Below are 57,671 nucleotides of genomic sequence, written 5' to 3'. Positions count from 1 at the left end.
GCGCCCTTAACCTCCCCGCGGATTGACCAGCAGCGTGCAGCATCTCCGAGGGCCTGCCATCGACCGCATTCGGTGGGATGCGGCCGTTGCCCAGGATCCCACGGGCCTGCCCTACGGACTGAGCTGGTGGCTCGATGCGGTGACCGATGGCCGCTGGGGCGGGCTGGTGGGCGACGATTATCGCTGGGTGTTGCCGCTGCCGTACCGCCGTAAATTTGGGCGCTTAACGCAGGTGCAAAGGCCGCCATTCACGCAACAGTGTGGCCCCTTCGGCCAGGTTACTGGCCCCGACCTTGCCCTGGCCCTCCAGCATTTGCCAGCAGGGACCGTCCAATTCGCCCTGTCCCTCCGCGAAGGCTTCCGCACTGACGACCTACCCGCCGGGTTCAACTCCCGACAGCGCACCAACCTGGTCCTGGACCTCAGCCCCCCCCGCCCCACCCTCCAGACGGGCTTCCACCGCGACTTGCGCCGCAAACTAAAGAAATTCGGGCCTGCCACCCTAAGTCTTGCCGACATTGACACGGTCGTTGCCCTCTACCGCCCCAGCGCCGGCCAAAAGGCGGGGCTCAAAGAACATCACTACGCCCGCCTGCTGAAGTTGCACCGGGCCGCCGAAAGCCGCGGACTTAGCCTTTGCTACCGCCTCGACGAAGCCGAACACGGGCTGCTCGCCGCCGGCTTTTTCCCTTCCTACCGGGGCCGCATCATCAACCTCTTCGCCGCCTCTTCCGCCGCCGGCTACGCCCGGGAAGGCATGGCCCGCCTGCTGGCCGCCATCCTGGAAAAACACGGGGGCCCTGGAAAGTTATTTGATTTTGAAGGCTCAGACCTGCCCGGCGTCGCAGAATTTTTCCAAAGTTTTGGGCCGGAAAAGCGGGAATATTTGGCGCTGGAACGGAAGACGTTTTAAAATTTACAATTTACAATTCAACATTCAAAATTCAACATTTGGCTACGCAGGAGGTATGATATTTATGATGAGGTTGGTGTTTCAAAAACGTGGGATTTTTCCGACATGAGACTGTGAGACTGTTCATTTAAGTGTGCCTCGCCTATTCCTGTCTCGCCTATCCCTCGCGGTAGCCCATTCGCTCATTAGTTCCTTAGCCCTTTTCGCAGACGTAAATCACCGAACTGGCCCGATTAGCATCGCTCAGGCCCGTGGTAAACGACTGAAAACCGCGCCAGCCACCCGCAACGAGGCCGCCCCCGTTGGCGTATTTTTCGCTCATCAGGGAAACGTAAAAGGGGTCGAGCGGCATGTGGCGGGTTTCGAAAACGCGGAAACCGGCCTGCCCGACCATGCGACGCAGCGTGGCGGGGCTGAAGTGCCAAAGGTGGCGCGGCACGTCGTAGGCCGCCCAATGGGGGCCGTAGGCTTCGGCGTCTTTGCTCTTGTGGTTGGGGACGGCGATGATGAGCCGCCCGCGCTCGGCCAGCAACTCGTGGAAACGGCGGAGGTAATCGCGCGGCGAATACAGGTGCTCCAGTACGTGCCAGAGCGTAATTACATCGAGGCTGCCCGGCGTGCCTTCCGCGAAGAGGTGCTCGGGGGGATGGACGGTGATCCCGAATTTTTCGGCCCCGTAACGCCGCGCCGCTTCGTCGATTTCCATTCCTTCGGCAGCGTAGCCGTGGCGGACCATAAAATCGGTGAAATAGCCCGTTCCGGTGCCGTAATCCAGGAGTCTTTTGCCCGTAGCTACCCGATCCACCAACTGAAATTTCTGCCCCAGCATGAACTCCCGCGCCCGGTGGTAGAGCTTATTGACGATGCCCCGCTGGCTGTCGCTGTGGCTGATGTAGGCCTCGCCCTTATAGTAAGACCCTGCATCGGCGGCCACGGGCGGATCCTGGGTGAAGAGGAAATCGCAGTCGGCACAGCGCCAGAGGGGAAATTGCTCGCCGCTGATGCTGTGGTCTTTCACCATCATTTCAGCCGCAATGGCGGTGGATTGACAAAGCGGGCAGCGGTCGTAGTGCAAAGTAGCCATGGGGCGAAGGTAGAAAATTCCGCCTGCTTGATGCTTGCGGAGCCGACCTACAGGTGCAGGCCGTGGTAGCGGTGCTCGCCAGTGCGCAGATTGACGATGTCGAGCAGGTAATTCCCTTGGGCCAGGTGGCGCAGGTCGATGGCGTCGAGCTGTCGCCCCACGGGAATTTTCTCCAGCACCTTGCCTTCCCGGTGGATGGTGAGCAATTTCTCTGCGGAATCCAGGTAGAGATAAAGCGTGGTTTGGCCGGAGAGGTGGAGGGTATGCTGATCGTTTAGTTGGGCCAGCTCCTGGAAATCGGCTTCTTGAAGGTGGTAACCCCGGGTGGTGAAGGTGAAAGACTGCTCCTGTCCCGAAGGAAACTGGTAGCGGAGGGTTTGGTATTGGTTGCCGGCTTCTACCTCCAGTTGAAAATCGGCACTAAAGGCTTTTCCTTCTTCCAGTAGCAGGGGCTGGGCTGTTTTAATGTTCCGTTGTTTATCGCTGCGCTTTGGCGTGGGCTTAGCCTGGTCTTCGGCTGGGATGGCGAGGACTACGGTGGAGCTGACTGTATCCCCGATGCGGGCGTAGAACTGTTGGGTGGGAGCTACTTCCGACCACTGGGGCTTGCTTGCAATTACCGTGAATTTACCTTGTGTCTCTTCAATAAGCGCATTTCTTCCCCCCCTGGGCTGGATGAAGGTGGCAGCCGGAATCCGCTGACCCGCCGTATCGAAGGTTTGTATGCTGTCCGTGAGGGGGAAAGGTTCAACGGTATCGCCCTCCTTGAGGCCCCGGACGAACAAGGCCGATATCGGGATGCTGTCTCCATTGCCCACCATCCGCTGAAAGTAGAGGCGGTGAATTTCCCCCGAGGGATGATAAGTAGTATCCACCCACTGCTGGGCAAAGAGGGTGCTCTGGGCTACCAAAGCAAGGGCAAAGAGTAAGGTGGTTTTCATGTGCGCGGGAACTGGATGCTACCAAAGATGCGGAAAAACCTGGAAATGGCGGATAGGCGAAATAGAACCTCCCGCCAAAATGCAATACCTCACCCCAGCAACCGCCCAACACCGGCCCCTTTGCCTATATTTGCCGCCCAAACGAACTGCCATGACCGCCAAGACCGAAGCCATCGACCAAATCTGGAGCCTCGAAGCATTACGTACCCTCTACGCCAGCCCTTTGATGGACCTCGTATTCCAGGCCGCCACCGTTCACCGGGCCCACCACGACCCCAACGAGGTACAGATGAGCAGCCTGCTGAGCATCAAAACCGGTGGCTGCCCCGAAGACTGCGGCTACTGCCCCCAGGCCGCCCGCTACCATACGGACATTGAAGAAAACGCTCTGATGACGGTCGAGCAGGTCCGTACCGCCGCCGAACGGGCCAAGGGCCTGGGCAGCAGCCGCCTGTGCATGGGTGCCGCCTGGCGCAACGTCCGCGACGACGCAGAATTTGAGCAGGTGCTCGACCTCGTCCGCACCGTCAATGGCCTCGATATGGAAGTCTGCGCCACCCTCGGCATGCTCACCCCCAACCAGGCCGAACGCCTGGCCGCCGCCGGCCTCTACGCCTACAACCACAACCTGGACAGCTCCGAAGAATACTACAAGGAAGTCATCTCCACCCGCGGCTACCAAGACCGTCTGGATACCATCGATAACGCCCGCCGCGCCGGCCTGACCGTCTGCTCGGGCGGCATCCTGGGGATGGGCGAAAGCGTGGACGACCGCCTGAAGATGCTCCTCACCCTGGCCAGCCTCCGCCCCCAGCCAGAATCCGTGCCCATCAACGCCCTCGTCGCCGTCGAAGGAACGCCCCTGGAAGACCAACAGCCCGTCAGCATCTTCGAAATGGTCCGCATGATTGCCGTAACCCGCATCGTGATGCCCAAAACGACCGTCCGCCTCTCCGCCGGCCGCAATACCATGAGCCCCGAAGGCCAGGCCCTCTGCTTCCTGGCCGGTGCGGGATCCATCTTCGCCGGCGATAAGCTCCTGACCACCCCCAACCCGGATGCCTTTGCCGACCTGGAGCTCTTCCAACAACTCGGCCTGCGTCCCACCGCGCCCTACGCCAAAGGCGAAAAGCCCAGCCTGAAAGCCGACCCCGGCCCACCCGAGACCAAAACCAAAATCAAGTGGAGCCGCCCCGGCCACACCATCGAACGCAACGAAGCCAAACGGAAATAAGCCAACCGACCCCGGAGGGGTCGAACATTAATAACCCCGGACGAAAGTCCGGGGACGCTAAACAAAAAAATAACATGTCAAACCGAACCATGGTAGCCGGCAACTGGAAAATGAACACCACCCCCGCCGAGGGTGCCGCACTGGCCCAGGCCGTAATCGAGCACGTAGGCACGCCCGGCACGAAAGTGGTCTTTGGCGTCCCCGCCATCCAGCTCACGCAAATCCAGGCCCTGACCAGCAAAGCCCCCGGCTTTTACGTCGCCGCCCAAAACATGCACCAGGAAGACAGCGGTGCCTACACCGGTGAAATCAGCGCCCGCATGCTCGCAGCAGCGGGGGTAGACTACGTCATCCTGGGCCACAGCGAGCGCCGCGATTACTTCGGAGAAGACGACACCCTCATCCACGCCAAAATCCTCAAGGCCCTGGCCGCTGGCGTCCAACCCATCTACTGCTGCGGCGAGAAGCTGAACATCCGCCAGGCGGGAAACCACGAAATGGTGGTCGGCAAACAAATCGAGCAAGCCCTCTTCACCCTCGAAGCCGAGCAGATGCGGCAGGTCGTCATCGCCTACGAACCCGTCTGGGCCATCGGCACCGGCGTCACGGCCAGCCCCGAACAGGCTCAGGATATGCACGCCTTCATCCGCCGCATGATCCATAATTACTTCGGCCAGGACGTAGCCGAGTCTACCACCATCCTCTACGGTGGCTCCGTTAAGCCCGATAACGCGGAAGAACTCTTCGGGATGCCCGACGTGGACGGCGGACTGGTCGGCGGCGCCAGCCTGGACGCCGCTGGCTTCGCTGCCATCGTAAAAGCCCTTTAGTTCGCTCCAGGAACGGGAGGAGACGACTACAATTACCCCTCGATGTGAAAAGACAGCGTAAAAGTCCGGCTCAACACCTTATCCAGCACCGTACTCTGCGGTAGATTGGGGTTGAAAAGCAGGGTGTTGCCAATGCCTTGGCTGATCTTGAATTCGGGCGAAAAGATGAAGTAATCGAAGAAAATCTGAATGCCCGCGCCGTATTCCAGATGAAAATCGTGGGGACTGATCCGTACCAGGCTCTCGGCTTGCTTGGCCCGGCTTTCGCTGGCCACGTCGAAGCTGTATTTCACACCCGCGATCAGGAACAGGCGCTTATCGCGGTAGGGTGCCGATTTGTAACGGAACAGGAAGGGAAGTTCTACGAAGACCGACTGGATCGACTCTTCAATTTCGCGGTTCGAGCGGGCGTTGAGGTCGTAGTTCAGCCGCCGCTCGGCAAAACTGAAGCCCGGCGTGAAGCGAAAATCAAAGTACTGCCCAATCTTCAGGTTGGCAATCATGTTGAGGTTGAAGCCCGGCCCGTTGAGGCTCTTCACCGAAACGATCGTATCGGAGAACAGAAATTCTTCACTTCGAAAGGGTGTGTAACGGCTGGAGTTGAAGCCCAGCGTAAGGCCAAAGTAGAAGGGCTTGGCCTGAAAATCGTAGAAGTTATAATTATCGCCGCCGGTAAATTGGGCGCTGACGCAGGTGCAAAGTCCGCCCACCAGAAGCAAGGTAAGGACTACTTTACGCCCGTATAAATGGACGCGATGCCGAAAGTTAATGCTTTGCATTCAGTTTTTTTGAAGCCGACCTTCTCCAGCTTGGCGGTGAAAGCTTTGCCCGAAGGGAAAGCCTGAACACTCTCGAACAGGTAGGCGTATGCACGGGGATCTTTGGACTGTAAACGCCCGATGAGCGGCATAATTTTACCGAAGTAGAAATTAAACCCCCAACGGATGGGGGCAAAGGTAATACGGCTGAACTCCAGGACCACCAACTTCCCACCCGGCCGGAGCACACGGTGCATCTCGGCCAGCCCCCGCTCCAGGTTCTCGAAGTTCCGAACCCCGAAGGAGACCGTCACCGCATCGAAGGAAGCCGCCGGGTAGGGCAGGTTTTCGCTGTCGCCCTGAACCAGCGTGATCCGATCGTCCAGGCCCGCAGCGGAGACCTTTTGCCGGCCGTAGTGGAGCATGCCCGCGCTGAGGTCAAGCCCCGTGACGTGGTCCACGTCGGCCCGCTTGACGGTCTGGATGGCCACGTCGGCCGTCCCCGTTGCCACGTCCAGGATCCGCCGGTGAACGGCAGGCTCGAGCTGCCGGATCATCTTGGCCCGCCAGAGGGTGTCCACGCCCAGGGAAGTCCCCCGGTTGAGCAGGTCATAAGTAGGCGCAATGGCGTCAAACATTTGCCCGACTTCCGCTTTCTTGGAGTCGCTTGCGCCGTAGGGTTTGATCGTGTTGTGATCGGGAGTAGTAGCCATAGTGCAGAGGAAACGGAAAAGTGGGGCTTTGGTTCTTTGCCTTGGCCAGTTCCAGAAATGGCGAAGAAACGCCGCTGCAAGTGGGATCCGGACCTCTCGTCCTGCTGTTTTGTAGCCCATGGAGTTGCTTGGAGTTGGACCAGCCCCAACTTAGTCCCTCTTCGTGTCCTTAGTGGTTCAAAATGGTGGAGCCGTTATACGGCGACTGTTTCCTCCTTCGCCGTGAAACGGCCCAACCAGGCGCAGCCAAAAACACAATGTTCCAAAAAAAACTGCGCAGCAAAATCCCCCCGTGCACTAACCAACAACAAGACCCCGCCAGCATACTTGCGGACGGGGCCTCATCCTGCTTAAGCCAATGTTTAGGTCCCCAGCTCAATTGCTTCTTAGAGCTCATCGGGGTCATTGCATTACTCCCGACGCACCTCAATAGGTTCTTCCGCGACAATGCAGAACTGGTTGATGCAACCAATCGTGGCAACGGTAGTGGCCGAACCATTGGTGAACAAGGTAGCCTGGGCCGTCCCCCGTAGTTTCCTGCCAAGACTACACGTAGGGTTGTTGGACCGGGTAGCGGATCTTGAAGACAGGCCGACATTGTTTTTGAAAGCGGCTGCAATAACCGTCATCTGGAAAAAGCCCGGGCAAAAATCCTTGATCAGCGTGCGCGTGGAATTGAAGGTCGGTGTGCCGATGATCGGCGGGGTCGGGTCGATGAACGTGGTCCACAGGTTCGGTGGAGCGTTCTGGAACGGAATGATCGTGATGGCCAGGTAGGTGCTGTATACGTCATTTACTGACTCAGCGTCGGATTTACTCCCCGGAGCGGGGCTGGGTTGAAATTTTGCGGCCTGCTCCTTTACGAAGATGGGGGCGTGAAGCTCCAGCACCTCTTCGTAGCTGAGGCTGGATACGTCTCCGTGTACCTTAGACACGGTACTGATGATTTCCTCTCCGGTGAGTTCGAGGTAATCTCCAGAGGGCGCTTGGTCAGCAAACTGCTGATCGATGTCGGCAAGCTGGTTTTCGTCGGCGATCGTAATCGCTTCGTCGGGGGTGCAGGACTGCAGGGCGAAGAGCAGGGCCACGAGGCAGAGTCCAAGAATGTGGGTGAACTTGAATTTCATAAGAGAAAGGTTATTAGAATGAAGAATCGGGTGATCGAACTGGCCGGTTCGCCCACCTAACTGGAAGGCAGGAAATAGGTTTTAAAATTTATCACATTACTTGTCTTTATTCATAAACGCCACTTTTAATACCGCAAAATTGACATATTGCGGTATTTTAAAATGCGTTCATCTTAAAAGGTAAAATATATAAAATCAGGGGCGATTTCGGTTTCCGGTCTTCCGTTTCCTATTGCCCGGGGAAAATGGAATCGGGAACTACGGAAGGGATGCAGGAGGGTCTTTTCTGCGGCGGGAAAGGGTTTGGCTTTACCGCGCTACCCTCGCCGGCTAAAACATCGCGTTCATTTTCCCGGCGAAGCACCTTACCTTGGCAGCATCTCCTATCGTTAGCTACACCAACTATGCGTAAGTACCTACTCTGCTTTTTTGTCCTTTTCCTTGGCACCTGCGTCAGCGCCCAAGTCCGGAAAGCGCCGGACCGTGGCGACGTGGGCGACGGCCCCCACCCCCAGCTTATTTTGCGGGGCCTGACCCTGATCAATGGCAACTGCGCGCCGCCCATTGGGCCGGTGGACATCGTCATTGAGGGCAACAAGATCGTCAGCACCAGCACCGTAGGCGTGCCGGACATGGAGATCAACCCCAACGGCCGTCCCAAACTAAAGGCGGGCGGTAAGGAAATCGACTGCGCGGGCATGTACGTCCTGCCCGGTTTTGTGGACATGCACGGCCACATCGGCGGCAGAGCGCAGGGGGCGGATGCCGACTACGTTTTTAAACTCTGGCTCAGCCACGGCATCACCACCATCCGCGAACCCGGCAGTTTCAACGGCCTGGACTGGGTGCTCGATCACAAAAAACGCTCGGCGAGCAACGCCATCGCCGCCCCCCGGATCGTGGCCTACACCGGCTTCGGGATGGGCCGCGAGGAGCCCTTTACCACCACCGAGCAAGTCCGCGAATGGGTGCGCGCCAATAAGGCCAAGGGCAGCGACGGCATCAAATTTTTCGGTGCCCGCCCCGATCTGATGCAAGCCGCCCTGGAAACCAACAAGGAAATTGGCCTCGGCTCCGCCTGCCACCACGCGCAGATGGACGTAGGCCGCTGGAACGTACTCAAATCCGCCCGGGCGGGACTGACCTCTATGGAACACTGGTACGGATTGCCCGAGGCGCTGTTCAACGACCGGACGGTGCAGGATTACCCCGTCGACTACAACTACCAAAACGAGCAAGACCGCTTCGGCGAGGCCGGCCGCCTCTGGGAGCAAGCGGCCGCCCCCTACAGCGACCACTGGAACGCGGTGATGAATGAACTGCTGGACCTGGACTTCACCATCAACCCCACCTTCAATATCTACGACGCCAACCGCGACGTCATGCGGGCCCGCAACGCCGACTGGCACGCCGAGTACACCCTGCCCAGTCTCTGGAAGTTTTACCAGCCCAGCCGCGTCAGCCACGGCAGCTACTGGCACCAGTGGGGTACGGAGCAGGAAGTCAACTGGAAGAAAAATTACCAACTCTGGATGACCTTCATCAACGAGTACAAAAACCGGGGCGGCCGCGTGACGGCAGGTTCCGACTCGGGCTTTATCTACCAACTCTACGGCTTCGGTTACATCCGCGAGCTGGAGCTGCTTCGCGAAGCGGGCTTCCACCCATTGGAAGTCATCCGCTCGGCCACCCTCTACGGTGCCGAGGCGCTGGGAATGGAAGACCTCATCGGCACCATCGAGCCGGGGAAACTGGCCGACCTCGTCATCGTCGGGGAAAACCCATTGGCCGACCTCAAAGTCCTCTACGGTACCGGCGCAACCCGCCTGGATGAAGCCGGGGAGGTCACCACCACCAAGGGCATCATCTACACCGTAAAGGACGGCATTGTCTACGACGCGGTCGCGCTGCGCGCCGCCGTGCGGGAAATGGTTAAAGAGGCGAAGCGGCCATAGGGGGACGTTTCCCAAATACGCCGTACATTTCTCCTTACAAGTTTTCTTCCGCCATGCGTTTCCTGCTCCTGCTCCTGCTCCCCTACCTCGCTGCCCTGGACGCCTGTGGTGGCAAGGAATCCCCCGCCGAGCCTACCATCAACATGACGGAGAAGCCGCCCGCCGATGCAGTGTACCGCAACGCCAGCGAAACAACCGAAGCCCGGATTGCGGACCTCATCAACCGCATGACGGTGGAGGAAAAAGTGGCCCAGGTCACCGCCGTCTGGGCCGACAAGAAAAGGATGTACCTGAATGGGCAGGGCTTCAACCCCGACAGCGCCGCCATATTGATGCCCCACGGCATTGGCCACATTACCCGCCCCAGTGAACTGGCGGGTCCGCCCGCTCCGGGGCGCTCCGGGGCGGAGCAGGTGGTGTACCTCAATGCGGTCCAGCGCTGGCTGGTGGAGGAAACCCGCTTGGGTATCCCGGCCCTGGCCCACGAGGAAAGCCTCCACGGCCTGGCCGCCAAAAATGCTACCAGCTGGGGGCAGCCCATCGCCGTTGCTGCCACTTTCAACAGGGATTTGACCCGCCAGCTTTACGCCACCGCCGCGCGGCAGGCCGCCTCCCGCGGGGCCCACGTGGTGCTTACGCCGGTGGTTGACGTCGCCCGCGACCCCCGCTGGGGACGGGTGGAAGAGACCCTGGGAGAAGATCCCTACCTGGCCGGGCAACTGGGTCTCCAGGCAGTACTTGGCTTCCAGGGCGATGATGCCAAATGGGACCCGGGCGAGGTATTCGCCACCCTCAAGCACATGGCCGGCCACGGCGAACCCGAAGGCGGTAATAACATCGCCCCCGCCAACATTTCCGAACGCACCCTCCGGGAGGTTTTCCTGCACCCCTTCCGCTACATCGTCCAAAAGACCCCCGTGCGCAACATCATGGCGAGCTACAACGAGGTCAATGGCGTCCCGAGCCACGCCAACGCCTGGATGCTCAACGACCTGTTACGGGATACCTGGGGCTACCAGGGGGCCGTTGTTTCCGACTACTTCGCCGTGCGGGAACTCGCCGACCGCCACGCCGTAGCCGCCAACTGGCAGGAAGCAGCCATCCTCGCCATTTCTGCGGGGGTAGACATTGAACTGCCCGACCGGGAAGCCTACCCTTCGCTGGTGGAAGCCGTCCATTCCGGCGCCCTTAAAGAATCCATCCTCAACACGGCCGTTGGACGCATCCTGCAGCAGAAATTCGACCGCGGCCTGTTCGAAGACCCCTACCTCGATCCCGCCGGGGCACTGGAAACTACGTCGGCCGATCGCGCCCTCGTCCGCCGTGCCGGCAGCGAAGGGATGATCCTGCTGAAGAACAACGGCGTATTGCCCCTTGGCGACGAGGTGAAGACCCTGGCCATCATCGGCCCGAATGCCGATAAGTTGCTCCTGGGCGGCTACAGCGACCAGCCCGACACCTTCGTGACGGTACGAGCCGGGTTGGAAGCCGCCTTCAGCGCCCGCAACCTGAGCACCGTTTACGCCGAGGGCGTGCGGGTGACGGAGGCGGGCAGTTGGTACCTGGACCCGGTAGTAGCCGTTCCCGAGAGCGAAGACCGCCTGCGCATCGCCGCCGCCGTTTCGGCCGTCCGGAACGCCGACCTGATCGTCCTGGCCGTAGGCGGCAATGAACTGACCAGTCGCGAGGCCTGGGCAGAAGGGCACCTGGGCGACCGGCCGACGCTGGAGCTGCCCGGCCTGCAAAACGAATTGATCGATGCCCTGGCCGCCACGGGCAAGCCCATCGTCGGCCTGGTCTTTGGCGGCCGCCCGCTCGACATCCGCAACCTGACGGAAAAATCCGACGCCGTCTTCCAGTGTTTTTATCTCGGCCAGGAAACGGGCAACAGCGTCGCCGATGTGTTGCTGGGCACCGTAGACCCGGGCGGCAGGCTTCCCATCAGCATCCCCCGGTCGGCGGGCCACATCCCGGCCTACTACAATTACAAACCCACCGCACGGCGGGGCTACCTGTTTGACGATGCTTCGGCAGCCTGGCCCTTTGGCTATGGCCTGAGCTACACCACCTTCACCATTTCTCCGCCAACGCTCACGGCAGCTTCGGCGACCACCGCTGCGGAGGTATCCGTCTCCGTTACGGTCACCAACAGCGGAACCCGCGCTGGCTTTGAGGTTGTCCAGCTTTACATCCGTGATAAAGTCAGCAGCGTCACCCGCCCGGTCAAGGAACTCAAAGGCTTCGAGAAAATCTACCTCGAACCCGGGGCGTCCCAGACGGTGACCTTCCCCCTCGGCCAGGAACAACTGGAATTTCTCGGCCCCGGGATGCGCTGGATCGTTGAACCAGGGGAATTTGAAATCATGGTGGGCAGCAGCAGCCGCGATGAAGACCTGGGCAAAGTAACTTTTACCCTGACGGAGTAAGACCGCGCCTTCTTTTAACGTCAGGTTGAGCGCTTGAAATAATCACCACTTATTGGTCATCAACGGCTTTTAGAAGGTAGTTCGGTAGTTTTGTAGTTCGGTAGAGGACAATGCCCCACTACCGAACTACAAAACTACCGAACTAAAAACCATGGCGACATAACCATCTGAAAATCAACGAACATCTACGTTGCATACCTCCAACCTGACGTTCTTTTACTTTATTCCTCGGGGTAGCAGGCACGGTGGAGCAGCTTACGGCCACTCCGCCGGTTAGCGAAGTAACGGCGCAGGGTAAATACCGAGGAAGTAAAGGCCATTTCGCTCCAGGGAATATCGTCCTCGGTGAACAAGGCACATTCCAGGCTCTCCTCCCCCACCCCGTACTGGCCATCAACGAGGGCTCCGACAAACTGGAGGTAAATCTGGTTGATCTTTTCCAGATTGTAGAGGGTGATGAGGTAGTCAAGCTCCACACGCGCCGCCGCCTCTTCCCACACTTCGCGCCGGGCACCGCTCTCTACCGATTCCCCATTTTCCAGGTAACCGCTCGGGACGTTCCACAGCCCGTAGGCGGGGGCAATGGCCCGGCGGCAGAGCAGGACTTTGTCTTCCCACACCGGCAGGCACCCCGTCACGATTTTGGGGTTCTGGTAATGAATGGTGGCGCAGGCGCTGCATACCTGGCGCGGGCGGTTATCGCCGGTGGGGACGACGAGGTGCAAATCCGGAGAACCACAGTGGGAGCAGAAATTCATGTGGACCGGAAGGTAAGCAATGCCTCAGAAACCCGGCCAGCCAGCGCAGTACGGTGGCCATCATTCCGCAGGACGAAACAAGCTATATTCGGTTTCCTCCGGCGGAGGAATGCCTTGGTTAAGCCAGCTCTTTTTCCCTCTCCGCCGTCAACTCCATAGGCAAGGAGTCCTCTTCTCCAGGCTTTTTTCTTGTTTAAGGAAAATATTTTCAGTGCTCAGAGCAAAGGAAGAAGACACTTCTCTTACGAGCCGGGACAGAGCATAATTCGTTAAAAATCAACACTTTGAACATTGAAAGCTACTACTCCTGGGCATCCCTCTCTTTTGGAGAGGGACCGAGGGAGAGGGATTTATAACTAACGGAGAATCAACACCTGAATCAAAAAGAAGCATCCGTTAAAGCAGGATAAAGTTCAATGGTCACAATCTATTGACAGTAATTCATAGCACCTTATCCACACTATTTAACGGATGCTTAAGGAGTCGACTAAGCTATATCGTACGGTAACTACGGGCCAGTCGTTCCTGCAACTGCGGTTTGAGCGCCTCGGCCGCATCGAGGATGAGTTGCTCATCCGTAGGGAAGTTCGTAGGCTGGTTGCCGATGTTGCGACGGCTGTCGTTGCTCAGGGCCCGACGGTCTCCGCGAAAGGTGCTGGCATAATTTTCGAAAACCGCTTCGGCCGTCAGGTCAGCTTCCTCGACGACGCGCTGGCGGACGTTGTCGAACAACACCAGGCTACCGGACACGAGGGCAGACTTGGTTTGGAGGACTTCAATGACGTCGGCACGAATGATGACCTGGCGGGGCCGGGTAATGTCGTTGCCCAGAGAGTCTTTGGCTACGTTGCCGTTGCCATCCAGGACGTATTCGGTGCCATCGGTGATCTCTTTTTCGTCGATGTAGGTGCGTTCGTTGACGCGTTCTGGGCTGACCTGGATGTTGCGGATCACGATCTGGGCGTCGTAGTCGTAGCTTTTGGCAGGGGATTTGCTGAAGTCGTACACCCGCCACTGATCGTCCATTCCGTCCGTACGCACCCGGAGCAACTCTTCTTCAAAGCCCCGGGGCAGGTAGGCACCGCTGCGGTTGAGCACGGCTACGGCAATGTGGACGATGCCGAGCTGTTCGGATTCCAGTTGCAGTTGTTCCGTATCGCGGTAGTTGCGGCGGTAGCGGGGGATGCGTTCAAACTCTGCGTAGGCGGCCCGGGCGGATGCTTTATCGCCGGCCCGGCCGGTTTCCAGCAGGCGGAGACCCTGCTCGTAGATTTGGGCGGCAGCGTTTTCGGCGGCCTCGTCCAGAAGACCGTCTACCCGTGCAAAACGGAATTCGGCCTGGTACCCGCGCTTATCCGTCAGGGGCAGCAGGGGCTTGAGGGCGTCCTGGCGGCGCAGCATTTTATCGTAGATGCTGTGGACCCGGGGCCAGTCGGCATTACCACTTTCGCTGAGGCGACGGGCGGTTTCCAGGTCTTCGGCGGTGGCTTTATTGAACGCCGTTTCGAGGGCGGCTACGAGCTTGGGGTCCTTCTTTTGCCTGCCCGTCAGGCGGTCTTGCGCCAGGCGAATGGTCTCCTCGTAGTTGCCGCTTTCCACCAACTCCTGCACTGAGGTGCAGGCGGGAAGCAGGAAAATACTAAGGGCAAAGAAATAGAGCAGGGGGATCAATGTGGTGTGTTTCATGGCTGAGTCGTTTGAAACAAAATTACGATACCGGCCAGGATCGGTTGCTTACTGATAACTTAAAGGGAATTAAGATATGTTAAGGCAACGCTTCTCTGGGTCCCCGCCAGAGCAGAAAGGGCAGCAGGGCGCGGCCGCAGGTGCCACCATCCGGACTAAGGAGCGAGGCAAGTCAGCAACCCGTGCAGCCCTAACGCCGCCGCTGCCGGGCACCGCCACCAATCAGGCCCAGATCGAGCAAGACGGCAATGACCAAACCGATCGTCTGCACATTGCCTGGGAAGTAGGTCTCCGAAATGCCGTACCAAAGTACCGTCAGCGGCATGAACAGAAAACCCAGGACGGGCCAGAGGATGGAGTCAAAAGCGGCCCGCCACCAGCCCGTGAAGAGGTAGAGCAACACAATGACGACCCGGGGAAAAAAGAAACCGAGGAGGAGAAGCAAAATGGGCATAGACAGTGGATTTATTTCGATCAAACGCCGCAGCGGGTCATTTGCTCGTTGGCCCCATAATTTTTCGGCCGAAGCCCCAAGATAGTCGTATTTCCCCTACCGCGAAAACAATATTTCTCCGCCGCCCACCTGCACCATGGAAAGGAAACACTACCCAGCCCCACAGCAAATTTTGTCGGGGAAAATATTTTTTTCGCAAAACATTTGGAAAAACCGGCCAAGACTTTACCTTTAGCCTCGAGCTGAAGTATTTACGATTTCTAAACCGACAAATTCACTAGTTCTCTCTCTTCTTCACGCTTATTGCACTTGGTTTTCCGCCCCTCCTTAGGGCCGAGTAGACATCCCCCAGTTTTCACATCCCTGTAACAATCTGCCATCACCCGCCAGGTGATTGGATCAGGCATTTTGCGCTCCGTGGATTTCCATCCGTCGACGGCGGTGCGCTTCGCCTGCCAGCCACTGCTGTGCTTCACATAGTTTTTCACTAACCTTTATCCACATTTTTTCGATGAAACCAATTTCTTTCTGTGCCGCTATTTGCGGCTTCCTCGCCTTCACGGCCTGCAACCAGGACACTGCCGTCCAGCCCGCCGAAGACACCAACTATTCCGTCAGCTTCATCCACGATGAGCATGAAGATGGCCATACCAACCTCCCCGACGTGCCCTTTGCCGACGCCCTGCTGGCGCACGCCGAGGGACTTTCCGCACACTACCTCGACGCCGAACGCAAGGACATTCTCCGCCCGGACGGCACTACCGACACCCGCTACGTCGTAGACGGAGACATTGAGCTCACCAAGGACGACCTCCGCATGTTCCAGGGGATGAGCCCTGCCCAGGAGAAGCAATACCGTACCAATAACCTGGTAAGCCGCTCCACCATTCGCGTGATTGGCTATACCGGTGGCAGCAATGCCCTGACGACGAAGATGCGCACTGCTCTCCAGTGGGCCGTAGACAACTACAATGCCCTGAATACCAACAAGACGTTTACCCTCACCTTCTCCTCCAGCACCAATGCGGACATCGTAGTGTACCGCGACCCCAATAACCAGGGTGCGGGTGGCGTAGCGGGCTTCCCCTCCGGCGGCAACCCCTACAAATGGGTAACCATCTACAGTGGCATGGAAGCCTACAACACCAACGTCAATGAGCACGTGATGACGCACGAGATTGGCCACTGCATGGGCCTGCGCCACACCGATTGGTTCAGCCGCCAGTCTTGCGGACAGTCTGGCGAGTCCGCTGGCTCTGCCGGAGCGGTACACATCCCCGGAACTCCGACTGGCTACGACGCCAACTCCATCATGCTCGCCTGCTTCGGCAGCAACGAAGACGGAGAGTTCGGCAATTTCGACCGCATCGCTCTGGAAACCATTTACTAGCGGACCACGCAGGCACCGTTAAGCCGACAGCCCGCTCCGGATGCTCCGGGGCGGGCTGTTCACTTTTGGCGCTTTTTTACGATGGCTAAAATGCCACAAAGTTGCATTAGCACATTGTCTTTCGGGCCCTCCCTTGCTCCCTGTCCGAACTCCCCCACTTCGGGGGGGATGGGGGGGGAGCACCTGCGGCCGCGCCCGGAACAAAAATGTGCTACCTGATGGACTTGCTTTAATCTTCGGTAATAACCTCATCAATGGCCTCACCGGCACCCGAAAGACGATCGAGCAAAAAGACCACCAGCAGACCAGCGACGAAGGCCACAATAACGGCCAGCACGAAGGGTTCGCCGCCCAGATAATTGGCGGGCAAAACCGTCTTTTCCAGCAAGGGGAGTTCCACGCCATCGCTATCGATACGGGTGGTGACGGCGTTGCGCCAGGGCCAGAGTTTGCCGAGGGAACCGAGCATAAAGCCCGTCAGCGTAGCCAGGGTCTGCTGGGGAAAAGTCTTGAACGTGTACGTCAGCACCCGGCTGAACAAGCCCAAACCCACCAAACAGCCCAGGGCAAAAACGCCCACGATGAGCAGCGCCCCGGCATCGCCCGAAGCGAGGTTGCGCACCGCCGAGAAGACCACGGTGTACATCCCCAACAGCAGCAAAATGAAGGAGCCGGAAATGCCCGGCAGAATCAGGGCCGAGATGGCAATCATTCCCGCCAGAAACACCAGGACGGGATTTGAACTTCCGGCCATAGGGTTGATGGTCGTCAGAAAGTACGCAAAGACCGCTCCGAGCAAGAGCAAGGCGATGGTGGTGAAATTCCAACGGTCAATCTGCCGCCCGACGTAGATGGCCGAACTGATGATGAGGCCGAAAAAGAAGGCCCACACTACCGGCGGGTAGGTGGCCAATAATTCCGTGATCGTAAACACGGCGATGCCCAGTCCAACGACCATCCCGGCGCCGAGTTGTAACAGAAATGCGCCGTCGGCCGCCCGCCACGCAGGCATCAGGCCGTCGTGTCGCAGGCTTCTCACCACCTCCGGCCCCAAAACCAGGCCAATGGCGCGCAGCAGCCGCTCGTAGATGCCGGTGATGAAGGCGATTGTCCCCCCACTCACGCCGGGGATGGCCTCGGCAACCCCCATGGCCATGCCTTTAAGAATCAGGGAAATTGACATAAGTAAGGGAGTAAGGGAATAAAGGAGTAAGGGAATAAGGGGGTAAGGGAATAAAGGAGGTAGGGAGTAGTAGCCCCTACTTTTGTTTTACTGCGGCGTACATCGCTTCAATCTCGGCTAGGCTTTGCGTAGCGTTGAAGCTGTTTTGAAAAACGTATTCCTGATCGCCCTGGTACACTATGTAGCGAAAGCCGTAGTAGGCCGTGGTGTCAATCCGGTTCTGGAAAACGAAGCCGTTGGGGTCTTCCCGGATGATGCTGCTGAAGTAGCGGTTATCGCGCACGAGCTCGAGTTGCTCGGATTTCAGGCGGGCCATATCGTTGGTCGGGGCCTGGCTGGCGAGGATCTGGAGAGAGAATTTATCGGCCGGGCTCTTAATCGTAACATCCTGCATGATGCCCGATAGGTTCTTGGCCACTACCTTGGCACTGTCCGGGGCGTGGATCTTCAAGGGGATGTTGTAGCGCGTCAGGTCGAGCTCGGGCCACTGCTGGGCGGGCTCTCCGGCGCAACCTGCGAGGCAGCAGCCAAGGCAAAACAATATTAAGGTACGCATGGGGGCGGGATTTCTGAATGGAGGCGCAAACTTAGCACGCGGCGGAGCAGGAATCGCTTTTTTCCGCCGAAAAAGGCCCAACTGTGCAGAACGTTTGTAAATTTGTCTTTTCCAACAAATAACAGCATGATCCAACGTTTGCAAATTCGCAACTACGCCATCATCGAAGAACTGCGCCTTGATTTTGCCGATGGGCTGAGCATCATCACCGGAGAAACGGGCGCGGGCAAATCGATCGTGCTGGGCGCGCTCAACCTCATTCTGGGGGGGCGGGCCGACACCAAGACGCTGTTCAACCCCGAGGAGAAGTGCGTCATCGAGGGCCGTTTCTCCCTGGCAGCTTACGACTTGCAGTCCTTTTTTGCGGAAAACGACCTGGATTACGACGAAGAGCTCATCATCCGCCGGGAAATCACGCCCTCCGGCAAAAGCCGCGCTTTCGTTAACGATACCCCCGCCAACCTGAAAGTGCTGCAAGACCTGGGTTCCACGCTGATCGACCTGCATCAGCAATTTGATACGCTCTACATCAATAACCCCACTTTCCAACTGGAACTGCTGGACGCCCTGGCCGGGCAGCGGGAAGCGGTGGTCAGCTACCGCAAGGCCTACGCCCAGTGGCAGGAGTTGCGCCGCCAACTCGCCCAACTCCACGAAGAGCAGGCCCGCGCCCGCCGGGAGCAGGAGTTTCTGGAGTTTCAGGTCAACGAATTCAACGAAGCGGCGCTGCTGCCCGACGAACAAGACGCCCTGGAAAGCGAGCGCCACCGCCTGAGCAACGCCGAGGAGATCAAGCAACTCACCTCCGGTGCCTTTCATTTTCTTTCCGAAGACGACAACGCCGTCACCGACCAGCTGGCCAGCATCGCCCTGCGGCTCTACCCGCTCGCGCACGGCGATGCCAAACTAAAGGTACTCTACGAACGCTTCGAAAGCCTCCGCCTGGAACTGGAAGAATTGGCCTCCGAGCTGGAAGCCTTCGGCGAAGACACCGAGGTGAGCCCCGAACGCCTCCAGGAAGTGGAAGACCGCCTGAGCCTCATCTACCGCTTGCAAGCGAAGCACGCGGTGAAGACCACCGAAGACCTGCTGCGCATCCAGGAGGAACTCTCCAGTCGGCTCGGCCAGTTTGCCGACCTGGACGAAGCCATCGCCAAACGCACGGCGGCAAAAGACAAACTTTTGCAGCAACTGCTCAAAGACGGTGCGGCCCTCCGCGCGGGCCGGCAGCGGGTGGCCCCCCAATTTGCGAAGTCGGTGCAGGAGCAGCTGGCCGACCTGAGCATGGAAAATGCCCAGCTCCAGGTTGATTTCCAGGCGCTGGAGAAGCCCGGCCCGTACGGCCTCGACGAGGTCCAGGTGCTCTTCAGTGCCAACAAGGGTGGGCGTTTGCAGTCCATCAAAACGGCCGCTTCGGGCGGCGAGATGAGCCGTTTGGCGCTGGTCACCAAGTCGCTGGTGGCTTCGGCGATGAAGCTGCCGACCTTGATTTTCGACGAAATTGACGCCGGAGTTTCGGGCGACGTAGCCCAGAAAATGGGGCGGATCCTGACCGACCTCAGCCGCCACCACCAGGTCGTCGTCATCACCCATAGCCCGCAAGTGGCCAGCCGCGCCGACCGCCACTACTTCGTGTACAAACAAGACAAGGAGGGCGTAGAGCGCACCATCACCCGCGTGCGCGAGCTCAACGCGGAGGAGCGTGTGCGGTCCATTGCCGTAATGCTCAGCCAGAATCCGCCGAGCGAGTCTGCGCTTACCAACGCCCGGGAACTCATCGAAGGCTGATTTTTTTTGCGGGGCGCGGCCGCAGGTGCTCCCCCCCCACCCCCCGAAAGGGGGAGTTAAGACGAGGAGCAGGGAAAGTCAGGGCCAGGTCATCCCCCACCCCATTCCCCGGGCAGTTTCAGCTTGACAGGGTCCGGAAATTTGGGCATGCGGCGCACGGCGGGGTCAACGTAGTCGGTCCGTTCCGCAGCGGTGAAGGTGCGAATTTCGTCGGTCAGCCGGTCGCGCAGGCGCAGCGTTTCGGCATTGAGGGTAAGGACGTCGTAGGTAATGAAAAAGTCGCGGCCGCGCAGGTAACGGCGGTGGACAAGTTTGTTGCCCATCATCCCGTCCACGCCGAAGGTGAGGGTATGGGCTGCGGTGTCGATCGTCCAGCGGCCGAGCAGGTGCTGGTAGGCACGCCCGTGGCTGGGGCCACCGTCTTCGTCGAAATTCCCTTCAGTGGTCAGGGTAAGGCGGTAGCCGTTGCGGGGGCCGGGGGTGCTTTCCAGCCAGTCGGGGGTGGTCAGCAGGCTGTCCCAGCGGGCCGCCAGGACCAGAGTATCAGGCGCGGGTGGAAGACTGTCCGGGTAGCTCGCAGCAACGAGGGTATCGGGCGTGAACTGGAGGCTATCCTGGGCGGAGAGCGGCAGTGCAGTGAGGCTGATGAAGAGGAGTAGTAGTGGACGCATTAATGGAAAGAATTAACCGTGGGGAAGACCATATATATACGGTTGTTGCGTGAAAAGGACACCTTTCGGATCGGTGTTTAAGCTAGGTTTAACGTTGGCGGTGGGGGCGTGCCCGGCTCCTTCAACTCCCCTGGCACCTGCGCCCGCGCCCGTCTCTTCTAACAGCCGCTCGGGGTAAAAATGATCGGGAGCGGGGGCAAGAAAAGTTCCGGACGTTGGAATTCCCCTGCGAAAGGCCCCAAAAAGCTGGCGGGGTGTTCTATCTTTGCGCGAATTTATACCCACCCCAAAGCCATGCCCCAGGATACCAGCATCAAATCAGTGCTCATCATCGGCTCCGGACCGATCATCATCGGCCAAGCTTGTGAATTTGATTACTCGGGAAGTCAGGCCAGCCGCAGCTTGCGGGAAGAAGGCGTTGAAGTGACCATCATCAACCCCAACCCGGCCACGATCATGACGGATCCCATGACGGCCGACCACGTTTACCTCCTGCCCCTGACGCCCGAATACGTGGAGCAGGTCCTGAAAGAGCAGCCACAGATCGACGCCGTTCTGCCTACGATGGGCGGGCAAACGGCGCTCAACCTGGCCATCGAGTGCGGCGAGCTGGGGATCTGGGAAAAGTACAACGTCCGCCTGATCGGGGTAGACCTGGAGGCCATCGACCTGGCCGAAAACCGGGAACTGTTCCGCCTGCACATGGAGAAACTGGGTTTGAAGTGTGCGCCGGCCATGATTGCCAACTCCTTCCTGGAGGGCATGGAAGCGGCCCAGGAAATTGGTTTCCCCCTCGTCATTCGCCCCAGCTATACTCTGGGCGGCTTCGGTGGCGGCTTCTGCCACAAGGAAGAAGACTATCCCGAAATGCTACGCCGCGGCCTCGACGCCAGCCCCACCCACGAGGTGCTGATCGATAAAGCGGTGCTGGGCTGGAAAGAATTCGAGCTGGAGTTGCTGCGCGATGCGGCCGATAACGTGGTCATCATCTGTACGGTCGAGAACTTCGACCCCATGGGCATCCACACGGGAGATTCCATCACCGTAGCGCCCGCCATGACGCTCAGCGACCGGGCCTACCAGGACATGCGGGACCAGGCGATTATCGCTATGCGCGGAATGGGCAACTTCGCAGGTGGTTGCAACATCCAATTCAGCCAAAACCCTGAAACGGAGGAGCTTATCGTCATTGAGATCAATCCCCGCGTCAGCCGTTCTTCGGCCCTCGCGTCGAAGGCTACGGGGTATCCCATTGCCAAAATTGCGGCCAAACTCGCCCTGGGCTACCGCCTGGATGAACTCAAAAACCAGATCACCGGCACCACCTCCGCTTTCTTCGAGCCTACGCTGGACTACGTGATCGTGAAAATTCCCCGCTGGAATTTCAACAAATTCCCGGGAGCCGACCACATCCTGGGCCTCCAGATGAAGTCGGTCGGCGAGGTCATGGGCATTGGCCGCAACTTTCTGGAAGCCCTCCAGAAGGCCTGCCAAAGCCTGGAAAATGGCCGGGCCGGCCTTGGTTCCGACATCAAGGAATGGATCAAGACCGACGACATCCTCCACCGCCTGGAGAACGTATCCGAAGACCGCATCTTCCGCCTCAAAGACGCCCTGCGACTGGGTGTCCCCCGCAAAACGGTACACAAACTCACCAAGATTGACCCCTGGTTCATCAACCAGATCAAGCGTTTGGTGGATTACGATCTCCAGGTACAGAAGTACAACGTACCGGAGGACATCCCCACCGACTTATTCCGGGAGCTCAAAGAAGTGGGCTACAGCGATTTGCAAATTGCCTACCTGCTGCGCGTCGACGAAGAAGCCGTGACCAAGCAACGCTACAAACTGGGCATTCGCCGGACCTACAAGATGGTTGATACCTGCGCTGCCGAGTTTGCCGCCAAGACGCCCTATTTCTATTCCACCTTCGACGGCGAGAACGAGAGTTTTGCCTCCGACCGGCGGAAAGTAATCGTCTTGGGTTCCGGCCCCAACCGCATTGGCCAGGGTATTGAATTTGACTACTGCTGCGTCCACGGCCTAAAGGCGGTACAGGAAGCCGGCTACGAAGCCATCATGGTCAACTGCAACCCGGAGACGGTATCGACGGACTTTGACCAGGCGGACAAACTCTACTTTGAGCCCGTATTCTGGGAACACATCCAGGAGATCATCGACCTGGAAAAGCCGGAGGGCGTCATTGTCCAGCTTGGTGGTCAGACGGCCCTGAAACTGGCCCAGGAGTTCCACCGTCGGGGCATCCCCGTCTTTGGCTCCAGCTACGAAAGCCTGGACCTGGCCGAAGACCGCGGCCGTTTTTCCGACCTGCTGAAGGAGCTCGACATCCCCTACCCCAACTACGGAACGGCCAAGGATGCCGACCAGGCCCTGGAGGTTGCCCACCGCGTCGGGTACCCGGTACTGGTGCGGCCCAGCTACGTGCTCGGCGGGCAGGACATGCGCATCGTCATCAACGACGACGAACTGGAGCGCCACGTACTGAGCATTTTCAAAAAAGACCCCAATATGGTGGTGCTGGTCGATCACTTCCTGGACCGCGCCAAAGAGGGTGAAGTAGACGCCATTTGCGACGGAGAGGAAGTCCACATCATGGGCATCATGGAACACATTGAGCCGGCGGGCATCCACTCCGGAGACTCCTCGGCGGTGCTGCCAACCTACTCCCTAAGCGTTGATGCGGTAGCGAAGATGCAGGAGTATACCGAAAAGCTGGCCTTTGCGCTCAAGACCAAGGGCCTGATCAACGTCCAGTTTGCCATCAAGACCGACAAGGCGACGGGCGAGGAGATCGTGTACGTCATCGAAGCCAACCCGCGGGCTTCGCGGACGACGCCCTTTATTGCCAAGGCCTACAAGGTGCCTTACCTCAACATTGCCACCAAGGTGATGCTGGGCACGCATAAGCTCAAAGACTTCCACATCAATCCCCAGCCCAGTGGCTTTGCCATCAAGGTTCCGGTGTTCAGCTTCAATAAATTCCCGAACGTAGACAAGCAGCTGGGGCCGGAGATGAAATCTACCGGAGAAACCATCCGCTTCGTCAAAGACATGACCGATCCTTTCTTCCGGGAGCTGGACCGCAACCGCTCGATGTACCTGACGCGTTAGCGGCGACTGGTGCTGCGACCAGCGTCCTCCGCCCGGCGGGTTGGGATAAGTGGCCGTTGGGGCTTACTCCTCCTGCGGTCTTGCCGCTGCGATTTTGCGGAGCTGGCCCTGGCGCGTTGACCCAAGCTTGTTTTTATCCTTACCTTGCACCTGCGTCAGCGCCCCTGAGTTTTTGGCCACCGTACGTGCAGCAATTAGCCCAGCCCCCTCCCGAAGCGAATGAAAATCCATTACGAGCTAGCCGAACTGCCCCGATTCCGCCGCGCAGTGGTCACGATTGGGAGTTTTGACGGCGTCCACCGGGGGCACCAGCAACTGCTCGCCCGCATCCGCCGCCTGGCCGAGCGCCGGGGGGGAGAGAGCATCGTCATTACTTTTGATCCTCATCCGCGTGCCGTTTTACAGCCGGAAGACAATAGCCTGCGGCTGCTGACCACAACGGTAGAGAAAGCCCGGTACTGCGCCGAGGCGGGCATTGACCACCTGGTGGTGATTCCCTTCACGGCCGCTTTCAGCCAGTTAACGCCGGAGGAATACATTGAAAATTTTCTGGTCCGGTACTTTCAGCCCGACCGCATCGTGATTGGCTACGACCACCGTTTCGGCAAAGACCGCAAGGGCGACCTGGCCTACCTGCGCCACCACGGCCGGGGCCACAAGTACGAGGTCATCGAAATTGATGCGCAGGAGGTCAACGACATCACCGTAAGCTCCACCAAGATCCGCCAGGCCCTGTTGGCGGGCGAGATCGGCACGGCCACGAGCCTGCTCGGACATCCTTATTTACTGACGGGCACGGTGGTCAGCGGAGCAAAAATTGGCCGCACCATCGGCTTCCCCACCGCCAATCTGGTGCCTTCCCACGACCAGAAGCTCATTCCCGCCGATGGCATTTATGCCGTGCGGGTCGGGTGGGATGGCCGCGAACTGGAGGGAATGCTCTATATCGGCCAACGGCCAGTGCTGCAAGACGGGCGCGGGCGGACCATTGAGCTGAACATTTTCGACTTCGCCGAAGAACTCTACGGAGAAATCCTCACGGTAAGTTTCCACGAACGCCTGCGGGGAGACATAACGCTGGAGGGCCTCGAAGCCCTCCGGGAGCAGCTGGAAAAAGACGAGGTTGCCGCCCGGCAGTCTCTGGCCCGCCTGGAAGAAAAAACCAGCACCGTACCGGGTCATACCCCGGCCACGGCCGTCGTCATCCTCAACTACAACGGACGGGCCTATCTGGAAAAATACCTGCCCGAGGTCTTGGCTAACCTGCCCGACTACGCGCGGGCGGTGGTGGCCGACAATTGCAGCACCGACGATTCCGTTGTCTGGCTGCGGGAGCAACATCCAGACCTTGAGCTGATCGAATTGCCGGAGAACTACGGTTTTGCGAACGGCTACAATGAGGCCTTGCGCCGGGTTAAGGCCGAGGTTTACGTATTGCTCAACAGCGACGTGCGCGTCACACCGGGGTGGATTGAGCGCATCATCCCCCTCTTTGAACGGCCGGACGTGGCGGCCATCCAACCCAAGATTCTGGCCGAAGGCGACCACGACGTCTTTGAGTACGCCGGAGCTGCGGGTGGTTACCTGGATTACCTGGGCTATCCCTTCTGCCGCGGCCGGCTATTCCACCACACGGAGCGCGACGAAGGGCAGTACGACGGGCAAAAGGAAATTTTCTGGGCCAGCGGGGCGGCTTTCTTTTGCCGGGCGGAGCTTTTCCACGCCCTGGGAGGTTTTGAGCCCGAGTACTTTGCCCACGCCGAAGAGATTGACCTGTGCTGGCGGATGAAGCGGGCGGGCTACCGCATTTTGGTGGAGCCCCGGTCGGTGGTCTACCACGTCGGGGGCGGCACCCTGTCGTACAACACGCCGCGCAAGACCTACCTCAACTTTCGCAACACGCTGTCCACCAGTTTTAAAAACGAGCCGCTGGGCCGCCTCCTGTGGTGGCTGCCCGTACGCCTGTTGCTGGATGGCCTGGCGGCGGTGCTGTTCCTCAGCCAGGGCAACGTGGCCCACATCGGCTCCATTTTGCGGGCGCACGGCCACTTCTACGGCCACTTCAGCATGTGGATCAAGCGGCGCCGGCAGCGCTCGGCCGAGATCGAAGCCGTCAGCATCGGCCTCGACCGCACTGAGATCGGGCGGATTGCCGATAGCATCATTCTGCACTACTATTTGCTGGGCCACCGCCGGTTTGCCGAAGTGGTGACCAAGCAGGTGCGGAGTTCGCGGGTAGAGTAATTTGCTCCGTTCCTCCCCCTTTTCCTATCTTGACGCCGCAATTGTTCAACCCCGGCAGCGGCAGCCGCCTGGCCTGCCCATACCTCCTAAAGTTTACGCATGAAGACCATTCAGGGACCCGCCATTTTTCTGGCCCAATTCATGGGCGACGAAGCCCCTTTCAACAACCTCGACGATATTTGCCGCTACATGGCCGGGTTGGGCTACAAGGGTATTCAGATTCCAACCTGGGACGCCCGCCTGATCGATCTCGAAAAAGCCGCCACTTCCAAGACCTACTGCGATGAGCTAAAAGGCCGCATTGCCGACCATGGCCTGACGATCACGGAACTGGCCAGCCACCTCCAGGGACAGCTGGTGGCCACCCACCCCGCCTACCAGAAAATGTACGAGGGCTTTGCCCCCCAAGCCGTGGCGGGCAACGCCCAGGCCACCCAGGAGTGGGCCACCCAACAGCTTAAGTGGAACGCCAAGGCCAGCCAAAACCTGGGCCTCACCGCCCACCCGACCTTCTCCGGTGCGCTCCTGTGGCCCTACCTCTACCCCTGGCCACAACGGCCCGCAGGACTGGTGGAGGAAGCCTTCGGTGAGCTGGCCAAACGCTGGAAGCCGATCCTGGATGCCTTCGATGAATGTGGCGTGGACGTCGGCTACGAACTCCACCCCGGCGAAGACCTCTTCGACGGCACCAGCTTCGAGCGCTTCGTAGCGGCCGTGGACGGCCACCCCCGCGCCCAGATCAACTACGACCCCAGCCACTTTGTCCTCCAGTGCCTCGATTACCTGTCTTTTATCGACATCTACCACGAGCGCATCTGCGCCTTCCACGTCAAAGACGCTGAATTCAACCCCAGCGGTCGCCAGGGCGTCTACTCCGGCTACGCAGGATGGACGGAACGGGCCGGGCGCTTCCGCAGCCTCGGCGACGGGCAGGTGGACTTCAAGGCCATTTTCTCCAAGCTCAGCCAGTACAACTACGGCGGCTGGGCGGTCCTGGAGTGGGAATGTGCCATCAAATCCAGTGCCCAGGGCGCGGCCGAAGGGGCTCCTTTCATCAGCAGTCACCTCATTGAGGTTACCGAACGCGCATTCGATGATTTTGCCGACGCCGGTACGGACGCTGCTACGAACCGTAAAATCCTCGGTTTGAGCTGATGGCGCAATTCCTTTCCGCCGGGCGGAGCCAAAAACTTAGCGGCCATCTCCTGAAACTGCGGTGGTGGGCGCTCTTGCCCCTCTTGCTCGGTGGTTGTGGAGAGCGGGTTGCAACGCAAGCAGCACCGCAGTGCTATCGGTTGCCAGCGGGTACCCACCTGCCCGATTTTGGGGAGGGGAATGAACGTCTTTTCCTTTCCGTCCTGCAAGCGGCAAAGGAGCAGGCCGATACTTTGCAACTGTTCGAGGTAGCGCCCGAGGGCCTGCAGAAAGTGCAGGATCTGGCGAGCGGTACCGACTGGTTCATCAACTGGGCGGATCACCCCGGCGTGGCCTTTTACGGGGCGGACGAATACTTTTTTCACTGGCGGCGCTACTCCGGCGCGGGTACTTACGATTACGACATCCATTACGGCGTGGGCGCATTGGCGGGTCCGTCGGCCCTGCTGCGGGGAAAATTGCACGGCGATACGGTCCGGGCCGAGCACGGCTTTTTGTCGGCAGCACCCTTGCCAGACGGTGATTTACAGTTGGCCTGGCTGGACGGGCGCTTCACCAAATTGGGTACGGGCGCGGCCGCAGGTGCAGGGTCAGCGGACAAGGAGCAAAGTGAAGACCACGCCCACGGCGGAGCAATGACGCTGCGGGCCAGGACTTTGACCGACAGTGGAAGTGTAGCGCTGGATAATCGTGTCTGTGACTGTTGCAACACCGCCACGGCCGCCAGTCGGGACCTGGTAATGGTGGCCTACCGCGACCGCTCCGAACACGAAATCCGGGACATCGCCTACGTCACCCGCCCCACCACAGCCCCTGGCGACTGGTCCACCCCCAAGCTGGTGGCGGCCGATAACTGGGAAATTAAGGGTTGCCCTGTCAATGGCCCGGCCCTGGGAGCCAATGCGGCGGGTCAATTTGCCATCGCCTGGTATACGGGAGCGGAGGACAATCCCCGGATTCAGTTTGCCCGGTATGAACCTGCGGCGGGTCGTTTTGGCTTACCTACAGTGCTCGATGCGGCCAACCCGCTGGGCCGCCTGGATTTGCGCCTGGAAGAAGATGGCACGGCCTACGTGACGGCCCTGTGCACTTCCCAGCAAGCAGATGCGGCCCAACTTACCCTTTTTACAGTCAGTAGCAGCGGCGAAGTACGGCGGCAGATCCTGGCCGAGACCTCGGCAGCGCGGGGATCAGGCTTCCCAAAGCTGGCGCGGTTGGGGGAGCATTTGTTTTGGGCACGGACGGTGCTTGCCCCCACCAAAGGCGAGCAGTACGTAGAAGTTTGTTACCAGAAGCAATAAATAGAGGATTGAAGCTTCCCTTAGGCCCCTCCCCGCAGTTTGTCGAGGAGTTTGCTCAACTGATCGGCTTCCTCGTTGGTCAGGTTTTCAAAGTGATTCAGGCGGGCCTGTTCTACCGCACGGCTGGCCTTTTCGATGAGCTCCAGGCCTGCTTTGGTGATGACGATGTCCACCCGGCGGCGGTCTTCGGAGCACTCTTCGCGGATCACCAGGCCCTTGTCCTTCAGTTTATCGACCAGCCGGCTGGCGTTGCTCATCTTATCGAGCATGCGCTGGGTAAGCAGCTTGATGGTGACGGGGTTGCTGCCCCGGCCCCGCAATATGCGCAGGATGTTGAACTGCTGCAGGCTGATGCCAAAGGGTTTCAGCTGACGGTTGGTGACTTGGTTAAGCACCGCTGCGGTATAAATTATATTGACCTGAGCGCGGTGACCAGGTGAAGAAAATTTTGGCTGCTGGATGGCTTCCTCAATAGTTGGCATAGTCTCAAAAGGGTCTTGATTTAAAATAACTTTCTTCAAAGGCGCTGCGGAGAGCAATGAGCAAAGTAAGCACAACTTCCGTGGAAACACCGGAACAGCTCCCGTTGGAAAGAAAATTTAGGGCGTAAATGTTTTCACCCTTACCCGATTTTTGCAAATATATCGGCTTGTTTTCATACCCGGCGTTGTAAAACGAGCAGGTTTTCGGTGTGTCCAATCGGTGAGGAGGGCAGTTGGCCGCGAGGTGGTTGCTTATGTTTGCAGCGATTTAAACGATTGACCAATGAAAATTCTCGTAATTGGCGGAGGAAATATGGGCAAAACTTATGCCCGCAGCCTCCTGCGTGCCCACCTGGTGCAGCCCGAGGACCTGATGATTCTGGAGCGCAGCCCGGAGCAGGCCGAAGTACTGCGGGCCGAGAACATGGGCGTAGTCCACACCAACCCTGGGGAGTGCCTCTCCGTGGCCGACCTGATCATCCTGGCGGTCAAGCCGCAGGACAGTGCCCAACTGTTTGAAACCCTGCGTCCGTCAACTGACCCGCAGCAAGTGTACCTCTCCATCATGGCGGGGGTAACCATTGCTTCGATTCAACGGGGGCTGGGGGTGGAAAAAGTCATCCGGGCCATGCCGAACCTGCCCGCCCAGATTGGTTTGGGCATGACCAGCTACACGGCCTCCGAAGCCGTTACCCGCATTGAGCTGGTGCTGGTGCAGAACCTGCTCAATACCACGGGCAAAGCCATTTACGTGGACAATGAATACGCCATCGATGCCACTACGGCCATCTCCGGCAGTGGCCCGGCCTACGTCCTCTACTTTATGGAAGCCATGATTGAGGCCGCCCAGGAAATGGGCTTCAACGCCAGCCAGGCAGAACTCCTGGTGGCCCAGACCTTCCGGGGGGCGGTTGAGTTGCAAATGAAAAACGACTTGAGTTGCGCGGAGTGGATTCGCCGCGTCTCCAGCAAGGGGGGCACTACCGAGGCGGCCATGCAAACCTTCCGGGCCACCAGTGTTTTTGAAGACATCAAAAACGGTGCCCGCGCCGCCTTAGACCGTGCCATCGAATTGGGCAAAGTAGATTAGGCCCACGAGGCCCCGGGCGCAGCAGCAAAGAAAAATTCCGCCCGCTGACGGCCACTATTCTATCTTCGCGGGCAGTGAAGCTGACTACCTCATACCGCGATATCTGGAAGGTGTCCCTCCCGATCATCATCGGCAGTGCCGCCCAGAACGTGGTGGCGATGACGGATAGCGTTTTCCTTTACTACAAAGGAGAAGAGGACTTCGCGGCCATTGGCTTCGTGTCCACTTTTTACATCATTGTGGCGGCCATCGGCTTCGGTTTCAGCCGCGGCGGGCAGATCCTGATGGCCCGCCGCTCGGGGCAAAAACAGCCGGGTACGGTAGGCCGGACTTTCTACAGTACGGTCTATTTTGAGTTGGTGCTGGCCGCCCTGCTTTTCTTGTTCATGACTTACGGTTCCTACTGGTTGTTTGCCAGCCTGGTGGATTCGGACATCATTTTCTACAAGTCTTTAGAGTACCTGGAGACCCGCAAATGGGGGGTATTTGCCAGCTATCTGGGCGTAGCCTGCATTGCCTTGTATACGGGTATTGCGCGCCCCACCTTCATTATCGTGGACACCTTCATCCTGGCCATTACCAATATTTTTCTGGATCGGGCGCTGATTTTCGGCATGTACGGTTTTCCAGAAATGGGAATTGCGGGTGCCGGCCTGGCCAGCACCATCGCCGAATACGTGGCCCTGCTGGTGTTCCTGGTGTACATGGCCTTTGACAAAAAGAACCGGATCTACAACATATTTAAATTGCCGAAGTGGGATCCGGCCATCATCAAAGACATCATTGGCATTTCGGTGCCCATTGTAGCCATGTCGGTCGTAGGCCTCGGCAGTGCTTTCGTGTTTTTCGGCCTCGTCGATAACTTCGGGGAACGGGCCCTGGCCGTCACCAACATCGTACGGATCGTTTACCTGATTCTTTCGGTACCTGCCTGGGGCTTTTGTACGGGCATCAATACCATGGCCAGCTATTTCGTCGGGGCAGGCAAACCACACAAGGTCAAGACCGTGCTCTGGAAGACTTCCCTGCTCTGCCTGGTCATTACCACCGTGCTGATTATGCCCTTGCTCATTTTTCCTACCCAGGTGCTCTACCCTATCCTGGGCGATGAGCGCGCCTACCTGATTGAGGCCGCCTACCCCGTTTTTTGGGTGCTTTGGGGGATTTTGACCACTTTTAGCTTCGGCAGCATCTTCTTCAACGGTTTGATCGGGGCGGGAGAAACGGGCCTGGCCCTGGGCATGCAATTCGCCTGTGCGATAGGGTACGTGATACTGATTTTTGTGGTGGTGCGCGTACCGTGGGGGACGATGGTCTGGGCCTGGTCCGTTGAAATGCTTTACTGGATCGCCCTTTTTATCCTTTCGCTCATTTTCTTCCGCCGGCCGCGCTGGCGGAGTTAGGGAGTAAGGGCGTCCTGGTTTACAGTCCGATTACCCATGCCTATGGAGAATTGCTCCTGCTGGCCCAGGCAAGGCACCAACCGGAATAACTCCGGATGGAGGATGCGCAGCACCCGGAATCCGGGGGTGCTCCCAAACGAGGATGCACCACACCCGGAATCCGGGGCAAGCCCTCCGGAGGCCCACTAGCATACCTTATCCGCACAGGCCGAACTGGCGAACGCATCGGGCTTGGCCTTGAAGGCAAAGCCCATCCCCAGAATGTAACCCATGGCCTCGGTCAGGGCCGTATTGGATTTGAAGTGGGGGTCGGTATTGATGTCGGCGTGGACTTCCAGTTCCACCTTGTGCTCGTCCAGGAGATTACAAAGGGCGTAAGCGATTTCCACCGACCGGGCGACCTCCAAAATCATGCGTTCGCGAATGCTCATGTCTTGTTCGCTCTTGTAATTGGCGATGAACATGAAGCCGCCCTTCTTTTCGCGGAGGAAAACGATGACGGTGGCAAACTCCGTAACCGAGCCCCGGACCTGGCTATCAGTCCCGATGCAAACCTTGAGGCGGTGGCCCGCTTCCCGCTCTTTGATGAGGGTTTGGCGGACGGCTTCGACGACGGGGACTTCGAGTTTGCGGCCGTCGTAGCGCCGCCATTTCATCTCCGTCAACGTAGGTACATTCATAGTTGAAAGGTTCTGGTTCGCCAAAGTAACCCAAAGTGAGCAAATTAAAGTTGCGCATCAGGGCATTTACAAAAATTTAATGCGGGGTTTACCCGCTGCCGAAGGGGCTGCACGGGTAGCTCCTTCCCCTGCTGCCCCCCGTTAAGGCTGGGTTGAAGCTGCCCTCCACGCAGGTTCATCTCTGCGGGTGGGGGACCGTCGTGGCCGGGAGTCCGGGGGGCTTATCCGACTTCCCCGGCACCTGCGTTGAGCGCCCAAATCGGAATGTCAGTAGGACGCCAAAAAAAAATCTGCCCGTGCCGCAACCAATTTTCACCCGCTCGGTTAGGTTCGCATCCGTCAAATCTGGCCCCGGCGGAACCAGCCGGAGCCAAGTTTAGATAGGTGGTTTTAGGGCGCGTCAGGTATTTACTGACGCGCCTTCTTTGTTCCCGGAGCCAGCAAGTGCCAATCACTTTGTACCCCGTTCGCACATTCCCCCGCGATTACTTGCACGGAAGCATAATTAATATTTTCTTTACTCTCCATGCAGACTGGCCAAGACCAAATCGCCGAACACCTTCCCTTTAAATTCAAAGAGCTGAAGGTCTATAATTCCACAGAGTACCTGTGGGAAAACGTGAAAAAATACCGGCAGGTGTTTGACCGCAACGAGACGGCCTACATCTACACGGAACTCTCGCTCTACAACAAAAATTTTGATCTCGCCGACTGGTCGCTGCGCGTCGATCTCAAGTGCTTTAAGGTGGAAGAGAAGTCGAAAACCGACATCTGCACCCTCACCATTGAGCGGGAAATCAGTAAGTTCGACCACGTCGTTTACCTGCGGGAAGGCTGGGGCAACCAGAAAAAGGGCACCTTTTGGAAACAGGGGACCTACTACTGGGAAGCCTACCTGGACGGCAAAAAACTGGGGAGTAAATACTTTTACGTCATTGAGGCCACCGACGAAATACCGGAGGAACTGGAAGACGATTGGAACATCCGGGAGTCCGTCGATAACTACCTGCACCTCCAGAGTGCCCGCCTCTACGAAGGCCCTTACGACGACGTGCTAGAAGACGACCGGGTGTACCTCAAGGAGTTCTCCGTCAAAGAAACCCGCTACATCTACGTTGAACTAACGTTCAAAAACCTCCAGCCCAGCAATGACTGGCACCTGGAGCTGTTCACCAAGTTTCACAACCGGGCCCGCGATCTGAAGGGGCAGATCATCCGCCTGCAACAGATCAAAGCCGGCCAGGAAATCATCAAAATCACGGCAGGCTGGGGTGCGGCCAACCCCAATCTTTGGCGCATTGATGCCTATTCGGCCGACATTGTCTTCCTCGATAAGCTGGTGGCCACCATTCCGTTTTTGGTCGACGACGAAGCCCTGCCCGGCAACCCACCCGTGTTCCTGCCCGGAGATGACAGCACCCTGGTCCTGGCCCCGCCGAACCACGAAGTCACCGAAAGCTTCGAGACCATCATGGGCCGGCTCGAAGCACTTACCGGTTTGCACCAGGTCAAACAGCAAATTAAAGAACACGCCATTTACATCCGCTTTCTCCAGATGCGGCAGCGGCGCGGGTTCCCGATGGACCAGGGCATTGAGGTCCACTCCGTCTTTAGCGGGAATCCGGGGACGGGAAAAACCACCGTAGCCCGGATGATGGGGCAGCTCTACCGCAAAATGGGTCTACTCTCCAGCGGCCACACCGTGGTGGCCGACCGCGTTGACCTGGTCGGGGAATACATCGGCCAAACCGCACCCAAAACCCGTGAGGTGATTGACCGTGCCCGCGGCGGCGTACTGTTCATCGACGAGGCCTACGCGCTGGCCCGCAGCAACGACGATGGCAAAGACTTCGGGCGCGAAGTGATCGAAATCCTGGTCAAGGAAATGTCCAGCGGAACGGGAGACATCGCCATCATCGTGGCGGGTTACCCCGATGAAATGAAGCGTTTCTTAGACAGCAACTCCGGCCTCAAATCGCGCTTCAAGCACCACTACGATTTCCGCGACTTCGTACCCCAGGAGCTCAGCGCCATTGCCGACTATGCCGCCGAGCAGATCGGCGTGCAACTGTCCGTACGCGCCAAGGCGAAAATCGATGAAGTGATCATCAAAGCTTTCCGGGAACGGGATAAAGCCTTTGGCAACGCCCGCTTCGTCCACGACCTGGTGGAGAAAGCCAAGATCCAGATGGCCCTGCGCATCATGGAAAATGAAGCAGGAGTAACCGAGTTAGACAAAGACGAGATCAGTACCATCCGGCTCGAGGACGTAGAAAGAATCAACGGCATCAGCAAGCCCCAACGGCCGGCCATCCCCATCAACGAGGTTTTGCTGGAAGAAACGTTGGCGGAACTGGACGGCCTCATCGGGATGGAAAACGTCAAAATCCAGCTGCGTGAACTCGTCAGCCTGGTTCGCTACTACCGCCAGAATGGCCGCGATGTACTCAACGCTTTCCACCTCCATACCGTCTTGATCGGCAATCCCGGCACGGGCAAAACCACCGTGGCCCGCATCCTGGCCATGCTCTACAACGCGCTCGGCATCCTCGAACGCGGGCACATCGTGGAAACCGACCGGCAGGGCATGGTGGCAGGCTACGTGGGGCAAACGGCGGAAAAGACGGCCAAGAAAGTAGAGGAAGCCATTGGCGGCGTACTCTTCATCGACGAAGCCTACGCCCTGAGCCAGAAAGGCACCCACCAGGGAGACTTCGGCGAAGAAGCCATCCAGACTTTGCTCAAGCGGATGGAAGACCGGCGGGGAGAGTTTTTCGTCTGCGTCGCCGGCTACCCCGATAATATGGACGTATTCCTCAAGGCCAACCCCGGCCTGAGCAGCCGCTTTGATAAAATCCTGCGGTTCGAAGATTACGAGCCCGCCCAACTGACGGCCATCGCCGAACGCATCCTGGCCGAACGGAAAGTACAGATCAGCCCCGCAGCCCTGAAGCACCTGGACGATTACCTGGCCTTCCTCTACAAGTACCGCGACGCCTACTTCGGCAATGCCCGCTCCGTCCGGCAGATCGTGGTCGATATCATCCGCCGCCACGACCTGCGCCTGGCCGAAGAAGGCGTCGCCCTGGAAGACAACAGCAAGCCTACCCGCCTGCTCAAGGCCGACGTGGAACACCTCAAGCTGGATACCAAAGAGCTCTCCATCCAGCGCAAGCGCATCGGCTTTTAGGCCAACGCGGATCCGGACCTCCGGTCTGGCTGGTTTTTAGCCCATGGAGTTGCATGGAGTTCATGGAGTGTTTGGTCCGCGCAAGGTATTGTCGCGGCTTTAGCCCGACCCTCCCTTCTGCCCACGGAGTTTTGCTGCGCAGTATTTCATGCTCCTGGAGTGTTTGGTCCGCGCAAGGTATTGTCGCGGCTTTAGCCCGACCCTCCCTTCTGCCCACGGAGTTTTGCTGCGCAGTATTTCATGCTCATGGAGTGTTTGGTCCGTGCAAGGTATTGTCGCGGCTTTAGCCCGACCCTCCCCTTCTGCCCTTTCCGGCTTTTGTACAGCTTAAAAATCGTCAAAAATCCGGTCGGGGATGTCTTTACTGGCGCTGATGTCGGTCAGCTGAAAGCGGCCGCTGCGGTCGCCGGAAAGCAGGATGCCCTGGTGGGGCAGGTAGCCTTTCCAAGGGGTTTCGATGGCGGGCTCCGTATCGGCGGCGTTGCGGAAAAACTGCCAGGTATTGATGCGGAAGCTGACCTTATCAACGAACAGGCGGTAGCGGTTGCCGGGAGTATCGCCGACGCCGGCAAAGGTTTGGTCAATCACGTAGCTGGGCCGCTTGGCCTGGGGGTCGAGGCGTACTTCCTCCACCAGCTTCAGGGTGACACCAGCGTCTTTGAGCTTGAACTGCTGGACGAGCCAGTAACTGTCATTGATGAACATGGAATTGGCTTCCTGGAGGTACTTGGCCAGGGTATCGGGTTGCACAATCTCGTCGCCCAGCTTCCGCACTTTCCCGCTCAGGGGCGTGGTGCTGTAGTCCAGGAGGTAGACCATATTTTTCTGGGGTACTTCAATCCGGACGCGGCTGTTTTGCTTGTCCCAGTGCAGGGTGCGGGCCCCGAAAAAATTCCAGCGCAGGTAATTCACCGCGTCGTAGGCTGCGCGGCCCCCGTGAAAGTGTACGATGCTATCGGCGATCTTGATGGCCTGGGGGTTGGAATTGGCCGCATCAAAACCCGGCGCGGCGGGGTTGGGGCTTTCTTCCCCGGAAAGCATCACGGGTTCCAGCGTGATGCGCTTGCTCTCCAGGGTATCCGTTCCGGCCGTAGAGGCGTTGGCCGTTTCAGTCGATTGGTTGCAGGCCAAGAGTACGCAGGCCAGGAAAAAACATAGTACGCTCAGTTTCATCTTCGATGGTTTTTGCCCGCGCCGGGGGGCGCAGGAAGTGCAAAGGTAGGGTGCCGTCGGTTCTTATCTTATGGCGCGGCCGCAGGTGCCGGGGCAGGAACGCCCCCCAACCCCCACCGGGGGAGCAGCAAGGTGGGTCGGGGGCCGGCGTCTAATTGCTGTCCAGCAACTCCACTTCGAGGTAAACCGGGTGGTGGTCGCTGAACATAAACTCCTGATCAATGCCCCGCACACTGCGAATCCGCAGGTTGGGACTGACAACAAAAAAGTCGATGACTGATTTCAGGCTCCGGTGCGCATCGTAGGGGGCGTCGCTTTCCCGGACGGTAGCCGTAGCGGGGTCGTAGGCGTACTTCCAGCCCGGCGGCAGGTAATCGAAGGCGAGGGCTTTGGGCAGTTCGATCTGTTCCACGGTAGGGTTAAGGCTGAACCAGTTGAAGCCGGGCGGCAGCTGGTTCCAATCGCCGCCAATGACGACGTAATGTCCCGCCGCGTAATCGGCCAGCGCCAGTTCCCGCAGCGCCCCGATCTGCTGGTGGCGGATGGATCCGTCCTTATCGTAGGCCGAAAGGTGAATGTTGTACACGGCCAGCATCTTGCCCGCGTTGCCCACGGGATAAAGCTGGCGCAGCGCACAACGGTCGAGGTGAAACAAGCGGCTCGGCCAGGGAAATTCCCCCGGCAACTGGACGCGCTCCGCGCTGGCGGCGGGGTAGCGTGCGGCAGAAACCAGGCCGCTTACCACGTAGCCGTAATGGTCCCATGGCTGAAACAGGGGCAGGGGCACCCGCTGGCTTTGGAAATTGGGCGCGAAGGCGACGAAGTAGCCAGGCAGCGCCAGCCGGGCGTTGGCCACCTGGTTGGTGTAGTGGCTGCGGCGGGCGGCGGTGTCCACCTCCTGAAGCAGGTAGAAGTCGCTGGCGTTTGCTTTCAGGGTGGCTTCTTGTCCAAAAACGTTGGCCGCTACGCGCGCTTTAGCCATGCGCACCGTGCCCGGCTTGGTCCAGAAGAAATCGCCTTTGTTGTAGAAGAAAAAATCCTGGTCCCCGATCCCGCCGTAGCCCACGTTCCAGGTAACGAAGCGGAGCACGGAGTCCTGGATGCCAGCAGGTGCCCCCGCTGCGGGTGCGGTGACGGGCAGGCTTTGGGTCCCCTTTGGTGTCCAGTCGGTAAAGGTGCCAAACAGCAGGATACCTACGACGTAAAGAAGGAGGAGCCCCAGGAGCCCGGCCGAAATTTTGAGGAAGCTGCGCATGGGCCAAAGGTACGGCAATCGGCTTAGGTCGGTACTTTCCAGAACTTAGGAGAAGGCCGTGGTGCAATCCACCGGGCAGGGGCTCACCCGATGGTCTCCACCTCTTCGCGGCTGACGAGGGCGGCGTAGCGATCGAGCAAGCGCTGGGCCAGAACGCGGCGGTCGTACTTCTTCTGGAAGCAAGTCACGGCAGCGCGGCCGATGCGTTCCAGCTTGCGGCCCCGGAGCAGACATTCGCTGAGCACTTCGACGAACTGGCCAGCCGTGTCGGCAATGAAAAGATCACGGCGGTGTTTGGCGCTGATGCCTTCCAGGCCAACGGAGGTAGAGATGACGACGCGGCCCAAAGACATGGCTTCCAGAATCTTGGCCCGCATTCCGCCGCCACTGAGCAAGGGCACGATGCTGATGCTGTGGGCGGCTACGAAGTCGCAGCTGCTTTCCACCTCGCCGTGGATGATGACGTTCTTCATGCGCAATGCCTGGAGGGAAGGAGGCATATTGCGGCCGGCAATGTGGAACTCCAGCTCCGGGAAACGGCGGTGGACCTGCGGCCAGACGTCGTTCAGGAACCACTGCAGCCCTTCGAGGTTGGGCAGCCAATCGAGGGAACCGATGAAGTGGAGGCTGAGGGGCTTGCTGTAACTGTCGTAGCGGGGCTCTCCGCAAACGGTATCCAGGCCAATGGGCAAGACCATGCTTTCGCCCCGGAAGCCGAGGGCCTTGAAGTGCCGCTCGTCGCGGCCGGTGATGGGCAGCAGCAGATCGTACTGGTTAAGTTGTTGCCGCTCGTATTCGGCCAGCTGCCGGGTGAGGTGGCGCAGGTACCAGCGTTTGGGGGCAAAGCGGATGTTTTCGCTGCAGCGTTCCCAGATTTCGTGTTCCACGTTGTGGGAGCGCATGACCACCTGGGCTTCGGAGTGCTTGCGGATGGTGGGAATGTAGGGAGCGAGGTAGAGGGTTTCGAGCTGTACCACGTCGAAGGTCTCCTCCATCAACCAGCGGGCGAGGGCGGAGTGGTAGTCGGGCAAATCGAAGCGACTGATGTGGTAGGAAGTTCCCCGGACGAGGTTGTGCGCAGCGTCGAACAGGCCCAGTTCGTTGTTGACGCTCACGGTGCGCACTTCGCGGTAGTGGCTCATCTTATCGGGGAGTACCTGGCCGGCGAAAAAGTGCTTGCTGGTATTCATGGCCAGCAGGCTTACCTCACAACCCAGCTCGCTCAAACTCTTGCTGAGGCCGTGAATGGCCTGGCTTTCGCCATCCTTGAGTGGGTAGGGGAATTTCTTGGTCAGTAGTAGGATCTTCATACACTTGGTTGGGCGCTCAAATGCCACCCACGGGGGTGCGCTCTCGGGATGTAGACACAAAGGTGATGATAAACGTGGCCTGTGGGTGGAAGATTCTCCGGGAATGCGAAAGTTTGTCAGGCACCTTGCTCATTGTCCTGTCTCCCCCCTTTGGGGGGCCGGGGGGGAGCACCTGCGTCCGCGCCCCAATACACAACGGAAAAATGGTTACGCTACACCTGGTGCGGCGAGGGCAGAAGCGCAAAATCCGACAGATTAGTGCCCGGAGGCTTCAATTTCCGTGCGGGCTCCTTACCTTCGCCCAAATTCACAACCCCAGCGCATGAACCTCCACGAATACCAGGGAAAATCCATTCTTGTCAAGTACGGCGTCCCGATCCAGAACGGATACGCCGCCGATACCGTTGAAGAAGCCATGACCAGCTACGATCGGCTGGCCCAGGAAACCGGATCCGGATTCGCCGTTATCAAAGCCCAGATTCACGCCGGTGGCCGCGGCAAAGGTGGTGGGGTGAAACTGGCCAAGAACCGCGCAGAAGCGGAGCAGTACATCAATGCCATCCTGGGGATGCAGCTAAAAACCCCCCAAACCCCCGGCGGGATGGAAGGGCCCGGCAAGCAAGTAAACAAAATTCTCATTGCCGAAGACGCCTACGCCCCCGATTTTTCGGCCAACAAAGAATACTACGTCTCCATTCTGATGGACCGCCAGAAGCAGCGCAACGTCATCATCCACTCTACCCAGGGGGGCATGGACATTGAGCAGGTGGCCGAGGAGACGCCCGAACTGGTGCACAAAACCTACATTGACCCCGAGTTGGGCATGCAAGGCTTCGACGCCCGCGAGGTGGCTTTCAACCTGGGCCTGGAAGGCACGGCGTTTAAGAACATGACCAAGTTCATCACCAACCTCTACCGCGCTTACCTCGGTGCCGACGCCAGCCTGATCGAGATCAACCCCTGTTTGCATACGGGCGACGACCGGATTGTGGCTGTCGACTGCAAATTCAGCCTTGACGGCAACGCCCTGTACCGCCACCCCGAGCTCGCCGAGATGCGCGATACGACCGAGGAAGACCCCACGGAGGTGGAAGCCCAGAGCTATGGCCTCAACTACGTTAACCTCGACGGCAACGTCGGTTGTATGGTCAACGGCGCAGGCCTGGCCATGGCGACCATGGACATCATCAAGCTCTCCGGCGGCGAACCCGCCAACTTCCTCGACGTAGGAGGTACCGCCGACGCCGCCCGCGTGGAAAAAGCTTTCCGCATCATCCTGCGTGACCCCAAAGTGGAGGCCATCCTGATCAACATCTTCGGCGGCATCGTCCGCTGTGATCGCGTCGCCCAGGGCGTAGTCGATGCCTACAACAACATCGGCGACATTAAGGTGCCCATCATCGTCCGCCTGCAAGGCACCAATGCCGACATTGCCAAGGAGCTGATCGACAACTCCGGCCTGAACGTGCGGTCCGCCATTGCTTTGCAGGATGCGGCTGATGCGGTGAAGGCGGTGTTGGCTTAGGGCTGGTTTGGGTGGCTGATGCAGTAGGATTTTTGGGAAAACCAAATTTTATTTCGTCAGTATGCCTTTTTAAACCAATAGTGGAGAAATTTCCCCTGATTTTTGCAAGGTAGTAAACTCAAAATGGTTAAACTGAGAATTGCTGCTCGCTGAAAAGCTTTTTGCTTAGCGCAACTCCAGCAACTGGATATTCCGGAAGTCAATCGGGTGGCTCTCCGCCTGTAGCGCGATGTATCCCGTAGGGAGTTTCTGCCCGTTTTTCTCCACCCAGCTGGCGGACAGTCCGAAGGCCTCCACTTCTTGGGTCATATCCAGGGAGGCCACCAGGGGTTGTTGGAAAGAAAGCACCGTGTCTCCTTCAATGAGAAAGTGCATCGATTCACCGCCGTTGACGATGGCTTCGGCTTTCACCCAGCGGTCGCCGTCGTAGGTTCGGGAGGAGGAGCTGATGCAGTGTTGGTAGTTGATGGTGTCGCCCATCATGACGGCGGTGCCGGGGGTGCAGACGTTGCCGGTGGTGCGGGCTTCGCCGTTGCTGAGGCCACCGAGCAGTTGGAGTTCGATGGAGACGGGGAAATCCTGGTCAAATTCATTGCTGGCCGCCGACTGAGAATGCAGCATCACGCCACTGTTGCGCACGTTCCAGGTTGCTCCGCCGGGCGTCTGCTCGCCGGTAAAGCGGTACTCAAAGCGCAGGCGGTAATTGCTGTACGGCTGCTCGTAGTAAATATGGCCGTATTCGTTGCGGAAGCTGTCGTACTCGGCATATTTGATGCGCAGCATGCCGTCCTCTACGGCGAAGGTGTTCAGGTAATTCTCACCCAGCTCGCGGCCCGACATTTTGATGGTCCAGCCCGTCAGGTCTTGCCCGTTGAACAGGTCTTGCCAATTTTCGGTGGGTGGGGCGGCTTCCGGGGTATCGGCGTTGCCACAGGCAGTGAGGAGAACGAGGGCGATGGCGAGGGAGGCGAGGTATTGCATGAGTGAATGGGTGGATGAGTGAATGGCTGCCGCATTTGACAGGCTGCCGCATTGGATTAGCTGCCGCATATCTTTAGATTCCGTAAGCCTGTGGTGGGCGAATTTGGACGCTTGGAAATGCAATGTCACCAAATTTGAAGAAACTGCTTCAAAAACATTCACTTATTTTAGGAGTGATACACCCTCCTGGTCATTTGGCAAGCGCAGTTACCTTTCCAGTGCATTAGCATGTCCCGTGCGGTAGCCATTCACGCATTCGCTCATTCGCCCATTCTCTACTTCCACTTCAAAAGCCGTTCGTACACCAGGTCTACCGGCAGGCCCATGATGTTGGGGTAAGTGCCTTCGATCCGGGAGATTTTGGCCAGCCCCACCCATTCCTGGATGGCGTAGGCACCTGCTTTATCGTAAGGCTGGCAGTGGTCTACGTACCAGGTGATTTCTGCGTCGGTCATGTCGTTAAAGGTCACGTAGCTGATGCCGCTAAAAACTTCCTTCCTGCGGGCGTCCAGCAGGCAGCAGCCGGTGACTACAGTGTGGGTACGCCCTGCCAAGCGCCGCAAGGTGGAAATGGCTTCGTCCCGGTCGGCTGGTTTACCATAGATCAGGCTGTCGAGGATGACCACGCTGTCCGCCGTCAGGAGTACCTCGTCATCGTGCTGCAACAGGTGGCGCGCGCCTTCCGCCTTGAGTTCGGCAAGATACGGTGCTACCTCCAGTACCGGCGTTTCCGGGGGATAGACCTCTTCCGTATCGGCGGTACGCACCACGAAGGGAATGCCCGCCTGCTCCAGGAGGTAGGCGCGGCGGGGGGATTGGGAGGCGAGGACTAATGAAAGGTCGGGAAGTAATTGCATAGTTGGAAATCAGTAAAAAATGGAAATGCTTGAAATCGTCTCAGCACACCCGCACGCCCACCTCCCGGTCCATGTGCAAGGTAATGTAGGGCTTCACCCCCACCTCAGCAGCGGGCGTGGTCAGCTCCAACGTGTAGTCGCCAAGCACCTGTGCCAGGAACAGCTGCATTTCCAACATGGCAAAGTGGTTGCCGATGCACAGGCGGGGTCCGGCACCGAAGGGCAGGAATGCGTAGGGGTGGCGGTCTTTTTTGGCGGCGGCCGACATCCGTTCGGGCCAAAAGCGTTCCGGCTCCGGCCAGTAGCGGGGGTTGTGGTGCAGGCCGTAAATGAAGATGCCCACTACCGTATGGGTGTCGATGGCGTAACCGTTGGCTACGTCGGGGCCCAGGGCCACCCGGTCGGTAATCCAGGCGGGCGGGTAAAGCCGCATGCTTTCCTCAATGACCTGGGTCAGGTAGGGCAGGTTTTTCACCCCGTCCAGGTCCAGCGGGCCAAGCGTTTTGGCCGCCGCAATTTCTGCTTTGACCTTCGCCAGTTCTTCCGGGTGCTGCAACAGCAGCCAGATCGTCCAGGCCAGGGCGTTGGCGCTGGTCTCGTGCCCGGCGGCGAAGAGGATCATGATCTCGTCGATCAATTGCTCGTCGGCCATCGGTGTGCCGTCGTCTTCGTAGCGGCTGTCCAGCAGCATTTGCAGGAGATCATCCTGGGCTCCCCCCGCCCGCCGCTCGTCGATCCGCTCCTGCAAGCGCTGCCGGATGGAGGTGGCCATGGCGAGGTATTTGCCCTCCCGGCCGATCCAGCGCAGGGGCTTGCGGAGAAAGGGCATCCGGACCGGATAAATGATGAAGGCCTGGATGGCGTCCATCGTCCGGTTCAACTCCATGGTCTCTTGCTCGGAAAAGCCATCGGTAAAGATCGCCCGGGCGATGATGCGAAAAACGGCCGAGCGCGTAAAGCCGTGCAAAGAGAGGGTGCTGCCCGCCGCCCGGGCCGCATCCAATTGAGCGCACTGCCGTTCGATGACCGCACGCATCTCCGTTACCAGGCTATCCAGGCGCTTGCGGTGGAAGCCGGGCTGAATGAGCCGCCGCTGGGTCAGCCACGGTTGGCCCGTGTTGGTCAGCAGGCCCTTGCCGAGGTACTTGGCCATCTGGGTGGCCTGGATCTCGCTCTTATCGTAGTTCCGGTGGTTGCGCTGCAAAACGTGCTGGATCACCTCGGGGTCGGCCGTCAGGTGGGTCCGCCGGCTTCCCCCCACGGAAAGGAGCAAGTTATCGCCGTAAATCTGGTGGTATTCCTGAAACACTTCAATGGGCCGCCGGGCCGTGCGCAACACGTTGGGCAACACTTTAAAGAGGGGAATACTGGGTACGGCGGGCATGGCACTGGATTCTGGCGTCGGGCAAGGTACGCCGTTCACCCGAGGATTTCGCCCTACCCCACCCCTAATCCACGCTCAGGTTGGTCAACTTCAGCCCCCGGCTTTTTTCCAGCGCCCGTGCCTGCTCGTTAATGGTTTCGATGGAGACGCCGGAGATGAATTCGCTGTCGTATTCCCCGTCCTGAAAAATGGCTACGTAGGCGGTTTTGTCCCCTTCCCGGTAACGGTCGAAGTCGATAAGCTCCACTTTACTGCGCCGCCGCTCGTCCCGTTCCTGCCGGAAAGTCTCCAGATCGTCGGCGAAGTACAAAAAGTTAAAGCGGTCAATCGGTGAAAAATGGTACAGCACCACGAAAGATGGTTCGCCATTGGGGATGTTCAAGACGTGAACGCGCTTGATCTTAAAGCGGTCTTTGGCCATGATGGTGGTCCTTTTCTCAATGCTTTCACGGCTTTCGAGCAACCAGACTTTGTGAATCGTGGGGTGAGCTTCTTTCACCCAAACCCCGTAAAAATCGTAGTCGCGTTCGTTGAGCACCACGGCCGCGATGTCCACCATCGTGTAGCCCGCCTTTACCATGTCCCGCTTCATTTTGATGAATTCGGTCCAACTGCTGGCCTTGCCCACCGAGTCAATCAGTGGACTCTCAGAGTAGAGGCCCACGTACTTACGGTCATCGCCGCCTTGTTTGTAGGTCTCCAGGTCCCGCAGGCGAAATCCTGCCTGGTTTTGGCGCTTGTGCTCGGCCAGGAAAGCCTCCCAGCCGCCCACCGTCACCTGCCGCACTTCGGCGTCGGAGGGCTGGTAGATTCCCGTAAATTGCTGGGCAAATACGCCCCAGGAGGTGGATGCAGCCAGTAGAAAAAAGAGTAGTCGGTACATAAATCGCGTGTTGCTGGTCATTCGTGTCGGTAGAAAGTGGCGGGCGGAAATTCCCGGGGCCGAAGTTAGCTTTCCAACGAGCACTTTAATGAACACCACCCGCTGATTATTGTGCGGAGCCTGGTCAGCGGGGCGCGGCCGCAGGTGCCAGGCGAGGACTAAAGAGCAGGGAAGGACGCCCCGTGTAGTAGTTCATAGTTCATAGTTCATAGTTTTCGCCAGACACCTATGTGAACAGTCTGCGGCAGCTTATCCCCTGCGGCGGCAAATCCTGTGCGGTAGCCAGTCGCATGCGGTAGCCATTCACGCATTCAATCATTCACGCATTCACTCACTCCCCTACCACCGCTCATTCTCCGCCTTCATGTACGCATTCAGCTCCCGGTAATCCAACTTACCGCCAACGGACTTAAGGTATTCAAAAATCTGCACGGCCTTTTTCACGCGGGTCTCCGGGCGTTTGGGTTTACCGATGACGTAGAGCAATCCCCGCTGTTTGCCCGGGGTAAGGGTATGGAAGACGGTGTAGGCCTCTTCGTCCATCGCCCACAACTCCGCCACCTCTTCGGGCAGGGGCATACCGTACTCGCTGTCGTCGGGGCTGATCTGGAGTACTACCGCCTGGCCTTCTTCCAGATCGAATTTCCTGCGCACCTCCTTACTGACGGTGATGAAAAAGTCGCCCTTGCCATCCGGCATTAACCCCGCGCTCAGGTTGCCCCGGCCATTGACTTTCACCAGTACCCGGGTAGCGTTGTGCTCGCGCTCCAGCAGGGTCGCTACGCTGCTGCGCGGGACGGGGAAGACGGTATAATACAGGCTTCCGTAGTTGAGGTCCTCGTCGGCGAGTTGAAGTTTGGTTTTCAGTTCGATCATGCTGGCTGGTTTTTGGCCCATGGGATTGTCGGGATGGATCCGGACCTCCGGTCCGGCTTTTTTAGCCCAGGGAGTTGCATGGAGTTTCGCTCAAGGTATTGTCGCGGCTTCAGCCCGACTACCAAGGCCGAGGGCCCTTTTTTTAGCCCATGGAGTTGCTTGGAGTTATACATGGAGTTGCTTGGAGTTTCGCTCAAGGTATTCTCGCGGCTTCAGCCCGACTACCAAGGCCGAAGGCCCTTTTTTTAGCCCATGGAGTTGCTTGGAGTTTCGCTCAAGGTATTGTCGCGGCTTCAGCCCGACTACCATGACCGAAGGCCCATTTTTAGCCCATGGAGTTGCTTGGAGTTATACATGGAGTTTCGCTCAAGGTATTCTCGCGGCTTTAGCCCGACCAACTACGGACCTCCGGTCCGGCATACCCATGGAGTTACTTCAACTGCCGCAACACTTCCCGGATGGCGGCATCAAGCTGGGGGTCACGGCCCGCCTGCCGGTCTGCGGCGGTGTTGTCGATGCGGATGTCGGGTTCCACACCGGTTTTTTCGAGGTTCCTGCCGTCGAGGGCATAGCACCCCCAGCTGGGCAGACGGTAGAAGGAGCCGTCGACGAGCCCTTTGCCGGAAGTGAAAATGATCCAGCGGTAAGTGGGGGTGCCCATGACCGTCCCCAGCCCCAGTTGCTTGAAGCCTTCGGTGGTCATTTCGGCGTCGGAGAGGCTTTGCTCGTTGATGAGCAGGACGATGGGCTTGGCGCTGGGGGCAAAGTTGGGCTGCGCAGCGGCGGCCCCGCCCCGGTACTTCCAACGGAGGTAAGGTTTTTGCTGGAGGAATTGCAATACCGCATCGTGGACGTTGCCGCCCGTGTTGTAGCGGAGGTCCAGAATCAGCGCATCCCGCCGGTGACCTTCGGAGACCATTTCGTTGAGGAAGTTGTCGAGCTCGCCGCCGCCCATGTTTTTCATGTGGATGTAGGCCACCCGTTGTTCCGTTTGCTCGTCCACGCGCCGCTGGCAGTCGTCCACCCAGGCGTCGTAGCGGTGATTGCGCTCTTCGGCGGTAGTCGTGGGGTGGAGACGAACAATGCTTTCCACCGTTCCCCGCACCTGCGTCAGCGCCACTTCTTTATCTACACTCGGCCGACTCAGGTAAGCCTCGCGGTTGCGCGTAGGGTCAATCCGCTCCCCGTCGATGGCCACCAGCCGATCGCCCGGCCGCAGGTCGATGCCCGCACGGTCCGCGGGTCCATCGGCAATAATGCCCGTGATGAGGTAAGGGTCAGTGGCCGAAAATTCCAGCCCCAGGGCCAGGCTCTGCGCCCGATCCGTAGTCCGCTCCTCGCTGCCGGAGCTGTTGAAGCCAAAGTGCGACGTGTTCAACTCCCCCAGCAGGTCGTTGGTCAGCCGCCGCAGATCGGCGCGGTTGGTCAGGTGCGGCAGGTAGGCCGCGTAACGGTCGCGCAGAGCCGGCCAATCGACGCCGTGGAAGTCTTCTGAGTAGAAATTTTCCTCCAAATTGGCCCAGGTCTCGTAGTACATCTGCCGGAATTCCGCCGCGAGGTTGCGCCGGAAAGTATGCTTGAGCTCGGTCGGGTTTAACTTGTTCTGGCTCAGGTCAATCTGCTGCAATTTGCCGCCCCCCAGAACGTAGTGCTTGCCCTTGGCCGTCACCAGATCCGTAGCGTTGCCCACCCCACTGCCTTTGATCAGTTCGGTCTTTGGTGCTTCGAAGTCCTCATAGACCGTCTTGTACAGCAGGGTTTTGCCCTCCGCGTGGTCGGAGCCGTACAACACCACCGTCTTGGCACCGTCTTTTACCACAAAGGGGCCCGATTGGGTGCCAAAACGCGGCCCCACCGTCTCCATGCGCTCCATCAGGTTGGCGAAGTCGATTTCCACCACCACACTGTCCTTCTTGCCTTTCCCTTTTTCCTCATCCGCAAACAGGCTGCTGAACTTCTCGCCCGCGTAAGGCGCGTCGAAGGCCTTCAGGGGCAGGCGGTAGAGGTTGACCTCTCCCCCACCCCGGGGGTAATTCGGCTGGTGGCGCGCGGAGGTGAAGTAGATGTATTTGCCGTCGGGAGACCACACCGGGTCGGCCTCCGTCACGCCGGTATTCGTCAGGTTGATCAGGCGATTACCCGCTTTGGTATCGACCAAAAAGAGGTCCTGCTCAAAATCCAGGTAGCCCGTAAAGAGGATGTAGCGATCGTCGGGCGACCACCGCGGCAGGCTGTTCTGGAAGGCCCAGATTTCCTGTTTGGCGACGGTCTGGACGCTGAAGTCGTTGAGGTCCATTACCCGTACTTCGTCGCGTCCGCTCAGGTACACGACGCGGCTGCTGTCTTTGCTGATTTCGAGCCCGCGGTTGTTGCGCGTATCGTTGGTGCGCCGGACGGGCGCGGCGCTGCCGTCGGCCAAAACGGTGTAGAGGTTCTGGTAGCCCCCCAGGGTTTGGGTGAAGAGGAGGGTCCGGTCATCTTTGAGCCAGCGGACCTCCGCCACCCGTTCTTCGCCCGTGGGAACTTGCTGGATGAATTTGCCTTCGGCATCGGAAACGAAGAGGGAGCCACGGGACACGAAAGCAATCTTCTTACCATCGCGGGCCACGTCAAAAGCCTCCAGTTTACCGTCCGTGTTGAAGTCTTTTGTTTTGACCAGCCCCGGGAAGGCGTTCAGCTCGATGGAGACGCGCCGGGATTTCCCCGTGGCTACATCGTAGATCTCCAGTTGGTAGTCGCGCACGAACACGATCTGCTGCCCGTCGGCGCTGATCGAAGGCGTAAAGACCGAAGTGGGGAATTTGGTCAGGGGCTTGGGTACCTTCCCCTCCAGCAGGTAGAGGTTGTAAGTATCGTTATCGCGGTCGGAGACGAAGTAGACCTTCCCCGCCCGGTCGATCATGGGCCAGAGGTCTTTGCCTTCCCACGCGGTGTGCTTGGTTACTTTGGTGCGCTGGGCGTCGAACGACTTTATATCCGGGTTAAACGGCCCGCGGTAACCCCGGCGGTGGGCAAAAATGCTGCTCTCCCAGCTTTCGTTGAAGTAAAATTCTCCGGTCTTCGGGTGCGGCGCTACGTTGTGGATGGTATTGAAGTAGTGCTCGAACTGCCGCACGGGGGTGCCGCCGGTGCGGGATACGCCGAAGGTAGTGCCCCGGTTGTAGCGATTGCTGGCGAAGTAAATGGTTTGGCTGTCCCAGCTCCAGTTGGCCACCTGGTCGTTGGCATCGTGGAAGGTGAGCTGCCGGATCGGGCCGCCTTCCAGCGAAGTTACGTACACGTCGTCGTTGCCGTACTGGGCGGCGCTGAAGGCGAGCCATTTGCCATCGGGCGAAATCCGGGGGTGGCTCTCCGCGCCGTCCAAGGCCGTCAGGCGATCCGCCCGACCACCCGCCGTGGCGACTTTCCAGAGGTCGCCCGAATAGGCAAATACGATGTGCTTGCCGTCGGGCGTCAAGGCCGGATCACTAGGAAAGTACAGGGGCGACTGGGCAAAGGCGGCCGTCGTTGCGACAAGCAGCAGAAAGGCAAGAAAATTGCGCATGGCGAGGTATGGATAAGTGGGGATAAGCAGTCGTAAATGTAGCCAAATCCGCAAATTCCCCGGTGTGGGTGTAGCTTCACGCCATCAATCCCCCGCTCCCGATGCAAAAAGACCTCCACCCCGCTACCCAGGCCATTCACTCCGTCCAGCAATTGCCGGAAGACATCCGCCCGGTGGTCCCGGCGCTGTACCTTTCCACCACTTACCGCCGTAATGAGGACGGGAGCTACAACCACGGCTTCGTTTATTCCCGCGCCGAAAATCCCAACCGCCAGCTGCTGGAGCACAGCCTGGCGCAGCTGGAAGGGGGAGCTGCGGCCTTCGCCTTTGGCTCGGGGATGGCCGCGGTGACGGCCGTTTTCCAAAGTCTGCGGGCGGGCGACCACCTGTTGCTCCCCGACGATGCCTACTACAACGTCCAGCTCCTCCTCCGCGAGGTCTTTGCCGACTGGGACCTGAGCTACACGCCGGTAAATATGGTCGATCTGGCCGCCGTTGCCGCTGCCCTGCGCCCCAACACGCGGCTGATTTGGTTGGAAACACCGTCGAATCCTCTGCTGAAGGTTACGGACATCCGGGCCATCGTCGCACTGGCCAAAACCCACGGCTGCCTGGTGGCCGTAGACAATACCTGGCCGACGCCGGTCTTGCAAAAGCCACTCGACCTGGGGGCCGATATCGTGATGCATTCCACGACCAAGTACTTTGGGGGCCACAGCGATGTGCTCGGGGGTTGCGTAATCGTGCGGGAGGAGGGGGAATTGGCTACGCGCTTGCGCCGCATCCAGGTGCTTACGGGCGGAGTGCCTTCGCCGTTTGACGCCTGGCTGGTCGCCCGCGGCATACAGACCCTGCACCTGCGCGTTGGCGCCCAAAGCCACTCCGCTGCCCAACTCGCGGTCTTCCTGGCCAGCCACCCCGGCATCGAAAGGGTTAATTACCCCGGCCTGCCCGGGCACCCGGGCCATGCGGTGGCCAGCCAACAGATGCAGGGCGGTTTTGGCGGCATGCTTTCCGTGCAGATCCGGGGCGACCGCACTGCGGCCATGCGCGTCGCCGCGTGCCTGCGGCTCTTCACCACCGCCACGAGCCTCGGAGGCGTGGAGAGCCTCGTGGAGCACCGCCGCTCCGTCGAAGGCCCCGACTCACAAACGCCCGATAACCTGCTGCGCCTCTCCGTTGGCCTGGAAAATACTGCCGATCTGCTGGCGGATTGGGAGCAGGCCCTGGGAGACTGAGACCGGAATTGCGTACTTTTGCGGCCCCAAAACGCGATCGGCCCCGTGCGCACCTACAAAATCAAGGAATGCTTCTACACCCTCCAGGGCGAAGGTGCCCAGGCCGGGCGGGCCGCCGTATTCCTGCGCTTCACCGGCTGCAACCTCTGGAGCGGGCGTGAAGAAGACCGACACGACGCCGTTTGCCGCTTTTGTGATACCGACTTTATTGGCACCGACGGCCAGAATGGGGGGCGCTACACGCAGGTGCAGTGTGCGGATCTGGTGCAAAGCCTTTGGCCGGGCGGCGGACAACCCTACGTCGTCTGTACCGGCGGCGAGCCTTTGCTGCAACTCGACGAGCCCCTGATCGAAGCCCTCCACGAACGCGGCTTTGAAGTGGCAGTGGAAACCAACGGCACCATTCCATTGCCCGCGGGTATCGACTGGGTCTGCGTTAGCCCCAAAGCCAACGCCGGTCTCGTCGTTACGGCCGGCGACGAACTCAAACTCGTCTATCCCCAGCCCGAAGCCGCAGCCCAGCCCGCAGCATTTACCCACCTGGCCTTCCAGCACTTTTTCCTGCAACCCAAAGACGAAGCCGGCCACAACCATACCCCCGCCACAGTCCGCTACTGCCTGGAGCACCCCCAGTGGCGCATCAGCCTGCAAACCCACAAGATCCTGGGGATTGAGTAATTGAGCGTTTATTCGTGCCGCAGTTTATTCGTCGTTAGTGCAATAGTCTGGTCGATCCTTTAGCACCCCGCTGATAAACTATGAACTACTAAACTAAAATAAGCTCTACCTTCCCGCTCACCACGCTACTCTACCACCCTTCGCTCATGCAACTCAATACACTCGACTGGGGCATCATTGCCGTTTTTTTCATCGTTTCCCTTGCCGTCGGCATCCTCACCAGCCGGCAGTCGGGCCAATCCTCCAAAGAGTTCTTTCTCTCCGGCCGCAATATGCCCTGGTGGCTGTTGGGCATCTCCATGGTGGCCACCACTTTTTCGGCGGATACCCCGAACCTCGTCACTGACATTGTCCGCAAACAAGGTGTTGCGGGCAACTGGGCTTGGTGGGCCTTCCTGCTCACGGGCATGCTCACAGTGTTCGTGTACGCCCGGCTCTGGCGTCGCTCGGGCATCATGACCGACCTCGAGTTCTACGAAATGCGCTACAGCGGCGCTCCGGCCCGTTTTCTGCGGGGCTTCCGGGCCATTTACCTGGGGGTGTTTTTTAATGTCATGATCATGGCTACCGTGTGCCTGGCAGGCATCAAGATCGGCAGCGTCATGCTGGGCATTCCCGGCACAACCACCGTACTCCTCGTCGGGATAATTACCGTGGCCTATTCTGCATTGGGCGGACTGCGCGGCATTGTCATTACCGATTTTATCCAGTTCGGACTGGCCATGGTAGGTGCCGTCTGGGCGGCCGTGGCCTTGGTCAATATGCCCGAAATCGGTGGCCTCGATGTCCTGTTCACCCATCCGAATGTGGTCGACCGGCTGGATTTCCTGCCCGACTTCAATAATCCCGAAATGTACGTGCCCCTGTTTCTCATTCCCATTGCCGTACAGTGGTGGAGCGTTTGGTACCCCGGTTCGGAACCCGGCGGCGGAGGCTACGTGGCCCAACGGATGTTGGCCGCCAAAAACGAGCGCCACGCCGTAGGCGCTACTTTCCTGTACAACGCGTTCCACTACGCGCTGCGCCCCTGGCCCTGGATCCTCATCGCCCTCGCTTCCCTGATCGTCTTCCCCGATCTGGACAGCATCCGGGTGGCCTTCCCCAACGCCGAGAAAGTCAACGATGACCTGGCCTACTCCGCCATGCTCACGTTTCTTTCGCCGGGGCTGAAGGGGCTCGTAGTGGCCTCCTTGATTGCGGCCCTGATGTCCACCCTCTCTACCCACCTCAACTGGGGGGCGTCTTACGTCGTCAATGACTTCTACCAGCGTTTCATGAAGCCCAGTGCAACGGAGGAAAACCTCGTCATGGTCGGCCGCATAACCACCGTGGTCCTGATGGTATTGGCCGCCCTCTTCGCTCTGGTCCTCAACAACGCCTTGGAGGCATTTAATATCCTGCTGCAGGTGGGTGCGGGTACTGGCCTGATCTTCATCCTGCGCTGGTTCTGGTGGCGCATCAACGCCTTTACCGAAATCGCCGGCATGTTCATCTCTTTCGCCGTCGCCTTGTTTATGCACTTCGTCTATCCGTTGCTGGGCTTGCCGGAGTTGTTGCCCTGGCAGGTACTCCTCCTCGGCATTGCCATTACCACCGTGGGCTGGCTGGCCGTCACGTTCATGACCCGACCGACCGACGAGGCCACCCTGCAAAGCTTCTACCTCCGCATCAAGCCCGGCGGCCCGGGCTGGGGGCCCGTGGAGGCGAGCCTTCCCGAAGACACCGTAGCCACCGGCTCTGGCAAACTCGCCTTCGGCATCCTGGCCATGCTGGTGGGTGCCGTAGCCGTTTACGCCGTACTTTTTGCCACTGGCTTTTACCTCTATGGCAACCTGACGGGCACGCTGGTGGCAAGTGGCATTGCGCTCGTGGGGATCGCCTTTATGGTAATGCAACGCGACCGGTTCTGATAGCCTTTACTCCGCCGTCATCCGCAGGTACACGCCGTTGCTCCAACCAAAGCCGTCTTGCACGGGATACTCCCCGCCGCCGGCCAGGAGGCTGATGTCTTCGACGTTGTATTTTTCGACCATCTTCTGCACGTTGGCGTACACCCGCTGGTTGTTTTTCATCCAGCGGTTCTTGATCTCCAAAGCCAGCGCAATACGGCCGTAGTCGAGCATCCCCTTATAGGCCATCCACTGCAGGGGCGGCCAGCCATTGGGCGCATCCCACTGCTGGCCCGTACGTTGGAGGGAGGTCCGCAAGCCACCGGGACCGAGGAAGTCTTTACTCAGGCGGTTGCCGACGGTCTCGACGTATTCCTGCGGCGCCAAACCGACAAAAAACGGGTAGGTACCCGCCAGGGTGAGGTAGCCGGTGTGTTGGCCGGTGGTCCAGTTGTAGTCTTCGTAGTAGCGGCTCAGGGGGTTCCAGAGGAATTTATCGATGGCTGCGGCGCGTTTGCTGGCCAGGCGGGTGTACTTGGTAGCCGTTGTTTCGTCGGGGTGGTGCTCGCTGATCACCTGTTCGAGTTTCCACAGCAAGCTGTTGAGGTCCGGCGGCAGGATATCGGTCGTAACGATGGAGGCAATATTTTCACCGTCGGCAAACCAGCGGGCGGAATAATCCCAGCCGGATTCTGCCCCCGAGCGCAGGTGGCGGGCCACCAGTTGGCTGTCGCGGCCACTTTCCCGGATGGTGAGCACATCTTCGCGGTAACTCTCGGCGCGGGGACGGTCTCCGGCGTCGTAATAACGGTTGAGGATGCTGCCGTCGCCCAGTAAGACGCTGTGGTTACTGGCCCGCTGCTTGGGGGTCAGGTCCGCCGCCCCCTGCATCCAGTACTGGTGCTCGCTGATCAGCTGGGGCATGAATTCGGCGTACACTTCCTCCCCTTCGATTTCGGCCAGGACTTCCACCATGAGGGCAAAAAACGGCGGTTGCGAGCGGGTGAGGTAGTACGTCCGGTTGCCGTTGGGTACGTGCCCGACCTTGTCGATTAGGAAGGCGAAGTTCTCTACCATGTCGCGCACGAGGTCATTGCGGCCCGCCGTTTGCAGGCCGAGCAGGGTGAAGTAGCTGTCCCAGTAGTACACCTCGCGGAAGCGGCCGCCGGGAACGACGTAGTCATTGGGCAGGGGGATGAGGCTGCCGGCGGCACCTTCGTCGGCGCCCGCGCGGCGGGTCAGGTAGGGCCAAAGGGCGTTGATGTGGTCCGCGATGTCCCGCGTGCTGTCGCTCACAAACCCGCTTTCGGGCTGGGCGGGGGGCGCGAAATACTGCTCCACAAAAGCCTTGAGATTAAAGCCCGGCAGGTCTTTGGCCGCGGCGTAGGCGCCCATTATTTCGCTGGGTTCGGCCTTGGGTATCATGTCTACGAAGGTCTTGCCGTCGGCAAACACCCGTTCCATTTGCACGCGGCGGAAGAGTTCGCCGAAGAGCTCATCCGGTGCCTGACGCTGGAGCGTGGCCGTGGGCGCGGCCGCAGGTGCCAGGGAAGTCAATACGGCCAGGTGCGACGGCTCCGGGTCACAGCCCTGGCCCAGGAACAGTACACCCAGCATTAGCCCCCACCCCAGGCGCGGGGAAAATCCATTCTTTTGCATCAGAAAAACTACTTATTCAGTACGGAATTGGGCTAAAGTAAGGACATTTGCCCGGGTCGCTGCCAATTTGCTTGCGAATCCCCTCCTTTTGCTTTTATCCCCGCCCCCCATGGTAACCTTTCATACCGCCGATTACTGCTACCCCATTGCTGCTCCGCCCATCAAGGGAGGCATCGTTGGCATTGACGCCCAGGGCCAGGTTGTGAGCGTACAAGACCCGGCTGACCCAGCGTTCACTGCACCTGCGACCGCGCCCCAAAAACACGCCGGCATACTCATTCCCGGCTTCATCAATACCCACTGTCACCTCGAACTGAGCCACCTGGCGGGCAAAAGCCAGACCGGTAAGACGCTGCTCCCCTTCCTGATCGACGTAGTAACCATGCGCGAAATGCCCCAGGAGGAGATCGATGCAGCCATCGAAAAACAGGACGCCCTGATGTGGGAAAATGGCATCCAGGCGGTGGGCGACATCTGCAATAAGCTCGATACCGCCGCCGTCAAACGCCGCAGCCCCATCCGCTACCACAGCTTCGTGGAGATGTTTGACTTTCTGCAGCCCAGCCGTGCGGCGGCGAGCTACGACGGCTACCTGCCCGTCTACGAAGGACAGGCTGGCGCAGAAAGCGGCAACGCCAAAACAGCCGTACCCCACGCCCCTTACACCGTTTCCGATCCCCTCTATGACCTGATCAATGCCCTCAATGGAGGCCAAGGCACCGTCTCCATCCACAACCAGGAAACCGAGGCAGAAGAGGAACTTTTCCGAACGGGCACCGGCCCTTTCCTTCCCTTTTTCGAAGGCTTTGGCGCCAGCCTGGAGCACTTCGCTGCCACCGGCCAGGGCTCTATTTTTCACGCCCTGCGCCGCATGGACCCCCGCAACCGTACCCTTTTCGTTCACAATACCCTGACGACGGCCGAAGGCATCCGGGCGGCCAGTGCCTGGGGCCAAGACGGCGTATTCTGGGCCACCTGCCCCAACGCCAACCTGTACATCGAAAACCGCTTGCCCCGCTACGCGCTTTTCCTCGCCGAAAACGCCAAAGTTACCGTCGGGACCGACTCTCTGACCTCCAATTGGCAACTCTCCATCCTGGAAGAATTGCGTACGATCAGTAAGTTCCAGAGCTACGTCCCATTCGATACCTTACTCACCTGGGCCACCCTCAATGGGGCTGAAGCTTTGGGCTTTGCCGCCGACCTGGGTAGTCTGGAGCCAGGCAAGACGCCCGGTCTTCTCGTTCTCCAAAACCTGGAGGGCAGCCACCCCACTGATTTCCACATCGGCGCCGCAACCACCGTACGCCGCCTGCACTAACGGATCGTCTGCCCTGAGAAAAACGAAAAGCGGCTGGGGAGAGGTGCTCCCCAGCCACTTTGGTTGGCCCACTAGCCCAGTCCGTAGCCGCGTGCTCCGAGGGATTCGCGGTGCTGGCGCAGGGTGTGGTCGATTTCCGCTTTCTTGGCGGCAATGTCCGCCGTCGTCTGGTGAATACCCACTTCGGTGTGGGTCCGCAGGCGATTTTTCACTTCGTTGGCCCGCACGGTAATGCTTTCCTTGGCGGCCATTTCGTAGACGTGCTCGTGCTCGTTGAGCAGGTGATCGTAGGGGCTGCGCGGAGAAATCAGTTTCGTAAATATCGGGGCCGTTTCAATGGCGATGAACAGGAGCATGATGAAAATGCTGGCCAGGTAGATGGCGTTGCTGCGGCTGCCGAGTCGGTCTAGCGCATCGATGCGGGCGGCCATGCCTCCGTAGGCGCTGCGCTGCAGGCCCGTGATCTCGCTGCTTACCTCACTGCGCAAGGCAGCCGCTTCGGCAAGGAGGGCATCAATGCGGGGCTGCAATTCAGCCTGGGTGGCCACCAGCTCAGCCTGGGCCTGAGCAGCCGTGGCTTGTTTGGCGCGGTAAATGGGGCCCATGTTCCGGATGCCCGATCCACCACTCCCGTCGGCTTCGGCCAGGGCCGCAGCGGCAGCTTCGTCGCGGGCGAGGGTTTTGGCGGCCAGTTCACCCCGCAATTGGGCGATCTCCGCCTCCTGGGCGGCAATGCGATCGTTGAAGCGGGCCTGGATGCGGTCTTCCTGGGCCTTGAAGGTCTCTTGCTCCATCACGATCAGTTCAGCGTTGATCTCCTTCTCAAAAATCTTCAGTTCCAGGGGTTTCGAGATCACGAGTGCCAGTAAGACGGCCATCGCAATTCGGGGTAGTGCGACCATAAAATTGCCGAAGAAACCCCCTTTGCTCTTCATACTGGAGACGATGTAGCGGTCGAGATTGAAAATCATCAGGCCCCACACCACCCCGAAGAGAACGGCCATGACGTAGCTGTCAAATACGGTGTAGAGCGCGTAGCCCGCCGAAATGAAGGCCAGGACACCCGTAAAAAAGATGGTTCCACCGATGCCCAAGTACTTGTTTTCGTCGGAGGGCACTTGGTCGAGGATGGTTCGGTCAACGCCCGAACAGAAGAGAAAGAAGTCTTTTGCATTATTCATCGTAAACGCTTTGGGGTTGGGAATATGGAGAGTTCAGTGCGGTGGACACTACACTTGGGTAAGGCTGCCTGTTGCTTCCGCTTAGCTCGTAAATCTCCGGGCCGGGCCTGAAGATGAAGAAACAAGCCTGGGGCGCGCAAGACTTCCGGTTGGACCCAGTAGTAATGTTTTGCTCCCACAAAAATTGTCCCTTAGGTCCATTGCTTCCCTACTATTTCGATGAGTGCCAGGGAATACCGGATAGAATCCCCAGGTATTGTCGCGGCTTCAGCCTGACCAACTGTGGACCTACGGTCCGGCTCGTTTTGGCCCATGGAGTTGCCTGGAGTGAAGCATGGAGTTACACGGAGTTCAGCGCCCAAGGTATTGTCGCGGCTTCAGCCCGACCCCAGGACCGAAGGTCGCCCAAGGTATTGTCGCGGCTTCAGCCTGACTCTCTCAAGACCGAAGGTCGCCCAAGGTATTGTCGCGGCTTCAGCCCGACTACCAAGACCGAAGGTCCTACCACCAAAAAGAGAAAAGCCCCACCACTCCAACCAGGGAGCAGCGGGGCTTTCCACCAGGTCGCCTCTCACAAGGCAACTACTAATTCAGTCCTACCGTACCACCACCATCTTGCGGGTAGCGGTGAAGTCACCAGCCGTCAGCGTGTACGTAAGTACACCCGCAGCGCCCAGCTCCGCTGCCGTCAGCGTCACCTGGTTGCGGCCAGCCGTAGCCTCCAGCTTGCGCGTCAGCAGCAGGCGGCCAGCGGCATCCTGTACCGTCAGCGT

44 protein-coding genes (1 of these 44 running past the window's edge) are annotated in these 57,671 nt (G+C 59.0%); 20 read left to right on the top strand and 24 right to left on the bottom strand.

Annotated elements, in window-relative coordinates:
• Positions 1-10, top strand: the 3' portion of a protein-coding gene (locus tag H9S92_RS14340) for a UPF0158 family protein (RefSeq protein WP_187467385.1). It extends 419 nt beyond the left edge of the window; 10 of the gene's 429 nt are visible here — the last part of the coding sequence; its start codon lies beyond the left edge, outside the window; the stop codon is at positions 8-10.
• A 12-nt stretch (positions 11-22) separates the two neighbouring features.
• Positions 23-913: a hypothetical protein gene (locus H9S92_RS14335; RefSeq protein ID WP_187467384.1), complete on the top strand. Its 891-nt coding sequence runs from the start codon at positions 23-25 to the stop codon at positions 911-913.
• Positions 914-1,106: 193 nt separating this feature from the next.
• On the opposite strand, the gene H9S92_RS14330 is transcribed toward H9S92_RS14335, so the two are convergent.
• Together H9S92_RS14330 and H9S92_RS14325 are read right to left on the bottom strand one after the other, a co-directional pair.
• A complete protein-coding gene (locus H9S92_RS14330) occupies positions 1,107-1,997 on the bottom strand; it encodes a class I SAM-dependent methyltransferase (protein WP_246463880.1) in 891 nt (296 codons plus the stop codon).
• A 47-nt stretch (positions 1,998-2,044) separates the two neighbouring features.
• The gene (locus H9S92_RS14325) at positions 2,045-2,938 is read right to left on the bottom strand and encodes a hypothetical protein (RefSeq protein WP_187467383.1); all 894 of its coding nucleotides are present in this window, start codon (positions 2,936-2,938) and stop codon (positions 2,045-2,047) included.
• Positions 2,939-3,089: 151 nt separating this feature from the next.
• Between H9S92_RS14325 and bioB the strand changes: the two genes are divergently transcribed.
• Together bioB and tpiA are read left to right on the top strand one after the other, a co-directional pair.
• Entirely contained in the window at positions 3,090-4,172 is a 1,083-nt protein-coding gene (bioB, locus tag H9S92_RS14320; protein ID WP_187467382.1) for a biotin synthase BioB, read from the top strand.
• 74 nt (positions 4,173-4,246) lie between these two features.
• Complete coding sequence (gene tpiA, locus H9S92_RS14315) at positions 4,247-5,002, top strand: triose-phosphate isomerase (RefSeq protein ID WP_222936115.1); 756 nt, start codon at positions 4,247-4,249, stop codon at positions 5,000-5,002.
• A 32-nt stretch (positions 5,003-5,034) separates the two neighbouring features.
• On the opposite strand, the gene porT is transcribed toward tpiA, so the two are convergent.
• From porT to H9S92_RS14300, 3 genes are all read right to left on the bottom strand, one after another.
• Positions 5,035-5,781: a type IX secretion/gliding motility protein PorT/SprT gene (gene porT / locus H9S92_RS14310; RefSeq protein WP_187467381.1), complete on the bottom strand. Its 747-nt coding sequence runs from the start codon at positions 5,779-5,781 to the stop codon at positions 5,035-5,037.
• Positions 5,730-6,473: a bifunctional demethylmenaquinone methyltransferase/2-methoxy-6-polyprenyl-1,4-benzoquinol methylase UbiE gene (gene ubiE / locus H9S92_RS14305; protein WP_187467380.1), complete on the bottom strand. Its 744-nt coding sequence runs from the start codon at positions 6,471-6,473 to the stop codon at positions 5,730-5,732. Before ubiE ends, porT begins: the two co-directional genes overlap by 52 nt.
• A 410-nt stretch (positions 6,474-6,883) precedes the next feature.
• A complete protein-coding gene (locus H9S92_RS14300; RefSeq protein ID WP_187467379.1) occupies positions 6,884-7,600 on the bottom strand; it encodes a hypothetical protein in 717 nt (238 codons plus the stop codon).
• Positions 7,601-8,004: 404 nt separating this feature from the next.
• Between H9S92_RS14300 and H9S92_RS14295 the strand changes: the two genes are divergently transcribed.
• Positions 8,005-9,555: an amidohydrolase family protein gene (locus H9S92_RS14295; protein ID WP_187467378.1), complete on the top strand. Its 1,551-nt coding sequence runs from the start codon at positions 8,005-8,007 to the stop codon at positions 9,553-9,555.
• 53 nt (positions 9,556-9,608) lie between these two features.
• On the top strand, positions 9,609-11,981 hold the full coding sequence (locus tag H9S92_RS14290; RefSeq protein WP_222936114.1) for a glycoside hydrolase family 3 N-terminal domain-containing protein: 2,373 nt from the start codon (positions 9,609-9,611) through the stop codon (positions 11,979-11,981).
• Between the two features lie 221 nt (positions 11,982-12,202).
• Here the strand turns inward: H9S92_RS14290 and H9S92_RS14285 are convergent, their stop codons facing one another.
• The 3 genes from H9S92_RS14285 to H9S92_RS14275 all read right to left on the bottom strand — a co-directional run bounded on the left by H9S92_RS14285 (position 12,203) and on the right by H9S92_RS14275 (position 14,879).
• The gene (locus H9S92_RS14285) at positions 12,203-12,739 is read right to left on the bottom strand and encodes an NUDIX hydrolase (RefSeq protein WP_187467377.1); all 537 of its coding nucleotides are present in this window, start codon (positions 12,737-12,739) and stop codon (positions 12,203-12,205) included.
• A gap of 492 nt (positions 12,740-13,231) precedes the next feature.
• On the bottom strand, positions 13,232-14,425 hold the full coding sequence (locus H9S92_RS14280) for a hypothetical protein (protein ID WP_187467376.1): 1,194 nt from the start codon (positions 14,423-14,425) through the stop codon (positions 13,232-13,234).
• A gap of 190 nt (positions 14,426-14,615) precedes the next feature.
• Entirely contained in the window at positions 14,616-14,879 is a 264-nt protein-coding gene (locus tag H9S92_RS14275; protein WP_187467375.1) for a hypothetical protein, read from the bottom strand.
• A 511-nt stretch (positions 14,880-15,390) separates the two neighbouring features.
• Between H9S92_RS14275 and H9S92_RS14270 the strand changes: the two genes are divergently transcribed.
• The gene (locus tag H9S92_RS14270; RefSeq protein WP_187467374.1) at positions 15,391-16,269 is read left to right on the top strand and encodes a M57 family metalloprotease; all 879 of its coding nucleotides are present in this window, start codon (positions 15,391-15,393) and stop codon (positions 16,267-16,269) included.
• A gap of 229 nt (positions 16,270-16,498) precedes the next feature.
• On the opposite strand, the gene H9S92_RS14265 is transcribed toward H9S92_RS14270, so the two are convergent.
• Together H9S92_RS14265 and H9S92_RS14260 are read right to left on the bottom strand one after the other, a co-directional pair.
• Complete coding sequence (locus H9S92_RS14265) at positions 16,499-17,452, bottom strand: DUF368 domain-containing protein (RefSeq protein WP_187467373.1); 954 nt, start codon at positions 17,450-17,452, stop codon at positions 16,499-16,501.
• A 76-nt stretch (positions 17,453-17,528) separates the two neighbouring features.
• Complete coding sequence (locus H9S92_RS14260; protein WP_187467372.1) at positions 17,529-18,008, bottom strand: hypothetical protein; 480 nt, start codon at positions 18,006-18,008, stop codon at positions 17,529-17,531.
• Positions 18,009-18,134: 126 nt separating this feature from the next.
• Here H9S92_RS14260 and recN point away from each other — a divergent pair, with 126 nt between their 5' ends.
• Positions 18,135-19,796 (top strand): DNA repair protein RecN, encoded by a 1,662-nt coding sequence (gene recN / locus H9S92_RS14255; protein WP_187467371.1) that lies wholly within the window; start codon positions 18,135-18,137, stop codon positions 19,794-19,796.
• An 89-nt stretch (positions 19,797-19,885) separates the two neighbouring features.
• On the opposite strand, the gene H9S92_RS14250 is transcribed toward recN, so the two are convergent.
• Positions 19,886-20,467 (bottom strand): hypothetical protein, encoded by a 582-nt coding sequence (locus H9S92_RS14250; RefSeq protein ID WP_187467370.1) that lies wholly within the window; start codon positions 20,465-20,467, stop codon positions 19,886-19,888.
• Between the two features lie 294 nt (positions 20,468-20,761).
• Between H9S92_RS14250 and carB the strand changes: the two genes are divergently transcribed.
• From carB to H9S92_RS14230, 4 genes are all read left to right on the top strand, one after another.
• On the top strand, positions 20,762-23,599 hold the full coding sequence (carB, locus tag H9S92_RS14245; RefSeq protein WP_187467369.1) for a carbamoyl-phosphate synthase large subunit: 2,838 nt from the start codon (positions 20,762-20,764) through the stop codon (positions 23,597-23,599).
• 219 nt (positions 23,600-23,818) lie between these two features.
• On the top strand, positions 23,819-25,843 hold the full coding sequence (locus H9S92_RS14240) for a bifunctional riboflavin kinase/FAD synthetase (protein WP_187467368.1): 2,025 nt from the start codon (positions 23,819-23,821) through the stop codon (positions 25,841-25,843).
• A gap of 99 nt (positions 25,844-25,942) precedes the next feature.
• A complete protein-coding gene (locus H9S92_RS14235; RefSeq protein ID WP_187467367.1) occupies positions 25,943-26,998 on the top strand; it encodes a sugar phosphate isomerase/epimerase family protein in 1,056 nt (351 codons plus the stop codon).
• Positions 26,998-28,299 carry a hypothetical protein gene (locus H9S92_RS14230; RefSeq protein ID WP_187467366.1) on the top strand — a complete coding sequence of 434 codons (1,302 nt, stop codon included), beginning with the start codon at positions 26,998-27,000 and terminating at the stop codon, positions 28,297-28,299. The genes H9S92_RS14235 and H9S92_RS14230 overlap by 1 nt, the downstream gene beginning before the upstream one ends.
• 20 nt (positions 28,300-28,319) lie before the next feature.
• Here the strand turns inward: H9S92_RS14230 and H9S92_RS14225 are convergent, their stop codons facing one another.
• Complete coding sequence (locus H9S92_RS14225; RefSeq protein WP_187467365.1) at positions 28,320-28,781, bottom strand: MarR family winged helix-turn-helix transcriptional regulator; 462 nt, start codon at positions 28,779-28,781, stop codon at positions 28,320-28,322.
• Between the two features lie 283 nt (positions 28,782-29,064).
• On the opposite strand from H9S92_RS14225, the gene proC reads away from it, so the two are divergent.
• Complete coding sequence (gene proC, locus H9S92_RS14220; RefSeq protein WP_187467364.1) at positions 29,065-29,871, top strand: pyrroline-5-carboxylate reductase; 807 nt, start codon at positions 29,065-29,067, stop codon at positions 29,869-29,871.
• 74 nt (positions 29,872-29,945) lie between these two features.
• Positions 29,946-31,274 (top strand): MATE family efflux transporter, encoded by a 1,329-nt coding sequence (locus H9S92_RS14215; RefSeq protein WP_187467363.1) that lies wholly within the window; start codon positions 29,946-29,948, stop codon positions 31,272-31,274.
• A gap of 185 nt (positions 31,275-31,459) precedes the next feature.
• Here H9S92_RS14215 and H9S92_RS14210 read toward each other — a convergent pair whose 3' ends face one another.
• Positions 31,460-31,954, bottom strand: coding sequence for a ribonuclease H-like YkuK family protein (locus H9S92_RS14210; RefSeq protein ID WP_246463878.1), 495 nt, complete (start codon positions 31,952-31,954; stop codon positions 31,460-31,462).
• A 526-nt stretch (positions 31,955-32,480) separates the two neighbouring features.
• Here H9S92_RS14210 and H9S92_RS14205 point away from each other — a divergent pair.
• Positions 32,481-35,144: an AAA family ATPase gene (locus H9S92_RS14205; RefSeq protein ID WP_187467362.1), complete on the top strand. Its 2,664-nt coding sequence runs from the start codon at positions 32,481-32,483 to the stop codon at positions 35,142-35,144.
• Positions 35,145-35,471: 327 nt separating this feature from the next.
• Here H9S92_RS14205 and H9S92_RS14200 read toward each other — a convergent pair whose 3' ends face one another.
• The 3 genes from H9S92_RS14200 to H9S92_RS14190 form a co-directional block, all read right to left on the bottom strand.
• Positions 35,472-36,317 (bottom strand): hypothetical protein, encoded by an 846-nt coding sequence (locus H9S92_RS14200; protein WP_187467361.1) that lies wholly within the window; start codon positions 36,315-36,317, stop codon positions 35,472-35,474.
• A gap of 151 nt (positions 36,318-36,468) precedes the next feature.
• On the bottom strand, positions 36,469-37,572 hold the full coding sequence (locus tag H9S92_RS14195) for an endonuclease/exonuclease/phosphatase family protein (protein WP_187467360.1): 1,104 nt from the start codon (positions 37,570-37,572) through the stop codon (positions 36,469-36,471).
• A gap of 83 nt (positions 37,573-37,655) precedes the next feature.
• Entirely contained in the window at positions 37,656-38,882 is a 1,227-nt protein-coding gene (locus H9S92_RS14190) for a glycosyltransferase family 4 protein (protein ID WP_187467359.1), read from the bottom strand.
• 322 nt (positions 38,883-39,204) lie between these two features.
• Here H9S92_RS14190 and sucC point away from each other — a divergent pair, with 322 nt between their 5' ends.
• Positions 39,205-40,407 carry an ADP-forming succinate--CoA ligase subunit beta gene (sucC, locus tag H9S92_RS14185; RefSeq protein WP_187467358.1) on the top strand — a complete coding sequence of 401 codons (1,203 nt, stop codon included), beginning with the start codon at positions 39,205-39,207 and terminating at the stop codon, positions 40,405-40,407.
• Positions 40,408-40,572: 165 nt separating this feature from the next.
• On the opposite strand, the gene H9S92_RS14180 is transcribed toward sucC, so the two are convergent.
• The 6 genes from H9S92_RS14180 to H9S92_RS14155 all read right to left on the bottom strand — a co-directional run bounded on the left by H9S92_RS14180 (position 40,573) and on the right by H9S92_RS14155 (position 48,932).
• Complete coding sequence (locus H9S92_RS14180) at positions 40,573-41,388, bottom strand: 3-keto-disaccharide hydrolase (RefSeq protein ID WP_187467357.1); 816 nt, start codon at positions 41,386-41,388, stop codon at positions 40,573-40,575.
• A 275-nt stretch (positions 41,389-41,663) separates the two neighbouring features.
• Positions 41,664-42,245 (bottom strand): Maf family protein, encoded by a 582-nt coding sequence (locus tag H9S92_RS14175; protein WP_187467356.1) that lies wholly within the window; start codon positions 42,243-42,245, stop codon positions 41,664-41,666.
• Between the two features lie 40 nt (positions 42,246-42,285).
• Positions 42,286-43,629, bottom strand: a complete 1,344-nt coding sequence (locus tag H9S92_RS14170; RefSeq protein ID WP_187467355.1) for a cytochrome P450 — start codon at positions 43,627-43,629, stop codon at positions 42,286-42,288.
• Between the two features lie 64 nt (positions 43,630-43,693).
• Positions 43,694-44,512 carry a hypothetical protein gene (locus tag H9S92_RS14165; protein WP_187467354.1) on the bottom strand — a complete coding sequence of 273 codons (819 nt, stop codon included), beginning with the start codon at positions 44,510-44,512 and terminating at the stop codon, positions 43,694-43,696.
• Positions 44,513-44,851: 339 nt separating this feature from the next.
• Positions 44,852-45,388, bottom strand: coding sequence for a YdeI/OmpD-associated family protein (locus tag H9S92_RS14160; protein WP_187467353.1), 537 nt, complete (start codon positions 45,386-45,388; stop codon positions 44,852-44,854).
• Between the two features lie 430 nt (positions 45,389-45,818).
• Positions 45,819-48,932 carry a S41 family peptidase gene (locus H9S92_RS14155; protein ID WP_187467352.1) on the bottom strand — a complete coding sequence of 1,038 codons (3,114 nt, stop codon included), beginning with the start codon at positions 48,930-48,932 and terminating at the stop codon, positions 45,819-45,821.
• Between the two features lie 101 nt (positions 48,933-49,033).
• Between H9S92_RS14155 and H9S92_RS14150 the strand changes: the two genes are divergently transcribed.
• The 3 genes from H9S92_RS14150 to H9S92_RS14140 all read left to right on the top strand — a co-directional run bounded on the left by H9S92_RS14150 (position 49,034) and on the right by H9S92_RS14140 (position 52,758).
• Positions 49,034-50,170 (top strand): trans-sulfuration enzyme family protein, encoded by a 1,137-nt coding sequence (locus H9S92_RS14150; RefSeq protein ID WP_187467351.1) that lies wholly within the window; start codon positions 49,034-49,036, stop codon positions 50,168-50,170.
• Positions 50,171-50,215: 45 nt separating this feature from the next.
• Positions 50,216-50,848, top strand: a complete 633-nt coding sequence (gene queE, locus H9S92_RS14145) for a 7-carboxy-7-deazaguanine synthase (RefSeq protein WP_187467350.1) — start codon at positions 50,216-50,218, stop codon at positions 50,846-50,848.
• Between the two features lie 146 nt (positions 50,849-50,994).
• Positions 50,995-52,758, top strand: a complete 1,764-nt coding sequence (locus H9S92_RS14140; RefSeq protein WP_187467349.1) for a sodium:solute symporter family protein — start codon at positions 50,995-50,997, stop codon at positions 52,756-52,758.
• Positions 52,759-52,764: 6 nt separating this feature from the next.
• Here the strand turns inward: H9S92_RS14140 and treF are convergent, their stop codons facing one another.
• The gene (treF, locus tag H9S92_RS14135) at positions 52,765-54,396 is read right to left on the bottom strand and encodes an alpha,alpha-trehalase TreF (RefSeq protein WP_246463876.1); all 1,632 of its coding nucleotides are present in this window, start codon (positions 54,394-54,396) and stop codon (positions 52,765-52,767) included.
• 109 nt (positions 54,397-54,505) lie between these two features.
• On the opposite strand from treF, the gene H9S92_RS14130 reads away from it, so the two are divergent.
• Positions 54,506-55,717 carry an amidohydrolase family protein gene (locus H9S92_RS14130; RefSeq protein ID WP_187467348.1) on the top strand — a complete coding sequence of 404 codons (1,212 nt, stop codon included), beginning with the start codon at positions 54,506-54,508 and terminating at the stop codon, positions 55,715-55,717.
• Between the two features lie 71 nt (positions 55,718-55,788).
• Here the strand turns inward: H9S92_RS14130 and H9S92_RS14125 are convergent, their stop codons facing one another.
• Positions 55,789-56,898 (bottom strand): DUF4407 domain-containing protein, encoded by a 1,110-nt coding sequence (locus tag H9S92_RS14125; protein ID WP_187467347.1) that lies wholly within the window; start codon positions 56,896-56,898, stop codon positions 55,789-55,791.
• Positions 56,899-57,671 lie beyond the last annotated feature (773 nt).

Source organism: Neolewinella lacunae (assembly GCF_014349155.1).
Classification (GTDB): Bacteria; Bacteroidota; Bacteroidia; order Chitinophagales; family Saprospiraceae; genus Neolewinella; species Neolewinella lacunae.
Note: the sequence above shows the minus strand (reverse complement) of the source record. Positions and strands in the feature narration are given on the sequence as shown.

Coding starts and splice junctions, on each gene's coding strand:
- H9S92_RS14330 (WP_246463880.1), bottom strand. CDS start 1,997: ATGGCTACTTTGCACTACGACCGCTGCCCGCTTTGTCAATCCACCGCC.
- H9S92_RS14325 (WP_187467383.1), bottom strand. CDS start 2,938: ATGAAAACCACCTTACTCTTTGCCCTTGCTTTGGTAGCCCAGAGCACC.
- bioB (WP_187467382.1), top strand. CDS start 3,090: ATGACCGCCAAGACCGAAGCCATCGACCAAATCTGGAGCCTCGAAGCA.
- tpiA (WP_222936115.1), top strand. CDS start 4,247: ATGTCAAACCGAACCATGGTAGCCGGCAACTGGAAAATGAACACCACC.
- porT (WP_187467381.1), bottom strand. CDS start 5,781: ATGCAAAGCATTAACTTTCGGCATCGCGTCCATTTATACGGGCGTAAA.
- ubiE (WP_187467380.1), bottom strand. CDS start 6,473: ATGGCTACTACTCCCGATCACAACACGATCAAACCCTACGGCGCAAGC.
- H9S92_RS14300 (WP_187467379.1), bottom strand. CDS start 7,600: ATGAAATTCAAGTTCACCCACATTCTTGGACTCTGCCTCGTGGCCCTG.
- H9S92_RS14295 (WP_187467378.1), top strand. CDS start 8,005: ATGCGTAAGTACCTACTCTGCTTTTTTGTCCTTTTCCTTGGCACCTGC.
- H9S92_RS14290 (WP_222936114.1), top strand. CDS start 9,609: ATGCGTTTCCTGCTCCTGCTCCTGCTCCCCTACCTCGCTGCCCTGGAC.
- H9S92_RS14285 (WP_187467377.1), bottom strand. CDS start 12,739: ATGAATTTCTGCTCCCACTGTGGTTCTCCGGATTTGCACCTCGTCGTC.
- H9S92_RS14280 (WP_187467376.1), bottom strand. CDS start 14,425: ATGAAACACACCACATTGATCCCCCTGCTCTATTTCTTTGCCCTTAGT.
- H9S92_RS14275 (WP_187467375.1), bottom strand. CDS start 14,879: ATGCCCATTTTGCTTCTCCTCCTCGGTTTCTTTTTTCCCCGGGTCGTC.
- H9S92_RS14270 (WP_187467374.1), top strand. CDS start 15,391: ATGAAACCAATTTCTTTCTGTGCCGCTATTTGCGGCTTCCTCGCCTTC.
- H9S92_RS14265 (WP_187467373.1), bottom strand. CDS start 17,452: ATGTCAATTTCCCTGATTCTTAAAGGCATGGCCATGGGGGTTGCCGAG.
- H9S92_RS14260 (WP_187467372.1), bottom strand. CDS start 18,008: ATGCGTACCTTAATATTGTTTTGCCTTGGCTGCTGCCTCGCAGGTTGC.
- recN (WP_187467371.1), top strand. CDS start 18,135: ATGATCCAACGTTTGCAAATTCGCAACTACGCCATCATCGAAGAACTG.
- H9S92_RS14250 (WP_187467370.1), bottom strand. CDS start 20,467: ATGCGTCCACTACTACTCCTCTTCATCAGCCTCACTGCACTGCCGCTC.
- carB (WP_187467369.1), top strand. CDS start 20,762: ATGCCCCAGGATACCAGCATCAAATCAGTGCTCATCATCGGCTCCGGA.
- H9S92_RS14240 (WP_187467368.1), top strand. CDS start 23,819: ATGAAAATCCATTACGAGCTAGCCGAACTGCCCCGATTCCGCCGCGCA.
- H9S92_RS14235 (WP_187467367.1), top strand. CDS start 25,943: ATGAAGACCATTCAGGGACCCGCCATTTTTCTGGCCCAATTCATGGGC.
- H9S92_RS14230 (WP_187467366.1), top strand. CDS start 26,998: ATGGCGCAATTCCTTTCCGCCGGGCGGAGCCAAAAACTTAGCGGCCAT.
- H9S92_RS14225 (WP_187467365.1), bottom strand. CDS start 28,781: ATGCCAACTATTGAGGAAGCCATCCAGCAGCCAAAATTTTCTTCACCT.
- proC (WP_187467364.1), top strand. CDS start 29,065: ATGAAAATTCTCGTAATTGGCGGAGGAAATATGGGCAAAACTTATGCC.
- H9S92_RS14210 (WP_246463878.1), bottom strand. CDS start 31,954: ATGAATGTACCTACGTTGACGGAGATGAAATGGCGGCGCTACGACGGC.
- H9S92_RS14205 (WP_187467362.1), top strand. CDS start 32,481: ATGCAGACTGGCCAAGACCAAATCGCCGAACACCTTCCCTTTAAATTC.
- H9S92_RS14200 (WP_187467361.1), bottom strand. CDS start 36,317: ATGAAACTGAGCGTACTATGTTTTTTCCTGGCCTGCGTACTCTTGGCC.
- H9S92_RS14195 (WP_187467360.1), bottom strand. CDS start 37,572: ATGCGCAGCTTCCTCAAAATTTCGGCCGGGCTCCTGGGGCTCCTCCTT.
- H9S92_RS14190 (WP_187467359.1), bottom strand. CDS start 38,882: ATGAAGATCCTACTACTGACCAAGAAATTCCCCTACCCACTCAAGGAT.
- sucC (WP_187467358.1), top strand. CDS start 39,205: ATGAACCTCCACGAATACCAGGGAAAATCCATTCTTGTCAAGTACGGC.
- H9S92_RS14180 (WP_187467357.1), bottom strand. CDS start 41,388: ATGCAATACCTCGCCTCCCTCGCCATCGCCCTCGTTCTCCTCACTGCC.
- H9S92_RS14175 (WP_187467356.1), bottom strand. CDS start 42,245: ATGCAATTACTTCCCGACCTTTCATTAGTCCTCGCCTCCCAATCCCCC.
- H9S92_RS14170 (WP_187467355.1), bottom strand. CDS start 43,629: ATGCCCGCCGTACCCAGTATTCCCCTCTTTAAAGTGTTGCCCAACGTG.
- H9S92_RS14165 (WP_187467354.1), bottom strand. CDS start 44,512: ATGTACCGACTACTCTTTTTTCTACTGGCTGCATCCACCTCCTGGGGC.
- H9S92_RS14160 (WP_187467353.1), bottom strand. CDS start 45,388: ATGATCGAACTGAAAACCAAACTTCAACTCGCCGACGAGGACCTCAAC.
- H9S92_RS14155 (WP_187467352.1), bottom strand. CDS start 48,932: ATGCGCAATTTTCTTGCCTTTCTGCTGCTTGTCGCAACGACGGCCGCC.
- H9S92_RS14150 (WP_187467351.1), top strand. CDS start 49,034: ATGCAAAAAGACCTCCACCCCGCTACCCAGGCCATTCACTCCGTCCAG.
- H9S92_RS14140 (WP_187467349.1), top strand. CDS start 50,995: ATGCAACTCAATACACTCGACTGGGGCATCATTGCCGTTTTTTTCATC.
- treF (WP_246463876.1), bottom strand. CDS start 54,396: ATGCAAAAGAATGGATTTTCCCCGCGCCTGGGGTGGGGGCTAATGCTG.
- H9S92_RS14130 (WP_187467348.1), top strand. CDS start 54,506: ATGGTAACCTTTCATACCGCCGATTACTGCTACCCCATTGCTGCTCCG.
- H9S92_RS14125 (WP_187467347.1), bottom strand. CDS start 56,898: ATGAATAATGCAAAAGACTTCTTTCTCTTCTGTTCGGGCGTTGACCGA.